Below are 57671 nucleotides of genomic sequence, written 5' to 3'. Positions count from 1 at the left end.
ATAAGGATTATCAATATGTCGAAGAAGGGGATTTCACGATGTACAAAGGAACCAAAGCCTCCATGGGAGCGACCGTGCTGTTATGTCTAGCCTTAATGCTCAGCGCCTGCTCCAGCGGCAGTGGAGCTGCTAATTCCATAGCTTCCAGCACCAGCCCTGCTGCTTCCACTCAGACGCAGAACAATAGTCCGGCTGCAAGCCAAACGAATGCTGAACCTGCTCCAAGCGTATATACAGACAGTCAGGGGCATGAGGTACAGCTTCCCGAAAGTCCAGAGCGCGTTGTACTCCAAGGCAATTCAATCGGCGATCTGCTGGCGCTAGGCATTCAGCCCATCGGCGTTGATCGCCGATTTATTGATGAATCCGTCTATTTGGACAAAGAACAGACAAAGGCGCAGGATATTGGTTTTCCAACCAATTTTGAAGCTCTTGTAGACTTGGCTCCCGATCTGACGATGCTCGGTTATGTTTTAGATAAACAGTACGAAGAAGTATCAAAAATATCGCCGACCGTCGTTTTTGATCAAAGCCTGCCATTAGCCGAGCGCCTCCCCATCATTGGAGAAATCGTCGGTAAACAAGCCGAGGCCAAGCAGCTGCTTGCCGATTATAATGCTAAAGCTGAGAACATGTGGAGTGAGTTGCATAAGGCAGGAAAGCTTACTGAAGGCGAAACAGCGGTCGTGTTAATTTATTATTGGAGCAAAGATATGTATTTGATGAAAACCGGCGGTCTTGCCTCTTTATTGTATCAGCAATCAGGCTACCAAATGTCCGAGCGGGTAAAGGAGCTTGAACCGACCGCGGGCTCTCCCTATATTGAGGTTTCAAAAGAACTCATGCACGACATGCTCATCGGAGACCGCCTATTCATCTTGTATCCACACAATGAAGATGCGGAAGCCTCCTTTGCTGAACTGCTGGAAACATCCCTTTGGAAATCGCTCCCTGCCGTCAAGAGCGGAAAAGTCACTTTTGTCGAAACAAAGTGGAATTACGAAGATATGCTGACTAGTGATATGCTGCTGGACGAGCTTCCCAAGCTGTTGGCTCAATAAATTTGAAGGTATTGCAAGCATAATCGGAACACTATCCATCCCCCATTGCTTGTGACGCCTAATAAAAGAAGGTCTGCGCCCTCCCATTCATGCGGGGGTTGCAGACCTTCTTCTCTGTTTAATACCACGCTATTTAAGCAAAATAGTCTTATTCTCTATCTTTGAACAATCGGACAATTGCCGCAATAGCCACGAAACGCTGCGAGCCGATAAGCCAGGCAGCAGGTCGCCTTCACAAACATCATCTGATCGGGTTCAGTCGGATGTGCCATGAATTTCGGCGTCATGCGAAAAGGATTGCGGCGCAGCCCGAAAATTTCCGGCTCCATGTCCCAGGCCCAGCGCCTGAAACGCTCGCGTACTGCTGCCTGGCTTTCCTCACCGGCTGCCTCCATAGCTTCATCTTCCATATAGTCATAGAGTGCATTATAAATCTGCTTCCACAGCAAGGCAGCAGGGGTTTGTGATGCCTGCGAAAGTGCAGCAATAATGGGCCTCACTTCATCCCGGTAGAAAATAGGAAGCGCGGCTTGAGCATTTTCAGCAGGCGCCTCGGCAGGAATCTCGGCGGGAATAGTCTCACGCCAGCCCTCATGAATGTGAAAGGAAAAGAGCGGCATTCCATCTATTCGGCTGAGCTGCACCGACATATTCGTCATTCGCAAGGCTGAGGCTCTACGATCTGCGGCGGCGAGCATGCTATGCATGGCTCCACAAACGCCTGCATACCAGCTGCAAAAAAAAGCTGCTGCTACGCGCATGTCCTCTGTCCCAATCATCGGGGCGTATGTTCGGAGCAGCAGCTCGGCATTTTGCTTCTCGCTCAGCTCCACCAGCGTAAAGCTCAATATCGTGTTTTCTGCTGCCACCGAAGTAACAAAAAACTTCTCAGATAAAGACATACCTCTATTGGCCTTTATTTTCAAAAATCTGTAGAACGGCATCAATCGCAAAACGGTTCGCCAGAGGGGACATCCCCAGATTAAACCATTCCTCTCCGCCTACCAGGTACACCTGATTTTTCTTCACGGCCGTCATGTTTTTCCACAATGAGCTGCTTTGGATTTCTTTGTAATAATTCTGGATGGTTTCATTGCTATCATCATTCATCTGCAAAATAATATGGTCCGGATTGTATTCCGGCAATTTCTCCAGCGATATGGTAATGGAAAGCTCACTCTGAGGGAAATTCTCAACCGCTTTAAGCCCCAGCGTTTTATGAACAAAGCTGCCACGGTCAATATTTTCGCCATAAAGAACAATGCCATCCGGCATAATCATCATATACATGACCGTTTCGTCCCCAACTAGAGTATCGAGCTTCTCTTTGGCTGCCTGTTCATGATCAACTAAATCTTGAATGACCTTATCCGCAGCCTCGGGCTTGCCTAATACGCCAGCAATATCCTTCAGCTCATCACGCCAGTCATCGCGTTGCGGCAGCAATACAGTTGGTGCAATCTTCGTAAGCTGATCGTAGTCTTTGTCCGACCACCATACCGGCGTGATAATCAGATCAGGCGCAGCGGCTAATATTTTTTCAAAATCAGGCGTCGTGGCGATACCCATTTTTATTGTATTTTTGAATGCATCCTCCAAATAAGACGGAAACTCCGGGTGATAATTTTGCACGGCAATTGGCGTAACGCCCAAAGCTTGTAGAAATTCCGGATACACAACGGAAAGCCCAATCACTCGGCTGGGATTTGCCGGAATCGTAATTTCGCCCTTCTCGCTGGCTACCGTACGGACGCTATCCGCTGCCGTGGCACTTGGCTCGCTGGACGAATTGCTCGCCTCTGGCGATACTGATGGTGAAGCTGTTGCTGTCGTATTTCCTTGTCCATTGTTCCCCGAGCATGCAGCCATCACAAGCGCCACCAGCGCGATCATGATTAGCGATAATGCTGTCTTCGATTGTTTCATTTTTCTGTACCCTCCTGAGCGGTCGATATATCTCATTTCTCATCAAGCGTAAACGGCTGTCGCTGTCCTCTGGCGGCAAAGCTAGCGTTTCGCGTTGAAATATAGGAAAGGATGGAAAAATCATATCCTTTCCTATATTTTTAAAAATGAGAATCAATATCACTGTTAGGAGTATAACGGATACTTTCCTCCTCGCCTATCGACGATCTCGCCAACATTTTATGCACGATTACGCCAAAGCTTTAACACCTCGTCCAATACCAAATCTTGCGTGAACGCTGTATATTCGGTCCATGGATAAGAAGGAAGCTGGTCGATTCGCCTATTTCTGACTGCCTTCAGCTGCCCCCACGCCGCTGATTGCCGCAGCTCCTGCCAGGCTGCTTGCGCCTTTGCATCGTCATCTACAATGAGCAGAAGCCTATCCGCATCCGTATGCATCAGCTCATCCCGTGTCCATTGCTGCTCGGGCTGATCTAGCATAATGCCTGCCGCTGGCGCAATTTGGAGATCGTCATAAAACACCTCGCCCAAGCTTCTGCTGCTCAAAATGTTAATCGCATGCTCCGATATTCGGGCAATGAGCAGACGATCGTTGCCCCATACCTTCTTCACTTGTTCCCGTACAGCACGTGTTTTTCGTTCATACTGATCGAGCCAGGCTTCCGCTTCTGAGGACTTGTCCAGCCACTGGGCAAGCAATCTTAGCTGCATTCGCCAATCATGCTCCAGCCATGGCATCAAATAAGTTGACGCTAGCTCTTCCAGCTTCTTCTCTGCTGCCGCGCTCGTAAATTCTTTAAGCCCGATGATGTAGTCCGGGTTCGTACTGCGTATCTGCTCTATTTTCACATCATCATCCTGCGCTAAGGGCAGAACCGAATGGGTGTCGTATTTTCGACGGTAATATTCGGTCCATGGATGATCGGCTGGAGCCGCATGAGGCGTAATATGCAGCGCAAGCAAATGTCCGATCATGTTGGCATGATAGGCTACGATTCTTTTTTTAGCATTTTTCATATATGCAGCAGGCGGCGTACCCGTTATTTTTTTAAATTTGCGCCGAAAATAAAGCTCATCCTGATAGCCGACATAGCTGGCGATATCTTTAAGCTGGTATTCCGAGTCGGGCTTCATCAGCTCCTGGGCTTGCCTAATGCGATATCTTGCCAAATATTCAATGGCACTCCAACCATAGGTTTGCTTAAACAGCCGGATAAAATGCCGTGAGCTGATGCCAGCCTCCCTCGCCAATAGCTCAATGGTCAGCTCCTCGCGGTAATGCTGCTCGATATATAACTTGGCACGCTTCATTGCAGCCTCGGACTCCGTGTCCAATACGCGCTTGCCATCTCGCAGCAGGCTGTACAGCAGCTCATAAAACTGAATTTGACCACGCAATCGCTGCAAGCGATTGTCGCTTTTTATCGTATGGCCCATAGCCTCGCAAAGTGCACTCCATTCAATCATGGAGGTTACCATGACTTCTCCTTCGACGGGAAACCGCAGATTTTGGGGCTGCCGCTCGTTCTGCGTTTGCCGCTCCGACGATTCGGGCTGCTCAAACACATCAAAGCGCACAGCATAAAGTCCACGCTCGCCCGAAACGTCTAGAAATGCCTCGATTAGTTGACCCGGCATACAAACAAAGGCACTGCCTGCCCTTAGCTCCGAATACCGCCCGTCTACAGTAATCCAGCCTCTGCCGGATGCAGCAAGCAGCAGCATATGCGATTCGATGAATTGCAGCCGAAACGACCAGCTTCCCGAGCTGCTATCGTTTTTTTCGACCGCTCTAAGCTTGAACCACATGTTGTCCAGCCGCTCATATTCGCCCGCTTGCGAAGCGTATTCATGATCGGACATCCTGCTCGCCACCTTTTTCTCTTTACCTTTATGCTTATTATTTTATAGGAACGAGCAGCGATAAGAAATACAACCCTCCCCTGTGCGGGTAAAAAAAAGAAAGCTGCCGCCAAGCCGCAGGTTAAATATCCGCAGTTGGCGACAGCCTTATTCCTGTTGTTTATATATAACGGTTCATGCAGAATGCAAAAACTTAAGCTTAAGACTTATAGCTCGTTTGGAGCCAATTCACTTTAGACCACGAAAGCTTGCCTGCACCCGAACCGTCAGCTGCGACAAGTCTTGCTTTTAAAGTGGCTGGGTCATCTGGAGTGTAGCTATATGGAAGCGACTTAAGTCCGTTCCAAGCAAAAGGCTTAGTAGCTGCCGGCACAGGTGAAAGCGGGCTTTTGGCAGAACTGCTGTCCCCTCTGAAGGTTGCTCCATCGAGAGTATAGATCGTGTCGAGTGCCGCAATTTTTCCCGTATAGGTGGAATCGCCTGCATCTGCCTGATTATTGCGAAGCGGATACGTGACATCAATGATTACAGATTTCTCAACGAGCACAGCCCCACCCTCGGTCGAAATCGCACCGTTGCTTGTAATTCCAAAATGATAGCCTTTGCCGGAAATCGCCTTCTCCATGGACGAGGTCAGCCGTTTTTTGGAGCTTCTTGCTCCTGCGCTGTCCATCACGATGTTATAGACATGGACATTACCGCCACGCAGGCGCGGCATCCGATCCTGCACGTCTTGATAATAGTTGTGATGCAGCGTCACTTCAAGCGCAGCGTTATCGCTGGCGAATTCAGTAGCCCCAATCAGATGGCCCTTCTTTTGGCTGGATGCAATGGCAATAATATCATCCTTGCTTAACCCAACCGAGCTGCTTCTTAAAAAAGCGTACATCGGATAATCCGATTTATTCGCCTCCATTACATTGATTTGCTTGGTGACCCAGCTGTTAGCACTTTGGTCATCAGCTAGGAAGGAGGACCAGGAAATCGTGACGCCCGTGCTGCCTTTTTTCACATCGACAAGACCGTCATAAGCTTTGTGGAACGTACAGTGGTCAATCCATACGTTGCTGCTGTTTTCCACCGTTATATAGTCCCAGTCATTTTTATCGTAATTGCCTTTCGTCGCTTCATCCCATTCCCACAGCTCGTCAAATACAAGATTGCGAATGATGACATTCGTGCTTCTTTTGAAGGTAAAAGCGGCATGCTTAATCGTTGCCCCATTCGCCGAGAAGATCGTCAAATCGTTGAAATCATCGACCGTCACCTTGCTGATTCCCGTTTCCATTAAAACCGGGTGCGTTAATGCGCTATTATGAGCAGCGAAAGGCGATACTTGGGCCTCTTTCGGAATCTCATTCCACCCTAAGTCAAGATCGTTCATAATTTCAATGACCTTATATCCCGACCCTTTCTTTAGCGCAAGAGCAAGATCCTTGGCATCATACACTTTCATATAACGGGAATCTGTTTCTGAAATCATGCCCCCACCCGTGCTGCCCTGCGCAAAGCCTGCCAAATTGTACTGGCCTGCCTTCCCTGCTGGCGGTGAAGGAACGAGCGTTGGCACAGGCGTCGGTTCAACCGATGGGGTTGAAGACGGTGTCGCCGTTGGTTCAATTGACGGTTTAGTCGATGGCTCGGTTGACGGCACTGCTGTCGGAGCAGGCGTCGATACTGGTGTTGGCGCCACAGTCGGCTCGGTTGATGGCAGCGTTGCATCTGGCGAGCTATCTGCAATCTTCACATTATCGAACTTGGCGATGGACTTGAACGTAACGAGTCCCGCGGCACCCGCCGCCAGGCTGGTATCGGCAGCTGACAGCTCCAGCTTGCCGTCTACATACATGTTGATTGTCGTTCCGCTCATTTCGAGCTTTACCTTATACCATACGCCAGTCTCTAAAGCATAACCCGCTTTGCTAGCCAACGTCGTTGTCGAACCATTCACTTTCTTTCTAATTTCCAGCGCACCACCGTTGCTGTTGTACAGCGATGCTGCATAAAAGTTATTGCCATCTATATAACGGCCCGCCACATAGGTTCTCGTCGATCCATTAAAATCGACAGCCTGTACGTCAGCCTCAACCGAATAATCGCTCCATGACTGACTGCCAGCAACCGCACGCCCTTCGCTTGTGCCAGACTGGAAATAAGCTTTATTGCCTTTCTCATTAACGACAGACCAGCTTCCGCTAGAAGGTGTCCAATTGCCAGCACCTGCATCAAAAGTGTCTTCCATTAGTGCAGCTGCCTTTGCCGGATAAACATAGCAAAGCGAAAGCACAAGCGCTGCACACAAAGCCAAAATCACATTCCTCTTAAAAAAATAATCCAATTTCATTCTTACTCCTCTTTCCGATAGTAGATTTATAACCTATATAAATATCGGAAATTTTGGAAATATTTAAATAGTCTATAAGACCCAAAATAAGGGAATTTATTTCATCCCCGGCTTCAACAATGGCTATATCCTTTACGACTACTAATATATCAATAATAGGTTTCGCATAACCGATAGAAGGAACCGATGTGCTGCCAATATGGTAGATGTCCATTACTCCTTCATTAAAAATTCTCCTTAGCTCCTTACCTTCTGCAGAGTATGCCTCATTCCATTTCTCAGACCAAGCCGCTATTGTCGTTTTGCGCATTAATCCTCCCTAAAGTCTATTCTCTTTATTGGCTATAGCAGGAAAAACAAGGAATATCGCGAAGATATAACCTTTAATAAAACATGAAGTATTAAAATGGCTGCATCTATGTGGGGGTAAGTCAGTTGGTATCATTAACAATCCCAGCGACTAACTGGGCAAAATAATGGGCTTCCACTGCCGTCACTCGCCTTTTTCCATATTCCTTTGCCTGAATACAATGAAGTGTGGAGGCGAGTGTAATCACGCATGCCGCTAATGAAACTAGACAATGGTCGGGGATCATCTATTACCTCAGAAGGTTCCGCAGCATGCTCTCCTGTATTAAAGTTAATAGCAGACAAAAGATCTTTAATGTGGGGGTCATGTGGGATGAGTATAGAAAAAGAGATTTATGTGCTTCTGACAGATACGGGAACCCTCTTCACAAGGATTATCCGAACGTTTACGAAGGATCCGCTGAATCACGCTTCGATCGCTTTTGATTCGGACCTGCGCGAAGTGTACAGCTTCGGCAGGAAAAATCCGAACAATCCGTTCTTCGGCGGATTCGTCCGGGAAGACGTGAGCAGCGAGTTTTTTGGCGAGTCGATGTGCGCCCTTTATCGATGCACGGTGAGCCCGGTAGTTTATGCTAATCTGAGAAATCAGGTTCAGCATTTTGAGCAAAATCAAGATTTGTATAGCTACAATTTGGTCGGCATGTTAGGCATTCTGTTCAATATCGAATGGGAGCGCAAAAATTCATACTTCTGCTCACAATTCGTGGCGACGATGTTCCAGCAAAGCGGGATGATTCTGATCGACAAGTCGCCGCTGCTCGTAACGCCTGGCGATCTCCAGCATACGCCCAAGCTGGAATTGGTGTATCATGGACATCTGAATTCATATGTGGGCTGTCAGAACAGCATGGCCGCGGCAGGCTCGTTCCGCACCGCATAGAAGGGATCCCGGAAGAAGTCGGGATCCCTTCCTTTTTTTCGAAGGCTGAACTGAATTTTCTTTTATTCCCCTGTAATGCAGGTTAGCAGTTCCCCAACAGGTGTACGAGGCCGAGGCTTAGGCTTCTTATCGGGATCAAAATAACCAAGATGCAGCGTGCCAATAATTCGTTCGCCTGGCTTTACGCCCGTAAGCCTGCAAAAATCCGGGTCGAAATTATATTCATTCGTCTTCCATACGACACCGATTCCCTGCTCCCACGCCAGCAGCTGGATATTTTGAATAAGCGCGGAGCCTGCACCAACAGCATCCTCCCATTCCCGCTGTCTAGCGTCAGCCTCTATGACGATGAGCAAATGGGCCTGCATGCGTTCGCAATAATCAAGCTGCAGCTTCTGTCCCCATTTTTCCCGCTCGTCCTCCGAGAACGTATGCAGCACCGCATCTGAAAACTGCTGCCTTCCAGCTCCCATGAACAAAATGAATCGCCAAGGCTCCTTGCGTGAATGAACCGGAGCCCATACAGCCGCATCCAACAGAGCAATGACCGTTTCCTTCGCCAACGTCCGATCGTTAAATTGACGTATCGTTCTTCTTTCGCGAATGAGCTGCTCAATTGCCGATATTGCCATCTCGCATCTTCCTCCTCTGCTCACCGCCCTTTATTGGGTAAGAAATTGAACCGTTTCTTCAATAATTTTCGTTTGGCCGATTGGGCCGCCAGGACCTTGAAACCATAGGCCATAGTCCACCAAATGGACATGGTTATTTTGAACAGCCTTCAAGCTTTTCCACACTTCAGTCTTCTGCATCTCCGTCGTTTCCGCAGGATCGGATGACAATAAGAAGATGTGGTCCGGGTCAATAGACGGCAGCTTCTCCAGCGAGATCACCTGCATGGAATCCGCTGGATCCGGTATAGAAGCTGGCGCTTGCAAGCCTAGATCATCATAAAGAACTTCATAGTTCCGTTTACTATAATAGCGCACTTCCTTATCAGACAGGCGCAAAAACATAACCGTGTCATCGCCGATAGCTTGCTTGATTTTCTCTTTGCCCTCTGCAGCCAGCTTCTCGTAATCCGCAATAACCTGCTTCGCCTGCTCCGTTCTTCCGAGCATGTCGCCCAGCTTAAGCAGGCTCGTCTTCATCCGAATGATGCCCTGCTCATCCTTCACTTTCTCCGCAAACAAGGTAGGGGCAATTTTATTTAAGCTGGCAAAGGATTCGCCCATAAAGTCTTGGCCAATAATCAGGTCTGGCTCCAAGGCTAAAATGCTCTCAAAATTCGGCTCCACCTGCCAGCCTAAATTTTTCTGCCCTTGCAGGCGATCGGCAAGATAGGTCGGGAATTGATCGCTGCCTTCTTCATTGCTTGATGCCGCCTGCGGCACGATGCCAAGCGCCAGCAAATAATCGGTAGCGGCCGGAAATAAGGAAATAATATTTTGAGGCTCCCCTTTAATAACCGTTTCTCCCCATGCATGCTGAATGACTTTCTCCTGCGTGGACGGCTGCTGGGTTGCTTGCCCGCTGTTCGTTTGCTGCGCTGCATTGCTGCCGTTTCCATTGCCACTCGCAGCTGTCGTGTTTGATGTGCCGGAGCATGCTGACAGTAATAGGGTAAGGCTAAGCATAAGAAGGAGCGTAATCGACTGTTTCGGTTTCATTGGTATGCGTGAGTCCCCTTTTTGTTTATATTGATAATGATTATCACCATTATGAATATAACGGCGAAAGGTACGCCTGACAATGGAGGATTCTGACCTGCCCGTAGCATTATACTGATCGGATGGCAAATGAACATAGCTCGTTTTAAAGCGTCCCGGAGAAATGCCAACATATTTTTTGAAAATACGATTGAAATACATCGCGTCTGGAATACCCACGCTTTCCGCAACCGCCTGTAGCGACGCATCGGTATGCAAAAGGAGTTCTCTCGCTTTATGGATTCGAATACGGGTCAAATATTCAATGAGACTGCTTCCCGTCTCTTTTTTAAACCTTCTGGATAGATGCCCCGCACTGCAATCCAGCAGTTCTGCCAGTCCATCCACCATGATGGGCTCTGCATATCGCTCGTTCAGATAACGGATTGCCTGCGCCACCATATTCGGCTTCATCGTTGGAATGCCCTGTGCATCCAGCTGCCGCAGCAGCTCGTGGACGAATTGATAAAACAAGGTTTTGACTTGGAATTTTGAAAGGGCGTCCGCCTGTCTCCACATTTGATTAAGGCTTGTAACATAGTTGTATAAAACAATCGGATAATGAGGAACGAAGGCATATTGAATGTGAAAAGGGAGCTGCTGCTCCAGTAAGGCTTGAAGCTCTCTGCTGCTGGGCAGCGGAAGGCTGGCCCGATAATAAATCATATAATATTCAAAGCAGTCCTCGACCTCGGAAATATCCAGACCTATGCCCTTTCCGCCATGCAGCACCTGCAGCTTGTTCACTTCATAGAATTTTCCGTCCAGTGCAACTTGGGCACTGCCTCTTGCTGTATATAAAAAACCGCTGGCTGGCAGCCGGTAGCCCTTCACTTGCTCCCCCGTGCGCATAACGTGATGCCGTATATCTAATATTTTAATAGAAGCCTGATTCCACAGCCTAACATGCTGCTCTATATCCATCGTTTCACCTTCCGATAAAAACCTGATCTGTATGCTTCTTTATTTTATCGATAATAATTCTCATCTACAATATAAATTTATTTAACACCATTTATAAATAGCTTGATATTACACTCAAAAACCTAAATAATGAGGAAATAGGGCTAATTGCTTGGATACATACCGTAACGATTAGAGATTTATTTTGCACAGCAGAAAGGTTGTCATTTACATCATGGAGTTATCTCAACGTTTAAGCCAGAAACGGGCAGCCAAGGAACCGTTCCCGGTCTCGATTCTCTCTCTTACGGTTGGCGCTTTTGCCATCGGCATGACGGAGTTTGTCATCATGGGGCTTCTGCCTAATGTCGCAACGGATTTGCATGTCAGCATCTCGGCTGCCGGACAGCTGATTACGATGTATGCCCTTGGGGTAGCTATCGGTGCCCCGATATTGACTATGCTCACCCAGCAGATTCCGCAAAAGCGGCTGTTATGTCTGCTGATGGTTTTATTTATTGTCGGCAATGTCATTTCGGTCTTTGCCCCAAGCTATGCCGTCCTGATGGGCGCACGGGTCATTACCGCGTTGACGCACGGAACTTTTTTCGGGGTCGGAGCCGTGATCGCTTCTAATCTTGTACCGCCGAACAAACGGGCCGGGGCCGTATCGATTATGATGGCCGGACTGACGATTGCCAATATTATTGGCGTTCCTCTCGGTACCTTTATCGGACAAAATATGGGCTGGCGAGCCTCATTCGGAGCCATTGCCATCATGGGCGTCATCGCCTTGGCAGGCATATTGGTTTTCATTCCAAAAATCAAGCAGGAACAAACAGCTAGCATCGTTCAACAGCTTGCCGCTCTTGCAAGACCGAAGCTCCTTGTATTCCTGCTAATATGCGCACTCGGCAATTCCGGACTATTCGCCGTCTTCACTTATATTACGCCGCTGCTTACGCAGGTTACGGGCTTTGCTGAGCACAGCGTAACGTGGATTTTAGTTCTTTTCGGCTGCGGCGTAACGCTCGGCAACATTGTCGGCGGGAAGCTTGCCGACTGGAAGCTGATGCCCGCCATTTTAGGGCTTTATGCGGCCATATCCGTCATTTTGGCTCTCCTAACCTTTACGATTCATAGTCCAGTGGCGGCCGTCGTGACGATTTTTCTCTGGGGAGCCGGTTCCTTCGCGGTTATGCCGGGGCTGCAGGTTCGAATTATGAGCCTTGCCAAAGCCGCTCCTGCTCTCGCCTCGACCTCGAGCCACTCCGCCGGCAATCTCGGCAATGCTGTGGGCGCCTTTATTGGCGGCTGGGTCATCACTCATCTGTCCTTAAACGCACTGCCATGGGTTGGAGCTGTACTTGTGGGACTGGCGCTGGTGCTGGGGCTTGCAACTTATATGTCGGAACGCAAAACAATCAAATAAAAAAACATTCAACATTTTAAATTGGAGGTATTTCAATGAGCAAACGCTATCGCATTACAAGAGCCCTGCAAAATAACAACTCGTCGGCGCTGACGATTTCTTTGGAAGAATGCAAACAATATTTTGCGTCGAAGCCTGATTTTTCATATACATCGGTGTTTACTGTAAAAGGCGCTACCACGATGTCTATAGAAGGCGATTTCTTTATGTGGAGCTGCGGAGAAGCTTCGATCCCCTTCCGGCATTATGAGGGCGATATTTACGTTTCCGGCACGAACGATGCGGTCATTCCTAAGCTCATTGAGGTTGCAAGCGAGCTGATCGCTGACATCGTAAACGAGTAGTTTTCGAGCCAACTCCAAACTTTTACTTCATACACAAATAGCCCTCACGACCACAACAACGTGGATGTCGGGGCTATTTTTTATGCCTATTCTCGCTATTTTCACTATTTTCATTCGTCCTTTATATAAATTTTGACAAAAAGTTCACAAAGATACAATTGTAAAAAATAGATAAATATGTAATGATTATATTCGTAGTCTACTAGAAGAAAAAGGAGAGTTTACCATGTTCAAGCGGCTTTTATTGGCGGTTTCTCTACTAGTCACGGCGGTATTTGGCGGGTTTTCCTTCACGCCTAGCGCGAATGCCCAGGCCATTCCCGAGGTAAGTCTGACAACCAGCAGCACACAATTGCCATCCTTCGACATTCCGGAAAGCAGCAAGCTTGACCTTACAGAAGCGTTGCCTGCACCTTCAGACATCTCTAGTTCGACACAAAGCCTGCAACAGCGCTCCCTCGACTCCGTCACTCAGGCGGTATACAATACCGATCCTGGCAACGCCTATACGATCAATACGGGCCAAGTCTATTTTGATTATATTGACCAAGCTGGCGGGCAGAAGTGGTTTAACTTTCAAACGACTGCGCCTAGCAAGCTGACCGCTTTTTTACAAACGGTACAATCCGCAGCTGTCGATTATGATTTGCACTTATTCCGCTTAGATTTAGATACCTTGCAATTGGTAGAGGAGCATTATTCGGTTTATGGTCCGCAAATGGACGAGCAAGTAAGCCGGATCGCTCCAGCGGGCATCTATTATTTGGCCGTCAATACGGTGGCAGGCTATGATGCAAGCAATCCGTTCTATTTTACAGTCGTTCAATCCTCTGTTTATGACAGTGCCGAGCCTGATGACAACTATGTGTATGCCAAAGCAAAAACAAGCGCCTTCACCGTCAGCCAGACCATCGACAACGCTTTTGACGAGGACTGGATCAAATTCACGGTCAGCACAGCTAAGCAGTACACAATATCTTTTAACAATCCAGCAGCTGGCACAAACTATCAGGTTAACATCTACAACCAGAATTTAAATCAGCTGGCTACCATTAACCAAAATACAAGTGGAACCTACAACATGAGTGCCGGCACTTATTATTTTAGAGTATTAAGCACTTCTTCGTTTAATGCTTCGCAGCCTTACACCTTCAGCGTGAGCAATGCGGCTGCGGCTGTCACGGTATCAAGCATTACCTCCGACCCTAACGTTTCAGGTTATATGACCTATGGGTATGGGAATAAGTATCGCATTCAAAACTATATAACAGTGACGGGATCAGCCCGGGATTCAAGCGGAGCTGCAGCTGCTAATGTCCCTATTACAGTGAGCATTAGAACCGTTCTAAACAATCTGCTTTATACGGCTACTACCACTACTAATTCCAGCGGAGGATTCACTGCCTCCATCTCCAGCATCCAGCCTGGTGTTGGGCTTTATGGCTATGATAACTGGGTCTCCTACCACTACTTTGATATTATTCCGATCCAGTTCAGCTCCAATAATGCGGTTTTGAGCTCTAATGAAACGACGCTTTACCACTTTGCTTATCAGATTTATCAACCTCATTAAATATTAAATATTAAATATTAAATGTGAGATGATAGAAGTATGATAAAAGCATAATAGAACTAAAGCCAATGCTCGCGGTCAAACGCGGCATTGGCTCTTTTTTTTGAAAATTAGCTTCCTATTCCTATTCAATTTGTGGCAATCCGCCTTCACGGGGTGGGAGGGTGAAAAGTTAAGAAGACAGGTCACGAAGACATTTAAGCAACGATTCGTTCCTTTATATAAGCCTTCGCTTGCTCCGCACAATGCCGAATATATTTAGCATCATCAAATAATTTACTCATCATGACTCCGCCTTCAATTAGCCCGATGACTACACTGCATGCTGCTTCCACATCCAGATCGCTGCGAAATTCTTGTCTACCCATCCCTTCCCTAACGATATTCCCAAGCTCGGTCATCAGCTCTTTCATGGCAAGCTGCGCCTTTTGCTTGAGCAGCGGGTGGCCGTCGTCATTTTCCACCGCAGTATTTAGAATGGGGCATCCGCCTTCACAAGCATCCTGTTCAATCAACGTTACATAGACATCGCATATTTCCAGCAGTTGATCTGTGGAGGAAGCTTTGTTCGAGATGGCATCCATCAGCAAACTCTTTAATTGCATAAAGGAATAATCAAAAGCAGCCAGCGCAATTTCATCCTTATTTTCAAAATGGTTATAGATGCCGCCCTTGCGGACATTGCAGCGCTCCATAATCTCCGACAACGACGTGCCCGCATACCCCTTCGTATTAAACAGGCCTGCTGATTGGCGAATAATATGTTCTTTCGTCATTTGTCCCTTGCGCATATCCAGCCCTCTTTTCAGAAAAATACCGATTGGTCTTAAAATAGCATACTCTTCTGCCGTGTTCAACTTCTTAGATGCAGATTCGCACCGTAACGCAAGAGGAATAGCAGCTTGATGGCACTCCAAAAGTATGTTAATTTAAAAACAGACCGATCGGTATTATTTGGAGGTGCTTCCTATTACAATTTCAATCCAACATATTCGCCACGCCACATTGGTCATTACGATAAACGGTAAAAAAATACTTGTGGATCCGATGTTAAGTGACGCCCGCGAGCTTCCGCCTGTTCCTTTCACTTGGACAATGCGCAGAAATCCGCTAACCCCGCTGCCCGTTCCCCTCCCTTTTTTTGAGGACATGGACGCTGTATTGTTAACCCATCGACATTTTGATCATATGGATAAAAAAGCGATCTCGGTGTTAAACAAGCGAACCCCCGTCTTTTGCCAGCCGGAAGATCAGACCTTCTTGCAGACCGCCGGCTTCCTCAACGTACAAGCCATCGACAACTCGTTGGAATGGTGCGGCATCCAGCTGAAACGGATCAAAGGACAGCATGCCCAAGGTATTTTTACCAGACTGCTTGGCCCTGTATCCGGATTCATCCTAAGTACAGCAGCGGATGGTTCTATTTATTTGGTCAGTGACTGCGTCTATACGCCTGCGATTGAAGAGACATTTAGGGAGAACCAGCCGGATATTGCGATTTTGCATACCGCACGCGCACAGCTGCTATTGGGGACGACTATTACGATGACAGCGGAAGATATCCTGCGTATTCGCAAGGTTTCGCCAGCTACGAAGCTCGTCGCTGTTCATATGGATGCGATTAGCCATTGTACACTCAAGCGCCAGCAGCTTAGAACCTTCCTGAAGGAGCGAGGCTTGGAAAATGAAGCGTTTATTCCTGAGGATGGAGAGGTCATTGCATTCTAGCTTTTCATGCGCTCCACTCAGCCTGCATAAATCTAGTAGAACTCTTCTCTACCTCAGCTTTATGGTATAATACCAATGATTTACATTAACCGAATAAAGTTGGGGGTACCTTTTTGAAGAAAATACATATTTGGGGAGCGGCTGCACTAATCGTGTGCTTGTCACTTGCCGGATGTTCCCAAGCATCTACAAATCATCAACAAGTGAAGCTGCGGACACAAACGAGCAATCACAATCCATCGAGGTCGATAACAGGCTGCTACAGACCGAATTTACGATGCCAGCTTCCATACTCAAAGACCAGGATATGGACAGTATAACGGCTGATGCGAAAAAGATTGGGATTGACGAAATTACTACAAATACGGACGGTTCCGTCACTTTTAGAATGCCGCAAGCTGCTCATAAGGAATGAATGAAAAAAGCAGGAAAAGGCATGCTGCAAGCGATAGAGGATCTAAAAAGCGGGAACTATTTGGCATTTATTAAGGGTGTCAAGCATAACAAAGCTTTCTCAGAGTTTACATTTATCGTGGATCAAAAAGCTTACAAAAACAGCTTAGATGCAATTGCGAATTTTGGCATTGGAGCGGCGGCAATGTCTTATCAAGCAATTGCTGGCGTATCTCCCGAAGAGCTCAAGGTCACCATTAACATTCAGGATGAGGGTACGGGAACTATTTTTGACACCATTATTTATCCTGATGCTTTAAATGAAATGAGTGGCAAATAAGCGGGAAATCTATAAAACTAGGATATGGGGGCCGAAGGAGCCATGAGCAAAAAGCAGGCGGAAACGATCCGCACCATGAAATATCGTTACAACGGGCCTAAAAATGGCATCGGCTATTCCTTTAGCCCCGTTCGTTATGAGGATGCAGAACCAGCCAATAATCGGATTTTTATTTATGAGGAAGATTTCAGCGATATGCTGCCGTATATTCAGCAAAAATACCCGCTTGCCGATATACGCACAGGCGAGATTTATGCAGCTTTCGATCCTTGCTGGGATAATCCGATACCGCAGGCGGTCTGGGAACAGGTTGTGCAGGAGCTTGATGCCCTATCTTTAGAAGACCCGGGCCAGCTTGCCTTTATCCATTCATTCACTGCTTGGGTTCGCGAGGTGCTGGAGCAGGCTGATGAAATTGTGGTTTATGGAAATTTGTAGAAGGAATGATCTCTGCTTTCCATTTCCCGTTCTCCCATAAGACGATCTAATCAATAAGTACAAGAAATACGGTACAACAACGCCAGCAAATTCATATGAACAGGTGATCAAGTTGAAGAACAAGCTGCGCAGTATATCAATCGACGGAGTAGACTATAAATATACGCTGTCTATGCGAGTCGAAAGCCAGACCTGTATGCACGAACTAAAAATTTATTTAAAGGATTCCAAAATCCACCCTTTACACATCCGCATACGCACATGGGATGATCCTATCGCTGGGTGTCCACTAAATTCGGGATTTATATTGGCTAATAATAGTAACAACATGCCTGAAGAGAATTACAATCTCAATCATCCCAAACGGGTTCGCGAGTGGCTCTTATATGGATTAAGCTGCGGATGGACTGGGACGAAAATGCTTGTCATCGAGGACGGACTTGCCGCTATGAAGGAAATGGGATATGAAATAGAGCGAATACAATCTAGTGCGTGTGCAACCGTAAACGGGCCAGATTCAGATCGAATCTAGCATCAAACGTATGGCCTCTACTACCGGGATTGTCCCCCTTATGAGTAGAACATTAGGGTTAACCCGATACTCCCTTGCACAAAGACTGACTTGGCGGACTCAGAAGCCACTATTTAACCGAATCACGGGTTAAGGCACTAGCTGCGGACTCAGAAGCCGCTAATGCGCGGTAAATGTCCATTTTGACGGGATTAGGAGCGCAATAACGACTTTCCTGTCCGCTTACGGCCTGAAATCGTAGAAAAATCCAGAATAGCGGAACCTCAGTCCTCCAAAAAAGGATCGAGCTTCCAGAGCTGCTGAAATTAGATCAAAAAAAGTGGCGGCGGCTCGTTGAGAAACGTTGACAGCATTTTTCAACTGCAATGGGCCATACAGGGTTAAAATACATGCTCGTCTAAGTCGCGAATCTTGACAAACCTTCCATTCCATATGTGCTCGTGATGCTCAATAATTTGAGGAGCGGTCAGCACAGCGTTCGCAAGGGTGCTATGGCTATTTTTCGCCAAAATATTAGACTTATAGCCACGGCTGTACGCGGCTCGAATCGTTGTATCCAAACAAAATTCGGTTTGTGCTCCAGCAAAAATAAGCTGTTCAATCGATTTCCCCTCCAAAACAACAGGCAATTCAGTGTTGTGGAACGAATCCCATGTCGTTTTTCGAATGACTGCATCCCCTGGCCTAATATCCAGTCCGTGATGCAACTGCCAATCTGGTGAATCGACATAAAATTCTCCATTTTTATTGTTATAATCCGTATGCTGGATAAAAATCACCGGAACCTCTGCCCTTCGTGCAGTCGCAATCCATTGGTTAATGCGGAGCACCAAGTCCTCTTTTTGATATAAGTAATTTTCCGGCAAGTTAAAAAAAACCTCCTGCACATCGATAACGATTAATGCTTGTTTCATCTCGGTTCTCTCCCTGTCTATTTCAATTCAATTCAATTCTTCTCCACCCTTATTTCCTCAATAATCAAATATTGCTCGCCATATGAACGCTGAATGTCTTCCATGCCTAACCGGAGTGATCGCAATAAAATTTGCGAATCCCTACTGACTTTTTCATGAATGATGCATTTCATATAGTTCCTGCCCATGTCTACCTCAGGACTGTCATCTGTAAATTGATTGATAGAGTTAACGGCATTAATCGTAAGCGTGGATACGGCTGCGGCAATAATGTCTAAGCCATATTTGGAAAATCCCGTGCTGCCCTTAGCTACAAAACCATAAATATCCTGATTGGCGTAGGTGAAAAAGGTTATTACGAAAGGATCTCTATGCTCCTCTGCTAATATGTCCCTTTGCCTATCCATTCTTATGTTGATATCATCATGCTCCATGAAATCCATCTCCTTGGTCGGTTCAAAAATGCTAAGTCCGCTATTGAAAATGGGATAATTCCCCTGCTGCTGCTTAAATTTTACTATAGCATGCTGCTGGACCGACGTATAGCTGATTCGAAGCGATGCTAGAAATTAGGCCCATTTCCCCAAAAAAAAAAAAAAAAACCAGCCCCAGCAACGGATACTAATCTCCGCCGCTTGACTGGTCGTTGCTGGGCCCCACCTGATCCTATTCCTGTTCCTATTCAACTCACCGCCATAACTCCTATTGCACCATTCAAGCTTCCCCTATTTCCCATCCTTGCAAAACATCTTAATGACATGAAATGACTTCGCATGGATCTCATATTCCATCGTGCTGCTCACCTTGATTTCGTGCTTTTGCGGAGCTACGTTAAGCGGGAGCTCGATAGAGTTGACCGCATCTTCTCCGCCTTGCATAATATAAACTTCCGCATCCTCGGCGAGCTGGAATTCGATCTTCAGCTCTACCCGAACGGTACGCTTGAGCGTATTGACCAGCTTCACGAAGATCACGCCCTCTTCAGCATCATAGGAGACGGAGAACGGAATTTCCTCTTCGTCATGGACGACCTTAAGCAGTTCGCTTCCCATAAGCGTGCTGTACATTTTTTGCACATAGTAGCTAGGGCTGCCATAGGAATGCTCGCCATCAAGCCAAATCATATCCGGTGACCACTGGGAATAGCCCAATCTTGCGAACAGCGGCGCATAAGAAGCGAGGACGACTACATCGGCATTCCGCTCAAGCCCCGTCATAAAGGCTGCCTCTCCCAAAGCGGCACTCCAGTTGTTAAAATGGGGCGCGTTCATGCCATTGCCATGGTGAGCCGCATATTCGCCAGCAAACACTTTAATGTTTCTTGGATACTTATCATAGAAATGGACGTTTTCGCACAGCCATTCCGGCTTTACATAATAATGCTCGTCTACCGCATACACGAAATCCGGATTTTTCGCCGCTCTGTCTTTATAGTAGTTCCACGCATTTTCATAGTTTTTCGAGGAAATATCCGGGCCTGCTGAGCCGATGAGCTTCATCGCTGGATATTGACGATGAATGGCTTGCTGGAACAGGTCGGAGCGCTTATAAAAATCGACATGCTCCGTTTCCCACTGCTCATTACCGAGACCAATCATTTCTAGTCCGAAAGGCTCTGGATGCCCCATTTGCGCCCGAATAAGTCCCCATTGCGAATCTGCTGGTCCATTAGCGAACTCGATCAGATCCAGCGCATCGTCAATGTATTCTTGAAAAGCTGGCGTATCGACGCATACGAGCTCATCAGACTGATACTGACAAGCGAGTCCAACATTCAAAACGGGGATTGCCTTCGCCCCCAAATATTCGCATAGCAGAAAATATTCATAATACCCGATTCCGAGCGTCTGATTATAGTGGCTGTATGGGCTCATAAACTGGTTTTCCTCATTATTTCCATGCAGCGCCCAGCGGTTGGTATTTGGTTTCCGCTCTTCCGCTTTTCCTATGCCATGCTTCCATTGGTAACGGTTATCCAGAGAGTAGCCCTCTACGACGCAGCCTCCGGGAAACCGCAAAAATCCCGGCTTCATATCCTTCAGCAGCTCTACCAAATCTGTGCGGAACAGTCCCAACACCGCATCTGCGGGAATCATGGAAATAAAATCAAAGCAGACGGTGCCCGGCTCGTTCAGTTGAATGACAAAAGCGCCATAAGAAACGACCTCGCTAGCGTGCAGCTCCGCTTTGTATTGAATCCATTCGCCTTTAACGGATGAAGTAACCTCAGCAAAAGCCATGATCTTTCCATTTTTCTCCACAAACACTTCAATGCCACCTGAGTAATTTTCTGCTCGTGCGTAGAAAGAGACGTGATAGGCCACGTCCTTCTTCAAACAAACGCCATCATACGCTTTATTCGTAAAAGCCTTCTGGCTATCCGTCGCGGTGAACGCCAGATAGTGCGGGTTTGTCGTGTTTTGCGGCTTGTCCGTTTCGATATTCAAAATAGCGCCGCTTGCAGCTTGCGGATATGCACTCCAGCCATAAAGTCCGGCATACGTCTCCTGAACACTGCCTTTGTCCCCTGTTGTCTCTAAAAACTCAAAGGAACGGTTTTCGATCATTTCCGCATGAAGACCACCGTCGAGCCCGTAATTGATATCTTCGAAAAACAGTCCGATCATGCCCTTCTCGATAGCAGGGCCACGTTGATTTGTTATATGGATTTGCATATATATCCCCTCTTTGCCACGTCACGCTGAACGTTGAATTTGATATATTCAGCATAATTTAGAAGGGCAGGAGCATTCAATTACACATTATGCGCATCTACTAACCTATTGTGCAAATTATATTTACAACGCAGCAAGCGGATTATACAATGGGCATACCCCGCATCCATGGAGGCGCTTATGAATATTGGAAATATAGGCTTTAATCATAGCCACGATAGCGATTTTATTATCAATAGGCCGCAAGGCTCCGGCGACTATATGCTGCTGCTTTTGAAAACACCTGCATTTTTCACCTTAAATGGCTCCGAAATGCTGACTGAACCGAATTCCTTCATCCTTTACAGCGAGGACGAGCCGCAAATGTACCGCGCATGCGGAGCGCAGTTTACAAATGACTGGTTTCACTTCAAGCTGCAGGAGGGCGATGAAGTTCTGCTCGCTGAGCTAGAAATCCCCCAAAATCAAATCGTCCGCATTGGCGACATGAACGAGCTGTCGTTGATGATTAACCATTTGTGCTATGAAAACTATTCCTCCAACCGTTTCAAATCAGAAACGATTCAATTATATTTGAAGCTGTTTTTTATTAAGCTAAGCAACAAAATCCATGTTTCCAATAAAGAAATCAGCAGCACCCACTACAATAAAATGTCGATTGTCCGCACTAAAATGTACAATCAGCCTTTTCTTCCGTGGACGATAGCCGGACTCTCTCATGAGCTGACGATGAGCAAATCTTGTTTTCAACACTTGTATAAGGACTTTTTTGGCGTTAGCCCGATTACGGACTTGATTCTGAGCCGAATCGAGCATGCGAAATATTTGCTTTCAACGACGGATATTTCCGTGAAGAAGGTTTCGGAGATGTGCGGCTATAATAATGAAATTCATTTTATGCGGCAATTCAAGCAGCAAATGAAACAAACGCCCAGCCAATATAGAGAAGCGATTCAGTTAACTGGAAGCAGAACATAAGACTAAGAAATTAGGACCAGAGCCAAAGCCTCAGTTACATCAGGTATTTGCTATGGTAAACTGGATGGCGGCATTGTTTTTCTTTCCAGAAACTGTTGGTTGCTGTATAAAAGCGAGTTCATCTTAAAATGGGGGTTGTCTCTATGAAAAAAAATAATAGACGATGGTTAAGCGGAGTGGCCCTTATATTGTCGCTGCTTACCCTTTCAGCATGTGGTTCTTCGGGACCTACACAATCAGATTTTGACAGTTTGCAGGAAAAGGTTGCGGGGCTGGAACAGCAGCTTGCCGCTAAGGAACAAGAGCTGGAAGAGCTCAAATCAACGGTTGTAGCCATTAATCAAGCTGGCGGCAGTGTCGATGCGTCTGCGCCAAGCGATAATGGCCCGGCTGACAAAGGGGACGATGTTCGAATTACCTTTGATCAGTATCAGCAGATTGTGATTGGCATGACCTATGATGAGGTGAAAAATATTGTTGGCGGTGACGGTAGCGCCTTGAGCGAAACCGCAGATATGGTCGTCTACTCCTATTATGGCGCAGGAGATACAGGAGCGAATGCTATCCTCTCTTTCAACAAAGGAAAGCTGCTATCCAAAGCACAGGCAGGACTCGAATAAAATAACGATTGGGCAAAAAGAACAGACAGCCTTCACTCATTAATAACATGAGATGCGGGCTGTCTGTTTGTCTAATGCCTACTGTGGACTCGCTTCAATGGGATTGATCGCAAATATCGAATGAATATTGCCTTCCGGATCAGCGAAAAAGCCTGTTGTATGTCCCCAAGCCTTTAATTGAGGCGCTGTAATCGCTGTAGCTCCTTTTGAGACAAACTCATCATAAAGAGCATAAACCTCTTCTGGAGAAGAGCATTGAAAATTAAGCTCAAACGCCTGCCCTTGGTGTTCCTCCGTAAACGAAGGATGGTCGTTCGTATTATCCGCCATTAACGGCTTGGAGCATATCGCCAAACGAACCCCATTATTTTCAAACTCCGCATAATGACCTTCTTCTACTACGATTTTAAATCCGAGTACATCACGATAAAAGCTGGCCAGCCGGGATACATCATTCGATAATACGGTAATGCCTTCTAATTGCACTTTCATCCTGGCAGCTCCCTTACTCGCTTCGTTCTAACTTTCTCCTAAGTCTATATGAACTAAATTAATTCTTCAATCGCCACTTTGTACAAATAGTTGCCTTCACTGAACAGCACACGGTTTTCTCGAAAATCTTGAGTAAGCGGTTTAAGCGGCTCCGCCTGCTCATTCAAAAAATGAATTTTGTGCCCCGCACTCAAGCTGTCTCGTTTTTCATTTTTCTTCAAAATAAAGGTCTCATGCTTGCCGTAGCCGCCGTCGAATAAAAAGTAGTACCCATCCGTACAAAACCCGGCGGAGCCGGAAATATTCGGATTCAAATAGGTAACCTTAGCCTGCTCGGGTCCGCCTGAAATACGGCCTAACAGAAAGTCCGTGTAAAAATAGAACCAGATCTCCTGTTCATTCACGACATTCAGCGCATAACAATCCGCGATATTCGACGTGTGGTCTTCGTATATTTTGTTGCCATGCTCATCCCAAGCCAGGAGACCTTGTGCCCCAATGGGATGATTCCACCCGTTATTTCCAAAAACACCTTCGTCGAAATAACTGGTCCAAATGGTGCCCTTCTCCGTTACCTGCACGCTCTGAATGCCGTCTCCCAGCATAAATTCCCGAACGGTCTCGCCCTTATAGTCACATACTTTGGCGTTCAAATCATATCTCTCTAAGCCATAATAAGAGCAGCGCGCACCGACTAACAGCAGTTTATTCCGAAGGGGCTGCACATAATGATAATTGAAATGCTGTCCCTCAATCACCACTGCTTCCATATAGTTATCTTCTATGATGAGCACCTTATAGGTGTACGTTTCCTTCAGCGCTGATGGGACGTGCACGCCTCGTTTCCGTTTCGGGATGCGGTTAACCAGCAGTACATACACGCATTCATCACCGCCGAGCTGGGCCGAAACCACCTCAAAGCCCTCCATATGCACAGACATATCCGCATAAGGCTGCAGCGCTACCGTTTTATCAAACATATCCATTCCTCCCCTTCGATATCATCAAAAGCACCGTCGGTATTCAATAACTGAATTATGTGTGAGCACGGTGCTGCTGAACAGGGTAGAAGTATGGCAAAGGATAAAGCGGGCATGCTCGTCTCTATTGAACTGTCTTGAATTAGCCCGCAGCTCTCCTAAACTTTCGTTAATTTCAACACCCTCGCAATGTTCTCGGCAGTACGTTCTACGTTGCTTGGACCTTCCTTCAGAAGCTTCTCCAAATCGGAGGCTCCTGGAACAATTCCGAACACAGCATCAATGCCTTCGGCGTATAACGTTTCGATTCCTTCCCCAATGTATCCGGCGATAGCTATGACCGGCTTGCCCGCTTCCTTGGCCGCTTGTGCTACACCGTAGGGGGTTTTGCCAAATTTCGTCTGAAAATCAATGCCGCCTTCACCCGTAAACACGACATCGGCCTCAGCCAACTTGTCTCGAAGTTCTGTATATTCAATTACAATTTCAATACCCTTGCGCAAAACCGCCTGCGTGAAAATCAATAGGCCTGCCCCCAATCCGCCAGCTGCGCCTGCGCCCGGTATGTCTCGAACATCCTTACGCAATTGCTGCTTAACGACATCTGCATAATGTGAAAGATTCGCATCCAGCCGCTGAACCATTTCCGGCGTCGCTCCCTTCTGCGGACCAAATACCTGCGAAGCGCCATGCTCCCCGCATAACGGATTCGTCACATCGCAGGCGACAATAAACTGCACTTCCTGCAAACGCTCATCCAGCATCGACACATCGATGCGGGCCAAGTGTTCCAGAGCCCCTCCGCCACGCGAAAGTGCCTGTCCTTGTGCATCAAGGAATTTTGCACCGAGCGCTTCAGCCATGCCCGCTCCCCCATCGTTGGTGGCGCTGCCGCCGATTCCAATAATGATTTTGCGGATTCCCTGATCCAAGCAAGCGCGAATCACTTCGCCGGTCCCGTAAGTAGTGGTGCAAAGCGGGTTTTTCGTTTGCTTCGTCACCAGATGAATGCCACTGGCCGATGCCATCTCGATAACCGCCGTTGTACCGTCGCCAAGAATGCCATATGCTGCCGTTACGGTCTGGCCAAGCGGTCCGCTTACTTCTTTATAATGTATAGTCCCTCCTGTAGCATCCACAAGGGATTGCACCGTTCCTTCTCCTCCGTCAGCCATCGGGACATGAATATAACCTGCTGCCGGATAGATTTTCCTTAGCCCTTTTTCCATTGCGATGCAGACTTCTTTTGCTGTCATGCTTTCCTTGAATGAATCTGGTGCCAGCACGAATATCGTTTCTTTCATTTTTTCACCCCATCCTCGTGATTGAAAGGAGAAATCCGTAAATCCATGTAGCTGCAATAGCCATCATACCCCAAATTACAGTTTCATAGGGGACAACGCCCATCCGCTGTCGCCCCGCTGGCTTATTGCGGAATGACACCAGTCGTTCCCTCTGACGGAATGATGAAAGACAAGTCGGCATCCTTGTACTGGCGATTGATGACCGTGCGTTTAATCGTCAGCTCTTTCGGCATGCTGTTCATGCCAAACATCACGAATCCAAGATCAGCCCCATCGTCCAAATTCGGATGTTCAGGGCTATATCCCCCGCCAACCGACATCCGGTATTCCTTGCCATTCTCATCAACGGCGATCCAAGTATCCGACGCAAAGTTGGGATTGCTGAACGTTCCCCCAATTGGAATTTTCCCTACCCCATCTGAGTTGACCGTTAATCCCTTGAGCAGCAATGAATCGCCAGCGTCTTCAAATAGGACAGGATTTTCGGCCGAAGCTTGAGACGGATCAAAGACGACCGAGGCCTCGCTTTTTTCCCGAATCATATAGCTGTCCAGCACAAACCGGATCTGCTGCTTGTCATAGGCAAAATCATCGAATTGGTAAAACCATTTCGTCAACCCGCTCCATCGGTCAAACTCGTAGCGACGGCTTGAAAATTCCATTTCCGTCATGCTTGGGCTCTTCTCAAGCACATTGCCTTGTTCATCCTCCAGATGGTAGTTTAACAGATTAAACCCGCTTTGACCGTTTAATGCCCTGCTCGCCGCCTCCGGCGTCAGCGACGTCGTAAATTCAAGCGAGCCTCCGCTCGGCGTACGGGTTGCTCCTTGCATCTGAATCCGAATGCCGCTTGGCGTCTCATAAGAAATGCCGATAGGGGTGAGCAGCGTCTGGGCTTTCGCCTTGCTCAAATCGACATCGAACCGCAGCGCCCATCGACCCTTGACCGTCTTAGACGAAAAGTCATCCGAACCCGGTGTTCCTTGATGCAAGGCGATCTGGTTAATGTAAGCGTCGAGCTGCAGCTTGTCTTTCAATACTGGCCGTCTAAAAACAAATTCGAATCGGCTCGTAGTCGTATTGCCTCCCGTCATGATTCCATAAGGGATATCTCCAATATGCCCTCTATCTACATCAAAAAGATTGAAATTCCCATTAGTAGATTGAATTTCGCCAGCTACCGGATTTCCTTTCGCATCATAAATGTCGATTCCTACAATGAGACGGGTCGAATCGGCTATCACTTCGTTAACCTTCAGCGTATAACCCTGATCCTCGGCGCTGGCATCCGGATGCTGCACAAGTCCTGCTTCCTGCGCCTGCTTCATGCCGTTATCCACATAACTGTTCTGGGCAAAAAGCGACCGCACCATATCCGCAAGTGTCGGTTGTGCGTATAGCAGCGTGCTTCCCGCGAGCACGACGGCAGCGGCTGCAAGCCCCCAGGCTTTGCGTCTTGAAGATTTTCTGACCGCATATTGACGTTTGACTTGATGGGCAATAGATGAGGTGCCCGGCTCAAGATCAAGCGGATCACGATTTCCCGCTGGCTCTATGTCGATGCCCTCCAGCTCCAGCATCACCCGATCGGTAAAATCGTCTTGAAGCTTGTCCTCGAACAAGACGCTTTCTATTTTTTTATCTTCCATCGTCGGTGTTGGTGTCGGTGTTGGTGTCGGTGTTGGTGTCGGTGTCGGTGTCGGTGTCGCTGCTTCAGCCCCCGCTTTAAGACCGGCTGTTTCAGCTTTTGTACGATTCCAAAATGTCATAACGTTGTCCCTCCTTGGCTTCTACCATTTTCCGCAGTCTGATTTTAGCGCGGTGAACGATGTTGGTGACCTGCCGTACAGACATGCCGGTTATGCTGGCGATTTCCTCGTGGCTCAGCTGGTTCGTGTAGCGGAGAACCAGCACCAGCCGATAATGCTCAGGCAGCTTCTCCAGCAGATGGTCCAGCTCAGAGCGCAGCTCTTTTTGCAGCAGCTTGGATTCGGGTGTCTCGCGTTCGCAGCCTTCATCCTGCACGGGGGATTCTGCTGTTTTCCGTCGCCAGCCGTCCTTCTGCAAGTTAACAGCTATTGTATAAAGCCAGCCAGCAAAGCTTTGCACCGGATTATGCGATGCCAGCTTGCGGTACGCCTTGAGCAGCGTCTCCTGCGTCAAATCCTCAGCATCAGCCTCGGAAGAGCCCATTTTTCGAAACAGTCCATAAAGCTTATTTTGATAGCGCCGGACGATATCCGCGTACGCTTGTTTATTTCCGTTCAGCACGGCTTTGATTATCATATGATCGTCTCTCAGCTCCACTTGCTTCCCTCCTCTTACGGTGCGACTTTTGTTTATCTCACTACTAAGACTCCCCATCCTCGCTAATTCTCTCACTTGATTTTAAAAGTTTTTGAGCCTATTGTGGTGAATTGGCATTTATTTCAGCAAAAAAAGACGCCAGTCCTCCAAAACAGCCGTCCGACCGACTAAGGCGTGTATGCAAACGTAAGCGAGCCAGACCCTGATTGAATTTAGCGTCAAACGTATTGCCTCTTCTACCGGAAATATCACGCTTCATGAATATAAACAAGCGTACCTTAAGGCAGCTCTATGCGCTTGGTTTCATAGTTCTACTCCCTGCACAAAGATAGTTTTGGCGGACACAGCAGACGCTATTTTATTAGGATCACGGGTTATGGGACAGGCTGCGGACTCAGGAGACGCTAATGCACTTCCAGTAGCCATTTTGCTCGGATTATTGGGTAGATAACGGATCTCCTGTCCGCTTAAAGCCTAATATCGTTGAAAAAGCCAGAATAGCGGAACCTCAGTCCCCCAAAAAAAGGAGCGAGCTTTCCGAGCCGCATGGTCTTAGCAACAAAGGCCTCAGCAACAATGGTCTTAGCGACAATGGTCTTAGCAACAATCTCACGCTGCGGCTCCTTAAGTCTTGAATCGTCAGATGAGACTTGCTTTTAGATTTGCTTTGAGATCTGCTTTGAAATTTGCTTTGAGATTCGCTTCGAATAAGCGCTAAGCAAGACGCAGTAGACCGACTCCGGTTTGCTTGCACGCCCTAGTATTTGGAAGATACATAGGAATAGATTAAAATAGAGCTATTAATGAAAAGGGGTGGTAATATGCCATTGCATCACATTTCTTTGCCAGCGCTTAGCGCCTCCCCAGGTCCTATCGCTGTTATGCATCCTTTGCCTAATGAGCAAAATATGTCGGTGCTTGCCTTAAATCATGCATGTGAATTGTGGAAGCTGAACCTTGCTACAGGACTTGCTGAACAACTGCTCCAAGTGGATATCCCTGAGTTCAATATTCATCATCCCGTGCAAGTCGTAATCAGTAAAGATGGGCAATATGCAGCGGTTTCGAACTGTTTTGGCCGTCACGCCGCAGTTTATGATTTGCTCGCCCGTCAACAAATGATGAAGCTGTCTCGAGACGACTATCATTCAGAGGTATGTACCTTTCCGTTAGCCTTTGCCGAGATTGACGGACGATCTCTGCTCATTCATGGAACACTGTGGAATCGTGTGGACTTAACCGATGTGTTGACAGGGGAGCTTCTAAGCAGCCGTCCACAGGCCGAATATGAAGACGACGGCTATCTTAATTATTTTCACGCCAAACTTTATGTATCGCCGGATCAGCAGTGGGTTGTAGATACGGGCTGGGTATGGCAGCCTGTTGGTATTATTCGGTCCTGGAATGTCCGAGCTTGGCTTAAAAACGCTCGTGAGTCGGAAGACGGTGCTTCCGTATCCTCACCTTGGGAAATACTTGTGGACTGGGACTTGCCCGCCGCTTGGGTAGATTCGCAGACCATTGCAATCTGGGGACAAGTGGATGGCGATCTATTCGATGAGGAGGATTTGCCGGATGAAGGCGCATTGCCTGTCGTTATGGTGTTCAATGTGATGACGGGTGAACGTTCAATCGTATTAAGAGAGGCCCCTGCCTATGAGACCACTTCACCAATAGAGAATGTTTATCCTCATCCACAGGGAAAATTAGCAGTAGATGGTGATCGCTTGTTCTTATGGGGGAGGGGGCTGAATATGACCGTATGGAATAGGCATGACGGGGCACAGGAAGCTGCAGAGGAAGCCTTCTGTCCTGATTTGTACCATGAAGGGGGGCGGCTATTTCTACAATTGGATTCGCAGGGCGGCATTTCGGCTTGGCGTCATACGCCCTAGATGAGCCTCCTATTCGCCTCTGGGAGGGGCTTCGGCTTCTAGCGCGATTAATTCATATAGGTCATTTACCGAGCATCCAATCGTATCAGCGATTGAAATAGCGGTTTTCAAGGGCATCATTCTCTTATTTTCTATAAAATCATTCATCCGCTCGTGTTTATAATGCAGCGCTTCGGTTAATTGACCGATGGTCATGTCGGCTTCCGCTAATCGCTCAAGCAGCAAGCAGCGCCCAAGTTCAAATTTCATTTAATCTCCTCCTACTATGTTTGGCTATTCATAAGAAAGCGGATCAGTCGCCTTTTTCCGCCCTTAGAATAATTCCCCAATGTCGGGCTATTTATAAATTTCGAGCAGCAGCTAATATTTTATTCCGTAAAGGTGAGGTTGATATGAAAAATAATCCGCTGGCCTACATAAATACCCTTGAGGAAAAAGCATGAATAGGGCAGCAGAGTGGAGCATCCGTGTGCTGTCCGTAGAGCCAGAATGGCTGCATTTCCCCCATGCGCATCAGGATACATTAGGATATCGGTTAAAGCTCAGTCATTCGCCAAAAATAGAGCTGCTTCGCTATGATCACATTCAAGTGACCACGGGGACAACTGGCACTTCATCTTGGGCCGCTTTCACAGCGATCGTGATGGAGATTAACCCGGAATCGCTGCTGCTCTTCACAGCCCCCATGTATCATAAGCAGTTAAAGGAAGCGCATAAGATCAAACGGATTTTCTCCCCACGCCATTCGATTCAAGGTGCGGAGCAGCTCATTGCACATTATGGTTATTTTCCTCCCTTTCACTACGATGAAATAATGGATGCAAGCTGGGATGGGGAAAATGAAGGTTCGAGCGAGGAGAAAAGCTTGACCATTGCTATTAAGCCCTCCTTAGTTGAAGAGGCAGCGAAAAATGTCATCTTCCGTTTTGATGGGGTCCAGGAAGAGAATCTCTCTACTGTCGAGGAGCACAATACTATTTTTCAATTGGAATTTACTTATCAGGAAGAAGCGATACATGTTGTCATCGACTCACAAGAAGGTTTTGGCGGACAATTTCTGTGCCGCAGCGTCCATGTTAGCTGGGAAAGTTAAATAAAGCTGGCACCAGTCAATGACCGGCGTCAGCCTGCTGCTGTGCGCTTTCTCCAAACTTCTGCTGCAGAAGCGCTTTATTTTTATCAAGAAAACGGACATTATGCGAAGAAACACCAGCCATATCAGAAGCTCCCGGCTCATTGTGAGCCCAAATACCGATATCGGTTATTATGCTGCAAAGCCTATTCTATCAGCTATTTTTGCAAGAAATAATCGTAGTAGGCACCTTGAATCAGTAACACAATTTCACCGAAAACCCCTATGACAAAAAATAGGAAGTAGTAACTTGCCGATGATACCTCTTTGTTAAATAGCTCTTTAAAGGCTTGACTAAACACCCGCTCGAATTTAAACCAATTCAGGACCCAGCCGATAATGAGAAAAGTAAGGATCGCCATGTTGAAAACACCGCCCCCAATATCCATATTATTGTTGAGCTTATTATAATGGATAATTCGCCAAATCGAAAATGGTACATCATACATATAAAGATGGCGGCGGTTCAATCGTCACGATTTCTGGATAATGTACGTTCAATGCAGAAGCGCCTCTTGCGCCCCTTTTAAATACTGCTTAAGATGCGTATATTTTCGGTTGGCCATTTATTCATAAACAATTAGCCCCCTGACTCTTTACAGAGCGGGAGCTAACATCATTTTAGTATCTTTTTGGGAGGGATTTTTGATTCAAACATTCCCTACAAAACCGCGCGGATCTGCAGCGAATGTTTGAATCCATTTCAGCCCCTCATTTAAACGGGCAGCAGCTCATCTACAAGATGTGTTTTCATCGAATCAAATTGAAATCTGGTTGAGGCCGTAATTCCACGCCAGTCAAAACAGCCACGAATGGTTTTTTCATATTTTCCATTATAAAGCTCGCGATCTGCATCCAAAATGTGGCCCAGCATTTTGTTGTAGCTAAATTTTTGCACCTCTGTGTTGCTCCAAGCAGTGGCCATTAGCTTACCAAATGTGTCTCTGGCATCCAGCAATGCTTTCGTAAATTGCTCCTCCTTGCCTGGATAAAGGGCTTCAAATTCCCGTTGCACTTTAGAAATCTCATCTCCCTTTGCATGAAACGAGCGATCTCCAAGCGATTGCGAAATTAAGCCTTGTTCAATTAAATTAAGTTGAAACATCTCTACTAATATATCAAAGGCACCTCCCGTAAATGGTTGGGATAAAGCATGTGGTTCTCGCCCAACCATACTCATTTTGAAATCATTAAATGCTATGCGTATGGATCGGCCACCGCTTAATTCCCCGAGTCGGGTTAATTCGTTAGGGGAGAACAAGTTCCCCTTCGTGTTATCCAGCAACCGTTTAATTACAGAATCGAAATGTAAGGTTGCCACTATTGCCACTAGATCGCCAAAAGCCTCATGATGCCCGCCATACTCAGGCGTTAATTGATCAGAATTTTGAATTTCATCTAACCCTTTTAAAACCGAAAAATTAATGGTGTGGCCTGTTTCATGCGCTAATACATCAAAATTTTCACAATAGGCATCATTATGATCTATTCTGCCATTTCTTCCTCTAGGAAAACCGAACTCCAAAAAACCTTCCAAACCTGAGTGAGCATTGTCCCATTCCACTCTGGGAATTAGCAGAAGTTTTGGCGGCGAAAACGGCCATTTAATGGCATGTCCAAAATAATCCTCCCAAATCTCCATTACACGCCTTACCGTGGCAAACATGGTCATTGCTGAAAACTCATGCGTTCCCGGTCGAATATGATCAAAATGGCCGTCTGCATCGGGCTTCACGGGCGGATTCTGTTCACCTTCATATCTGTACTTGAACGCAGGGGAACCCTCAAAGCCAAAAGGAATCTTATTAACAGCATCAACCACGTATATTCTGTTGTCTTCCGGTCCGCTCTGTATCGAGCCTGGCTGAGCATTAAGATAAACCACCTCGGGTTGTTCGAATCCAGGAATGGTTTTGCTTTGCGGATAGATTAAAAACCGCGTTCCATTTTCTCGTGCATTAGCATCTAACATTTGCGACATTATTGTATCCTCCTCGGTTATGAGCTGACAACGAATATTATATTTACCTAAATTCAGTGTTATTATCACTCGTTTGTTTGGTATATAAAGGTCATAATAATTATATTAACTTATTATGGCTGTCGTAATTTGATACATAAAAGCGGTCTTAAACACACAAGATGTTACAGGTTCAAAAACACATTTTTGGAGGGATACACTGATGACATTTCAAAAAATTTGGGAAGCGGATATGAAGGAAAACGGAATCCTCCCTTTGATTAAAGGACTTAGTGACAATCAAAAGGACCCTGCACAAGGTTACGTTATCGTCGATATGAACCCGCAGCCCGATGAAGCTTCAACGCCAGGAAGTGAAAAGAATGAGATTACAGTATTTAAGGAAACCCTAATTCCTGACAGCAAACAGCCCTCGTACGACTTATTTATTAAATTGCATGATAATTATGATTGGAAAGTAGGAAGCAAGGAATCAACTTCTCCTGAGGAGCAAGCTGAGGTCAATGAGTTCTTACAATTTGCTATTGGAACTAAGCCCATGCAAATTGCTCGGGAATATGCTGAATCGAACGGACATCTTGCGGCTGGGAATTCAGATGATGATTGGAAGAACATGCTGAAAGCACTGTGGTTCAAACTAATTAAAGGAAACAGCACCTCTTATTTTGAGCATGTGTTTCTAGGCGAGCAAGGCAGTAAAAGGAGGAAATTGGGCGGCCATCATTTCTGGTACCATTATTTGATTAACGATGGCCCCTTCGTCAAATTGGAAAAAGAAGATTCAATTGTTTTCATTAGACATGTAGAAGTAAATAAAATAGAAGCTAGTAAGCTCGCTGAAGTGATAACGATTGAATACTCTTTGGAAGAAATAGATAATCAAGGTAAAAAAACAAAGCTGATTAAAAATATCGGAGGTTTTTTTGTCGGTACAAGCCCAGAAGGCCTACTTGCTCTAGGTACAGTCGCGTTTCTCGATGGCAGGGAACATATCCCGGTTGAGCTTAATGGAGAGAAGCTTGATATCACTGTGTTTCGAACTCAAGATGAAAAGAAAGACGCACGAACTTTCTACCCGGTGATCAAAGAGGCAGTTCCAGCACATTAAGCAAAAAGTGGGGGCTTCCCCCACTTTTTTTATTATTACATTCATTTCTGCGAATGGAGGAATTAGAATGAGTCAAACCGATATGCCGTATGAAATCAAATTTTTATTGGATGGCAACCAGGTACTTACGGATAAACATGAACTGCGCACCGACCTTGTTCATCTGGACCAAGCTGAGCATCAGCAACTGGATATTCGATTTTTGGATACTTCTGCTTTGGATTTGTACCGTAAAGGCTGGATTTTGCGTGGACGTCTCAAACAAGGGAAGGATCACTGGGAAATCACCTTCAAAAAGAGAATTGCTCTTCAAGGGACAATGACGATTGAAAATGCTATTCAAGAAGCAGAGAAATTGGGTTTTGATCTGAACGATCCTTCCCTTAACAAAGAAGTGGATTGGACCGGGGAGCATCAATCGTTAAACCTTTCCTATGAGGTAAAAGTAAGTGCTTCTGAACTGAACGATACCAGTGATTGGAAAATAACATTGATGAAGCATGCGCCGGAACCATTGCGATTGCAGCAATGGGGCGAGATAACTTTTAAGGAGATGTTATCTAAATCAAATATGTATGGCCCGATCCCTGCTCAAAAATATCAAGGAGAACGGAATGGGGTGAAAGAAAGTATTGAAATCTGGACGGTTGCTGGAAGCTCAATTGTGGAAATAACAACGGAGGCGCTAGGAATGGAGGCGGCGCAAAGTAGTCACCAATTGATGGAAAATCTGCTTCAGCAGCAAAATCTGCTGGTCCTGCAACCTGGTTTATCCAAAACCGGATGGGCGCTAAAAAAATGGCTGCAAACAGTAAGCAATCCCTTTTCGCTGCTTCTCGAAGGTGGATTCAACCTCTATTTTAGACATGCGCAGCCTGAAAGTACTGATAATGATGAGGTTATGTTGAGTCAATTAGGTCAAGAGCAAGCTAGGAAATTGGGCGAGCTGCTTTCTGAAAGAAAGATCCCCATACAACTGCCGGTTAGCGCCAGTCCGATCAACCGTGCGAGACAAACGGCGGAATTGGCTTTCAGCGAGAAAAATATTCTAATTGAGCCGCGGCTTATCCAGAAGAATCATTTGCCTCAATTGTTAGAAATAGTCCCTAAGCAAGGATTCAATCAAGTATTTGTTGCTCATCACTTCACATTTAACAATCAGCTTAAAGAATACGATGACTTCATTCATCTAGGGATGGTATGGCTTAAGCCCTTGGGCGAGGGAAAAGGCTATACCGTAGTGCAGGTACTGGACTTGCTGCAGGAAGCTTTGATTAAGCACAGTAGCGATATTCGTGAATTAACCTTGAGGTAACAAAAATATTTAAAGGAAATAAAAGCATACCGCTGTAGGCTGCAACACGATGGAAAGTAACTGAGGAAATTCCTCCATACACTAAAAAACTGCAAAGAACGCAGTGAGATAACTCTCTGCGGTCTTGCAGTTTTTCACTCTCTCTTTCAGCTTTCATCGGCATAGTTATCTTATTTCTGTGGAGCCATATTATTGTAAATGCGCGTTGCATTCACTTTTCCTGTGCTGACATCCTCTGTCGTAAATCCGGATACGATATTGCCAACTTTAAATTCCTTTTGCAGCAGATCTTCAGACGGCTCGGCAGCCGTTGGCCCACTGATACCCAATTCGGTTTCTGGGGTTACGGTTACCCATAAGTCGCCAACCTTGAAGCTTGCTCCATCTTCGCTTACTTCCGTAATCACGCCCTCAATATTGACGACCGCTTTGCCGCTCGTAGGAGGTTTTGTTGCAACAGCAGCCGACTCCGGTGTTGTATTTGGCACATTTGTTATATTTGGTGTATCCTGATTCATCGCGAAGATGCCTACCGATAATACTGCACATGCTGCAATACCAACTGTCCAACCTGTTAACGTTCTTTTTTTAGCTTTTTCCATTTTAAACGACTCCTTTTGATTGATCAAATTTGGTTGTGCTGTCTTTTCCATTTCCGACATCAGCTTCTGATAGGTTGCCTCTTGAAAATTCTCACTTGTTTTCACACGGGACATCGCGGATTTATAAACAGATTTCTTCATCCTCAAGGCCTCCAATCTTCTCTTTTAAGATAAGGCGTCCTCTTGCGAGCCATGTTCCTACCGTTGCCGACTTGGTCTGCAAAATATCGGCAATTTCCTTAATGGAATATCCCTCATAATAGTGCAGATGAATCGGAATCCGATACTTCTTGTCCAAGGCTAGTACAGCCTGCAAGACCCCATTTTCTTCCGGTGGGAGATAGCTAAGATCTTCGGGAACAGGATTTCTGCTTTTGAACCATCCTGTTTTCAGCATATTTTTACTTTTATTTATGGTTGTTCGAATCAACCATGCTTTTTCGTGTTCATTGTTTTCAAATACAGGGCGCTTTTGCAAATAGGTGAGAAATACCTCTTGGGTCACTTCTTCCGCATCAGCTATATTTTTCAAATACGCAAAGGCAATTTTGATCATGCTTTGTGAATATAGATCCAAGGCCCGCCGTACAGATTCATTGAGCTCATATGAATTGTACACCTCAGCACCCCCTTTCACTTTTAATACAACTGAGAGTTCTAATATTTTTCATTGCGTCTAATTTTTTTAGCATTTAATGATTTCCACTAAAATATCCGTTCCATTAAAAGAGATAGAATAAGGACATTGGCATGACATGGCTGCCCTCCTACCTTAACCTTGCTATTCAATCATGTAGAGTACTGCATCTATAGGACAAAATAAAAAAGCACCCGATTGGATGCTTTTTCGTTCTAATCCTCACCTATACCATTTTCGGCTATTTCCAGAGCTTTTTCCAATAAAGGAGTTGGCGATGATGTCGAACAAAAGTCCAAGTGCAGCAAGCCTGCATCATTAGACAATAAACCGATTTTAGAAAGATACATCGCAGAAATGATTACCGATGATTTATGTGAAATCTGTGTGCCGATTAAACCATTATAGTTCCCAAGAATGCCTTGTTATCATGCCCCACAGCAATAAAAGCAACAACTTGCATGAAAACGGCGGACGGTTGCTGAACTTTCAGAGTACTCTTCCTCCTAAAACTGATGATTTAGCTTCCTGCTTCATCATGCTTATAGCTCATATGTCTATTCGTTAGCAGCAATCCATGCATATTTTACTGGATATTTCACAAAACTATAGTGTGGACAACATGATCTAATCGAGAGGGGAAAAAGCACACTTGGCTAAGCACACAGACACAAGTTGGAAAGAGGATCATCCGAGCACTTTGCTCAGTAACTCTGTCCAAAAGGCAAATCATGCGGTTAAGCAAGCGATGTCTCATCCAGAAGAACAAACCGTTGAGCAAGCATGCGATTCAATATCACATGCAGAAAATGCGCTAGATAATGCAGAGCAACATTACGGTCACATGGACACCGTCCAGCAAAATAAAGAGCAGTTAGAGCTTCTGGAGCACCAATTGGATGAAGTACAAGAAAATATGAAGGATCAGTAATATAAGAATAAAGACAAGCTCCGTTCGTTATGTAAAACGAATGGGGCTTGTTTTTATTTCACAATATATCCGCCTATAAAGGGATAGAATTTGTCTTTGTTCCCGGCGACGAGGTAACCTTGGGCTGGAACAACTGGTTCGAGGAGCCGGATAGCACGGCACGCATGGATTCGGAAGAAAACCTGATGAAAATTGGGAAATCGTTTAAGAAGCCGGAGGATAGACTGCGTCGAATGATGACTCCGGTCAGAAAAGCCGCTATTGGGCCGATGCTGGTAGAGCGGAATACCCAGCCAATCAGCTGGACCGAAGTGGCTGCTGAAGAACTAGACGTAGAAAATGATGCCGAACTGTTAGGGCGGTTAGAAGCGTTCAAGCAGAGTACTAACGGTAACCGCGAATATTATCCTTCCTATCGTCTAGATCGGGATGGTGAACATATTCGCATCTATCTGTTTAATGATAGCGAGAATTTTGAGGATTGGGCCGATTCGACCTTGAATCAGGAATTCGACATTCCAACCGAGGACGAGTGGGAGTATATGTATGGTGCCGGCTGTAGAACCTTGTTTCCATGGGGAGACGGAATGGATTACTCGATGAATCTAAAATATTTTGAGGGTCTTAAGGATGACAGAGAGACGAGTACCCCAACAGGAGCAATCAGCCATTCCTATGACCTTGAGCTACCGAATGTCTTCGGACTGCGTTTTCTGGGAGATCCATACCAGAAGGAGCTGACCAAGACAGAAGACGGAGAGTCGACCGGCAAAGGTGGCGAAGGCGGGGCCAATCACAATGGAGGTTTGGGCGTCTTTTTCAGTTATTTGCCAACAGCCGTATATTACCGTGACAAACATGAAGATGAACAGGAATGGGTGGAATGGCTCGATCAGCTGCATTATCGACGAATTGTGCGACTGTGAACAATCCTTGTGTATTACTAAACAGCGTTATCCGCTCTACACCATTATTTAAGTCCAAACTTTCAGGCTTGCTTTGAGAAACGACCCAAACTTTATCTCCTTGTTCAGCAACTCCTCTAACGAATCCATCTCTTGATCCTTTGCTCGCGCCGGATACAAGCTAGATTCCCCTCTCACTCTCCCTTACTTTTCCCAAAAAAATAATGAATATTATTTTATAGCATGATAGCATTCCAAATGTAGTCAATTCTAATGAAGAAAGGAAATAAAATAATGAATATTAAAATCGAAACTTTGCCGAAATACCGTATTGCCTATGTGCGACAAGTAGGTCCATATGGTCCTGCCAATAGTCAAGCAATGGAGAAGCTGAAACAATGGGCTAAGGGGAAAGAGCTGCTTACCGAATCGACTATCCTGCTCGGAGTGCCACAAGATAACCCTGAAACAACAAAGCCGGAAAACTGTCGATATGATGCATGTATTGTCATTGCAAAGGATTATCCAGATGATGATTCCATTAGCGAAGGCCAGCTTGATGGTGGAACGTATATTATTTGCAAAATCAAACATACAGCGAAAGCTATAGAAAGAGCATGGAATGAGATTTTTCCATACTTGCAGAACAACGGATACCAAATGGACAATAAACCAATTTTAGAAAGATACATTGGTGAAATGCTTATCAATGATTTTTGCGAAATATGCGTGCCGATTAAACCTGTATAACTTTCTAAAATCACGATAATCTACAACCTCCTAAGACACGTACAAGCGAATTTCTCGAACCGTATTTTGTTTATTGTGCGGTGTCGCTCTGGGCGTTTCCGGGGCGATTATGCAGTCGGTCACTCGCAACCCGCTTGCAGATCCAAGCATACTGGGAGTCAACACAGGCGCATCTTTGTTTGTGGTCTGCGGGATTGCGTTCTTGAATATTAGCAGCGCTAATCAATATATATGGCTTGCTTTAGCCGGAGCTGGGATTACGGCAGTGTTCGTATTTGGAATCGGCTCTATGGGGCGTGGCGGCGCCACGCCCATTAAGCTTGTTTTGGCGGGGGCGGCCACCAGCGCCGCCCTTGCTTCTGGTTACCGCCATCATGATTCCGCGCTCCTATGTTATGGATCAGTTCAGATTTTGGCAAGTAGGAAGCGTCGGTTCGGCAACCTGGAGCGCTATTACTACCTTCATCCCTTTTCTAATCGTTGGCTTACTAATCGCTTTTATGGCTGCCCCGGCACTAAATGCGCTGGCACTGGGAGACGATGTTGCGACTGGACTAGGCGTTCGGACAGGGCTGCTAAGGTTTATTGCAGCTTTTGCAGGTGTTATTTTGTGTGGAGCTGCTACTGCGCTCTCGGGAGAGCAGCTTAAAGGCGTATTTTTTGCGGTTAGTACAATACGTTTACCGAGAATGCTGGCTGGTCTCTTCGCTGGATTTGCTTTCGGCATTGCTGGTTATGTCTTCCAAACGATGCTGCGCAATCCTCTTGCGAACCCGAATGTCATCGGTATTACCTCCGGCTCCAGCGCGGCGGCTGTTTTTTGCATCACTATCCTTCATTCAAGCAGAGCAGTGATTTCCATTGCTTCTGTCATCGCCGGTCTAGCTATTGTCATTCTGATTTATGCATTATCCAGGGGCAAAACATTTTCAATCGGGCGATTGATTCTTGTCGGAATAGGCATACAGGCTATGCTTGACGCCGTCATATCCTATCTTCTGCTCGTTAGCGCCCAACAAGATATCCCTTCAGCGCTCAGATGGCTCGGAGGCAGCCTCAATGGCTCTCAAATGCGTGAGCTTCCGCCTCTTATAATAACGGTTATTATCTTTACTCCTATCATTATTGTTCTAGGAAAACATCTAAACATATTGGAGCTTGGCGAACAATCGGCTTCTTCTCTCGGCGTGGACACGGACAGGACAAGAATTGCGCTAATTGTGAGCTCCGTCATCATGATTGCTATTGCTACGGCTACCACGGGTCCAATAGCCTTTGTCTCCTTCCTTGCGGGACCGATCGCAAAAAGAATGGTCGGAGCCGGCTTCTCGAACATCATCCCGGCGGGACTGGTTGGCGTTAATTTGGTCCTGGCGGCAGATCTAATCGGACAATTTGCTTTTGAGTACAGATTCCCCGTAGGCATCATTACCGGATTGCTCGGAGCGCCTTATCTAATCTTCTTGTTAATCCGAATGAATCGAAAGGGAGAATTATAATGAAACCGACACATATTTTTCAAGCCGAACAAATCGTAGCGGGCTATGAGAATAAAACGGTTATTCACGGAGTAGATCTTGTTATACCTAGCAATAAAATAAGCGTTATTATTGGCTCCAATGGCTGCGGTAAGTCTACGCTTCTTAAAACACTGGCCAGGCTTATAAAACCTGCATCGGGCAAAATCACCCTTGATGGCAAGCCACTCGGCAAAATCCCGCCTAAACAATTGGCTCGAGTGGTAGGACTGCTGCCGCAATCCCCTATTGTTCCGGAAGGCATTTCTGTAGCGGACTTGGTGGGACGGGGAAGGTTTCCGCACCAATCATTACTCGGCGGATGGATCTTTCTGTAAAACCCGCATTAAATCTCCTTTCACCTAACCCAGCCCTATGCTGCTTAACTCCCAAATGGTTTTTTATTATATCAGCGCACCATACCCCGACATTTACTATTTCCCTAAAGCTAACTTGAAAAATGCTTCAGATTCAAATGGGATACGATGTTGAATTTAATTATCACTACAGCTACGGCCGTTAATCCGTTTAACTTGACAACCTACTACGAAATGTAGTAGGTTTTATTTACTACATCATGTAGTAACAAAGCTCGTTATGGACGCATAACGAAGTAAAGAGGTGTTCACGGTGAACCAGATTCAAAAGTTATCGGATACTGAAGTAGAGCTAATGGAGGTTATTTGGGCGTGCACGCCCCCTGTCACATCTACTGAGCTTCTGAGTATGTTCGCCCTAAAGGGGAAGGAATGGAAGGCACAGACCATTTCCACTTTCCTCTCACGCCTGGTCGAAAAAGGGGCGCTAACGACTACGAGGCATGGACGGATCAATAAATACGAACCGCTTATTTCGGCCGAGGATTACAAGCTAATAGGGACGCAGCAAGTTCTGGATGGCTTATATCAAGGCTCCGTCAAGAACATGGTTTCGGCTTTGTATGATGGTGACAAGTTATCGGATGAGGATATTGCGGAATTGAAAAAATGGCTGTCGGAAAAGTAGGTGCTGCATATGAATACCATTTTTACATTGATGTTTACCCTAACCGTAGCTGGAAATGTCGTTGTCGCTTGTATTTGGTTGTCACAGCACCTATCCACCGAGATTTGGCCTACGAAGTGGCGGTACGTGATTAACAAAATGGCGGTAGGATTGTATTTATTCCCCGTCGTTCTTATTATTCAGTGGATTTCGCGAATGATCCCATTCCGTACGCCAAACGATTCCAGCATGAATGAATCTGCTTCGATCGTACAGCATGCCCAGCCCGGAGCATTATTGAGCTTCAAGCCTGAGCCGCTCTTTCCGGAATGGACGATTTCAACAAATGCAGCCTTTTTTGTAATAGCCATATGGGCAATCGGAGTTGTAGCTTTTGCAGCTTGGCAAACGTATTGTTACCGCAGATTTTTAAAGCAACTGGCAAATACGAGTACTGCCGTCCCATTAAACAGCGAGGCGGTTAACCAGCTTTACCTGATTAAGCAGGCTCTTGAACTTAAAAGCAAGGTCCGGCTTGCTTATAGCTCCTCCATTCAGAGTCCCATTCTTGTTGGGCTTTGGAAGCCTGTCATTTATCTCCCTATGGGTAGTACCACAAACGTAGACATGAGCATGATTATCCGTCATGAGCTGATTCATCTGAAACGCAAGGATATATGGGTTAAAGCTTTTACGCTAGGAGCCAGCGCTTTACATTGGTTTAATCCTTTGGTTCATATCCTTCGTAAGGACATTCATACATGGAGCGAGCTGTCCTGCGATGAAGAGGTGGTCAAAGGCATGTCCCATGCCGAGCGCATACGTTACGGGCAAACCCTTTTAAACGTAATAGCAGAATCAAAAAATATTCCCGTACAGCTCGGCGCCTCTTTATCCGGTGACGGAAAACAATTAAAAAGGAGATTAATTCTGATGCTAAATGTTAAGAACCTGAGCAAAAAAAACATTTTTCTATCCATTACAGCGGTATTTGCGGTAGCTGTAATCAGCACATCCGCTGCGGTATGGGCATCAGGCAATACGCCCAAGGTAGCTGAGGATAAAATGGCCAACGCCGAAAACCACACGGCCAACTCATCAGCGGAACCGGTGCCTTCTATCGCTCCATCTGAGACAGCTAGTGATAATCAACCAGCCGTTACGGAACCCATTCCTGTTCCTTCTGTCGCTCCAGTTGACGAGGCTAGTGAAAGTCAAGCAGCCGTAACAGAGCCCGCTCTTGTTCCTTTCACTGCTCCATCTGCGGCAGCTAGTGATAATCAACCAGCCGTTGCGGAACCCATTCCTGTTCCTTCTATAGCTCCAGCTGAAGCAGTAGTTAAATAGTCTCCAGTAAAATAGAGGCTCATTGTGAAGGGGTTGTCCCGAAAGGGTTTTAATCTGCGGTGAACATCCCCATTGAGCTCGGCAGAATTCATTTTACGAAAAAAAGCGCAGGTTTTAAGGCGGAATTAGCCCGAAACCTGCGCTTTTTGCAGTTTTTTTGTCCACCTATGGAAATTCATTATGGTCGGTGAACAAGGAAAAGGCTTCGCTGTCGTTGCCTCAGAGGTGCGCAAGCTCGCCGAACAGACTCAGCATGCGGCTGAACAGGTCAGCGGGCTGATTGATGGGGTTAGACATGATACTGCTGAGGCTGCCGCAGCAGGCAGACCCATTCGCTAGCAGTGAAAGCACCTCTATGCTCGCAGAAAACCCACCTTTAGACTAAATAGCCAGGGTGGGTTTTCTGCGAGCATGCACAATCGTTTCTTTTCGTATGAGGATAATACTTGAAAAGAGATGAATCATCTGGATTTATTAATCTATCACCTGAGCCAATTCGAATAAATTCCCCCACGGATCGGTGAAAAATGCGAGGCGGCGATGGATGGCCTCCAAGTTAAAGGGCACCCCGATGATGGTGACCCCTTTTGAATCCAAATACGCAATCGCTTCATCCACGTCGTTCACGGTCATGCAGAGGTGATGGTGACCAGCTTTATACATACTGCTGTTAATATCATGGTAAATGGGCGCGTCATTTACCTCTCCGTCTCCAATGATCTCAAAGTAAAAGGAGTCGTCATGGGGCGGAGCGACATAAGCAAGGTGCAGGTCTCCAAACGGCCATTCTTGAATGACACGGAAGCCCAGCTTCTCCACGTACCAGCTCTTTGCAGCCTCGTAGTCTGGCACACGGATGGCGATATGATGACCTTTCAGTGACGCGATAGGGGTGGCAGCAGAATCCTGCCGAAGGTTAGAGTCATGCATGTTTTTTCCTCCTTGGATTTTATAGGACTAGACTTCGTCTGGTTGACATGTATAAATGTACCAGATGAATACACACTATACTTTGTTCGGAGGTCCAAATCCGTTGTTCATTCAGCTCAAGGTTAAGATCATCAGAACTTTAGCGGTTGTTTGAGTGCGGAAGGTGGGATTCCAAATCTCAGCTTAAACACTTTGGAGAAGTGTGAGACGTTCTCAAAACCCGTTGAGAAGCAAATTTCAGTTACGGATAAGGACGAATGGATTAGCATTTCTTGTGCTTTATCCAATCGGCGATTTCGTATCCACTGGAGCGGAGAAGTATTATAGATCGCTTTAAAATCACGTTTGAAGGAGGATAGGCTTCGGCCAGATAAGTAGGCGAGATCATGCAAGGTTACGGGATTTGTGATATTCGCATCAACGACGTCCTTGATGCTTTTTCGTTCTTGGCGCTTAATCTGAGCAAGCTCAGACAGGAAAATATCATTTCTATCGGCTATGCCAAATAATAATTCTAATAACTTCACCTTAACCAACCCATCTCTAATCCGTTCCGGTTCATTGAAATACGGTTTCAATGATTCCAGATAGCTGAAGAGTCTATCATCAATCGTATGTACAGATACCGGAGCCGGTGTCCTAGATGCTGAAGTAGGAGTATAATCCGCTAGTTTCATAAACTCGTTAATTAATTCGTCTTTTAAGAAGAACATCATATAGTTGAGTACATAATCGAAGTTCGGTTCCCCGCTTTTTTCATATTGGAACGCAATGGATTTATGGATCAGCACCATTTCATGCTTGTTCACCGTATGCACCTCGGTTCCAAACCGTACGGTATACATCCCTTCCATTACGAATAAGAGCATATGGTCTTCTAGAAACAACGTGCCAGTGGCGCCTTCTGTACGTGTGCAAGATTCAATGGCAGACAGTCCATTCATTCTCAATATTCTTTGTTGATGGGTTGGTGTTTTGATTAGAATCCGGGGTATTTTTGTCAATTTACTCAAGGGTACAGCCAATGGACATGACTCCTTAGGAATTATATTTGTAGACTATACTTAACTTAGATATAAGTTTCGTTCGAAGAGGCTCACTTCATGTGATTTCTACGGGATTACTTTTATGAAAACAATGACATGCTGCTGATTAAAGCTGTTCAATCATCTTGTGACAACATGGTTAGAAACGTTTATTCTACCATGCTAATTCTTATTGATAAAGCCTTTACATCAGTTCCAAAAATATAGTTTTGCCAAGAGCAACAAACCTTTATTAAGAAATCCGTCTGTAGCATTCGCTAAGAATTTAACGGCTTCCGTAGGAGCCGTTGACAATACTAAGACTTCCGGGGAGGTTGCGTTATTACTTGTAGTTACAGACAGCAAGGTCAATCGTACAGTTGATAACTATTATGGAATAAACTTCAAACATTTTATGAAGTTATTTTCAAAGTTGGACGAGCTTTCCGCAGGCGAAAAGATCCCAATATACTGCTCAGGTATTACCGATAATGATCCGCCTAAAGAAGTTGTCCCTATTACAGATGAAGATGGTTACCAAGTAATAAATAAAAAAGGAAAAATGGAAACAAAGTCTTATGAGGTTTTCCCCACTTATCGTTATCCAATAGCTGGGGCTAATCCAGGCTGACAATTCGGTGCCGAGGCACTTCGAAAAGTCGGCCTTTTTATTGATTTACTTTGTTGAGTTAATCGGCACGTTATCATAATCGCCAAACCTCATCCCGTCAAGAGATAATTTGCAAATGAGCGACATAACGTGGAATCCCCCTTTATTCTTTTGAAATAGGAATGAATTTCCGAGTATGAAGAGCGATATCGCTTTTTTCATTTCATCCTTTTTCACGTAAAATTTTCTTCAGGTCATTAGGGAGATAAGGGATCTACACACAAAGAACAGGAAAGGAAGAGTTACATGAACAGGGTAGAAAAAATCAGATTTACACTCCTTTACAATGAAGCGCCTGAAGCAGATTGTTACGGGTACATGGAGTTGAATCGGGATGGCACTATGATTGCGCTCTACAATAAGTATGGCGAGGAAATCGACATGAATGGTGGACATGAATTTGTCAGGGTAGGGACACTGGGCAAATTCGATGATGAAGACCGCGATAATTTCTATTCCTTGTTAGAAAGTGATGGTGTAGGATAATCTGCACGCCAGACTGGCGAATCGGTGTCAATGCATTACGAAAGGACATAACACAATGAATATTCGGGAGGTAGAAGATGAACAAACGCGTTCAAGAGGCAAGTGGAATAAAGAGAGGACCGATGTTAACCGCGCTGCTCATCGGTGCATTTGTTGCGTTTCTTAACGAAAATTTGCTTGCCAACGCGCTTCCTGGATTGATGCGGGAATTCAACGTTGCTGCCGCGACCATACAGTGGTTATCGACGGGCTATATGCTCGTTATCGGCGTACTGGTGCCAGTGACCGCATTATTGCAGCAATGGTTCACCACACGCCAGATGTTTATGTCTGCGATGGCATTATTTTTAGCCGGCACCTGCTTGTGTGCAGTATCCCCGGGATTCGGATTGTTGCTGATGGGCAGGGTTGTTCAGGCTTGCGGGACAGGATTATTGGTTCCACTCATGATGAATACGATTCTCGCCCTCTATCCTTCAGAACGCCGGGGTTCCGCCATGGGTCTCATGGGGCTGGTCATTATGGTCGCCCCTGTCATCGGGCCGGCTTTGTCGGGGTTGATCATCGATACCTTTCACTGGCGATGGCTGTTCTACATGGTCATTCCTGTCGCCCTGTTTTCAATTATTTATGCAAGCTTTTACTTGAAAAATGTAACAGAACTGACCAAGCCAAGGGTCGATCTTTTATCCATTGTGATGTCAACCGTCGGTTTCGGTTGCGTCACCTACGGCTTCAGCCAAACCAGTGTCTGGGCCGAGCCTGAGGGTTACGGGTTGCTTGCCATAGGAAGCCTCTTCTTGCTCTTGCTTGTATGGCGGCAGCTCAGGATTAAAGAGCCGTTGCTCGATCTTTCCGTATTCCGGCATCCCACTTTTTCTCTAGTTGCAATATTGGTTGTAATCCTGATGATGGTTCTATTTGCCACAACGACATTGCTGCCAATCTATTTGCAGGATGTGATGCAGTTGACAGCCTTCGCAACAGGTTTACTTCTGATGCCAGGTTGCATCTTGAACGGCATGATGATGCCAGTGTCAGGGAAATTATTCGATAAATTCGGACCGCGATTTGTCATTTTGCCCGGACTGTTCTTGATCGCCATAGCGTTGTGGCTGTTTGCCAGCATCGACAGTGATACAACGCGAGGTTCCGTTCTGTTCAATCATGTCCTCTTATTCTTAGGCATATCGTTTGTCGTCATGCCGGCTCAGACGGCAGGATTGAATCAACTTCCGCGGCACCTGGTCCCCCATGGCACAACCATATACAACACGCTCCAACAGATTGCAGGGGGAATTGGCATCGCATTGTTCGTCGGCATCATGTCGTCTGGAGCCAATCGTTATCTCCACCATTCGCTCGATCCTACTGCAATGCTGGAGAAGACACAGAGCATGGTCGCCGGTGTGCAAACGGTTTTTTGGATCGAATTTATTCTCGTCGTCCTTGTTTTGGTAATAAGCTGGTTTATAAAAAAGCTGCCTGAACATCATGAAAGTGATTCATTACAAGCACAGATCGAATCATAAGTTCACAGCCTAAAAACAACGAATAGGGGTGAACCCGGATACCCGGGTTCACCCTCCCTATACAGCTTACAACCTAGCAATTATTCATTTAATGAATTTCAAATGAAGCAGCAGCGCTTTGATGACAACTTCCGATTTGGCGCGAGTCGCATTTTGCAAATGGTTGAATTTATCCTTCGTATCACCTTTGAATTTGGACAATTGGCAAATTCAATAGCACTGGAAATCATTACTGCCATAGTTACGGCATCGTTTTCTCATGATTCTTTAATTGCATCACCAGACGTTGCGTCAAGCTCAAGCTTTGTTCGGCGAGACTGATGCTTCGGGGAAAAATCACTCTACTCCGGTTTAATCGCCATCACTCTTAATCGTTTATAATCCGCATACCATGAGCCGTCATGAAACAATTCGTTGCGGGCTTTAGCAGCTATTTTCGAACAAACGGCAGTCCGCTCCTCTTCAAAAAGTGCCTTGAAGAAATTGTCGGCGAAGCCCCTCAGCCAATGATTCAAGCCTTGCTCATTGTCCTTGATCTTTGTCGGTCGATCGAAGTGAGCCGCATAGGTGACGCGGAAGCCCTGCTGTTCCAACAATGCGCTGTATTCGGCGATGCTTGGGAAATACCAGGGATTCAGCTTGCCAGCATCCATGCCGAATTCCTCATGCAGCACCTCGCCAATGGCCTGAACGATCGTTTCCACATTTCCTTTCCCGCCAAACTCTGCAACAAACCTGCCACCAGGGCTTAAACTATTCCATACACCTGTCAGTACCGCCCCCGGGTTCTTCATCCAATGCAGCGCTGCGTTGGAAAAGACGGCATCGAACGTAGAATTTACGGTGAAATGTTCGCCATCACCAACAAAAAATTGGATTTTGGGATATTTGTGCTGCGCCTGCTCGATCATTGCCTCTGATAAATCCATCCCTGTAACATGTGCGCCAGCTTGACTAATTTCATGTGCCAAATCTCCGGTTCCGCAGCCCAAATCAAAGATTTTTTCATCCTTCATCGGATTCAAAAGCCGAACAACATCCTTGCCCAATTCAGATACAAATCCAAGATTGCGGTCATAATGATCAGATTGCCAAACTTGATTGGAACTCATGAAATCATCTCCCAACTTTTAGGTTAGGGATAGTATGGCATAGAGCCATTTATAAGTTAAATATATTAAATCTATATACATTATAGTTACAAACTATATACACCTATACATAAAACTCTAACCCCTTATCGTTTTGCTAGGCACAATACCGAACTTCTTCTTAAAGCATTTGCTGAAATAGTAGGGATCGGTATATCCCACCTTCATGGACACATCCACAACCTTCAATGACATCAATCCGTCGGAGGATACACCATTCAGCAGCTCAATGGCTTTATCCAGACGAATATTGGTCAAATATTCGGTAAAGGATTGACCCTTCTCTTTTTTGAAAATATGACTCAGATAGCTCGGATTGACCGCCAGGCTGCGTGCAGCCTCCTGCAAATTGACATTCTCGTTGGAATAGTTGGCAATTACGTAGTCTACCGCCTTGGTCACAATATCTGAATTTTTACTGCGAGGAAGCTGTTTCTCTATTTCCACAAACACCATTTCTCGGAAAAATGTCTCCAGCCATTGCTGCAAGGCAGCTACCGTCTCCAAAATATGCATTTGGCGGAAGAGTGGATGCCTTTCCGTTAGCCAGTCCGGAGGGAGAGAACCTCCCCGTTCAAGAATAGCTGCGCTGCCTAGCGATACACACTCCATCAGCACAAACTGGGCTATCTCCTTGCTCGCCCTGCTTTCCATTAGATGATCGCAAGCACGCCGAATGAGCTCAGTAACGGTATCCTGCTGTTTCTGACGGAGCGCGGTCAACCACTCAGAGCGAGCGATCGGCAGCGAAAAAACAGCGTCCTCTGCCCCCGCATGCTCCTGAGCATAAGCAATGACCTGATTGCCGCCTTGTGTGAACTTATATTTGAGCAGGTACAGCGCTTCCGAATAGGACAAGTAAACTTGGCTAATGCTCTCGTAGCTTTGTCCCAGCCCAAATGTGACGAATAGATGCATTTTCTGATCGATAAAAATACGTGACTGCTCGCATAAGTCGAAAAGCGCAGCATCACTATGTTCAGACAGGCTTGCCAATACGGCAATCTGATTTTTTTCTATATTAATAAATGTGCAATCAACGCCCGCAGATCCCAACGTTTCCTGCACAATATTTTGTACGGCAAACCGCCAAAGCTGCCGCTCCTGTTCCTTGGCAAATCGGGTATTGAGCTCGTCGAGCTCCACGATAATGACCGCATAAGAAGAGAACGCCAGATTAAGTCCATAATAACGAGCTTGCTCGCTTAGCGTTTCTGAACTAACCGTCGGCTCATGCAGCAGGAATTGCCTAATAAAGTGGTCCTTCAATATGGGCTTGGTCTGATCAAGCTGCTGCTTTAATTCGCCCATCGATCGTGAAAACTCATTTTCCTCACACAGCTCATCATGTACAGCGGCCAGCGCCTTGGTGAGCTCGTCCTCGTCAATAGGTTTAAGCAGATAATAGGAAGCGCCAAAACTGATAGCCGCACGGGCGTACTCAAAAACATCATAGCTTGTAATAAAGATGATCTTGGTATTTATATACTCGGATCGCAGCGATTCGACAAAGTCCAGACCAGACATGCCGGGCATATTAATGTCAGCGATAATGAGATCATAGTTCTCCTGCCGCGCCAGCTTGAGTGCTTGGGTCCCGTTCTCGACCTCATGCTTAATGCGGAAGCCCAGTGCTTCCCAATCGATTAATTGTATAAGCAGCTGACGGAAATAATACTCATCATCTACAATTAGAACTTGATATAATTGCTTCTTCATAACTGAGACGCCCCCCTTTCCTCAAGCTCCCCCCTGCTGGCCGCAAGAGGAACTCGCAATTCTGCTTGAACACCCTCTCCGAGGGTCGAGGTAATGGAGAGCCCATAATTCTCTCCATAAAGCAGGAGAATCCGCTCTTGTACGCTGCCGATGCCAAAGCTGTCCAAGTCATGATGTTCCCCATCCTTTTCCTTGCCTAGCCAAATCCGGTTCAGCTGCTCTGCGCTCATGCCGCTCCCGTTATCTCTAACGGTGAAAATAAGCAGCTGCCTGCCGTTTTCCTCCGTTTTCCTCCCCGTAATCGAGCATAAAGCTCCTTCATGCTTATCCCTCAGACCGTGCTGAATCGCATTCTCAACTAGCGGCTGCAGAAGCATATTGGCAATCCAGCAGCTCTCAATCGCTTCATCCATTTCAATGCGATAATCAATGTAGCTGTAACGAACCTTTTGAATATAAAGATAACTCTCCAGATGCTTGCGCTCCTGAGAGACCGGAATTAGCTCTTGCCCATTATTAAGCGAGGTGCGATAGAAATCTCCCATCGCCTTCACTACCCGACTGACATCTCGCGCATTTACCATGAGTGCCATGGATCTGACCATTTCGAGTGTATTGTACATAAAATGGGGCTTGATCTGTGAATATAGCAGCCGCAATCCAAGCAGCCTTTTTTGGCGCCCCTCTTGATTGATCGTCTGCAGCAGATCTTGAATTTGCCCAATCATTTCATTAAATTTGTGAGCCACCCTGCCAATCTCATCATTATTCGAAACGACAGCCCGTGCATCCAGATTGCCTTCGCTTACCGCTTTTATCGTTCGGCTCAGTTGGATAATGGGTCTGGTAATCCAACGGGAAAATACAGCCGAAAGAGCGAACGCAATCAGCAGCCCCGCGACGCCAAAACCAACAATGAACAGGGTGATTTTCCATTGATCCTTCATAAGGGTTTGAGTAGGAACAGCGTATACAATCTTCCAGTCATTCTGCTCCATCTCCATCGATGAGATGATCAATCGCCCTTCGTTCGCGTATACCTCATCGTATACTGATTTGTGAAGCAGCTCTGGATCATTAGCGGAAATAATCGTTCCGGCAGCATTGGTTATCATCATTTTACTGTCGAGATGCTCCTCGTCCCGACCATACAATTGGGACAGCTTTCGCTCGTCGATATTGATGAAAATAAACCCGGTGGTCATGCCGTCGTCTATATCAATGATGCGTCTGCCTACCGCCATTACATTTACTTTTTCAGCGTTAACGAGGAAGGGGCTTTCAAAGGTTTCAATCCAGACAGGCGAACCTGCAGCCGCTATCATCTGCTCCTTCGGATACAGGTCGGCTGCATTAGCCCCTACATTGGTCAAGTTCTCTGAATAGTAGAGCTTATCACTCTTAATGGATTGAATTATAACGGAATTAATATAGGGATTGGACTCCACAAGCGAATTGAGACTGGCGTACAGCAGCTGGATATTTTCAATCTCATGCCACTGGGCCATTCTATTGCTTTTCAGAACCGACTGATAGGTCTTGTTCACAATGGCGAGCTTGGAATAGTTCTCAATATCGTTAAATAAGGTGCTAATCGTATTCGATATAAGCGAAACCTTGTATTGAGAGCTGCTTGCCGCTCTTTCTACCGCCTGCTGCTTGGTCATATGATACAGCGTAATAGTCAACAGCAGGACACTAGGAAAAATAACCAATAGATTGATGATCAGCATCTTGCTGCGAATTCCCATATTGTGTAGTTTTCTGATCCCATTCATGAATATCCCTCCGTCAGTCGACTCCTTAGATGCTAGAGAATGTCCCCATTATACCAGCCAGCATCAGAGAGAGGAGAAAAACTTATTTCAGGATAGACCCGGCGGTGAAGCTCTTTTCTAATTGTTCACTGAAAAATAAATAGATAATGACTAGCGGAATCGTTGAAATAAACATTGCCGCACATAACGGCCCCCACTCTACGCTGTATTCGCCGCTGAAGTTCATGAGTCCTAGAGGCAGAGTACGAAGTGAGGATTTCTGAATAAACGTTACGGCCATCAGCAGTTCATTCCATACGTTGAGAAAAACAAAGATTCCTACGGATGCTAAAGCCGGTCTCAGCAATGGCAGAACGACATGGAAGAAGGCGCGGATAACGCCATATCCATCGATGAACGCCGCCTCCTCAAGCTCCTTGGGAAGTCCACGCAGAAAACTCGACAATATGAAAATCGCAATGGGTATATTAACCGTTATATACGGCAATATAATCGCAAGCTGAGATTTCAACAAACCAAGGTCTCTAAGCAGCGTAAATAACGGTACTAGTGTCGCATGGACGGGAACCATAACCCCTGACAAAATGATGATGGACAATAGTCCGCTCCACCTGAATCTCATTCGAGTCAAGGCATAGGCCATCATGGAACCGAGCATAAGTACAACGATTACAGTGATAGTTGTGACAATTACGCTGTTAAAGAAATAATCGCCAATCTCTCCTTGGACCCAGGCGTCCACATAATTTTGAAATTGCCAGGTCTCGGGCAGACTGAAGGCGGAATTGCTCTGAATTTCTTTATTGTTCTTGAATGAGATAAGCACCAGCCATACCAGAGGAATGAGCTGCAGCAGGCCGATGACAGACATAAAAGCGTATAGCCCTATTTTTTTCAAACTTTTTGGACGAATCATTTTTGACGGCTGCTCAGGAAGGTGTAAGGGATGATTGCTTGCTAATTGTTTTTGCATTGGTGCCACTCCTCTACGAATACACTGTATTTCTCGACATCAACTTGTTAATCACCCAGGAGATCAGCAGACATTGTACGACCAGATAAACAGCCAGCGTACTGCCATAACCAAAGTTCATTTTCAGGAAGGCCTCCTGAAACATCCGTACAGCAACAACAGTCGAACTGTTGTCCGGCCCGCCTCCGGTCATGACATAGACTTGCTCGAATACCTTCAATGAGCCGACAACCGCCAATACGACATCCACCTTCAGCACATCGGACAGAAGGGGGAGCGTAATGTGTCGAACGGACTTCCAGCCTGTTGCTCCATCCAACCGGGCAGCCTCATAAATATGATCAGGTATGCTCTGAATACCCGCGAACATAATAAGCATGTGATAACCGATAAATTGCCAAACAAGAACGAAAACCACTGACAGCAAGGAGGTCTTCGTATCTCCCAGCCATAGCTGGGTCATTGATTCTAGCCCAATGGAGCGCAAGAAAGCATTAAGCAGCCCGATGGCAGGATCGTATATTTTGCTCCAGAGCAAGCTAACCATTGTAGTGGACATAATGACCGGGAAAAAGTACACATTACGAAACCATTTGCTGCCCTTGATTTTACGAGATACGAGCATGGCCAGAATAAAAGCAGCAGGCAACTGAAAGATCAGAGAGAACAGCACGAAGACAAAGCCGTTTTGCACAGCTGGATAGAAATTGGGGTCACTGGTAAACATTTTGACATAGTTGTCGAACCCGATAAATTTCATCGGTTGTATGCCATCCCATTCATGCAAACTAAAGAAGACCGTTCGGCAGATAGGATATAAAAAGAAAACAGAAAATAAGGTCAAGCCGGGCAGCAGAAACAATGCCAATACCCAGCGGTTTGATAAAGCCTTCTCCATGCGGGATTCCTCCTAACGCTAGCTGCGATTTACGATAAAAAGAAGAGGCACCTATTCATTACAGTGCCCCGTCCCTTCATTATTGTTGTTTCATGATTTTGTCCATCATCTGCACAAATTCACTTGATGGCAGGGAGCCAGTAAAGAGCTTCTGATTCAGATCCCGGTTCTCCTCATTGACGGCTGCCGGTACCGTATTGCCCCAGAACGTTTGGATAAAAGAATATTCGCTGTAATCTTTCAAATATTGCGCGTAAGCCTCATTAACCTCGCCCTCCGGCTTCACTGCGGTTTCCGCATAGGTTGCTTGTCCCAGCTTGGCAAGCGATTCATTCACCTTAAGCGAATAACGGACGGCAAATTCCTTGGACAGCTCAAGCTGCTTGGAATTAGCATTAACGTACAGACCATATGGAGCGGTGCTTTTCTCACCCATATTGGACGAGAATGGATCAGCTTCTGCGCCCGTTTTAGGGAATTTCACGTAGCCGAGGTCATCGCCAAGAGCCGGGATCGCCTTCGTAAAGATCCAAGAACCATTAACAATCATCAAAGCTTTGCCGCCATAGAACAACTCACGCGCCTCCAGGTCACTGTTGCCGAGAAACCCGGATTGGAATGCATTGGCATTGACCAACTCGATAATTTTGTCCGCCGCGTCTACAAACGGCTTGTCTGAAAAGCTCATTTCACCATTCTGAGCCTTCGTATAGGCATCCTTATCCTCACGCAGCACGAGCAGATTGTAGATGATTTCACCCGGCCAGCGATCTTTGCCTCCCAGCGTGATCGGGGTAATCCCCTTGTCATTCGCTATTTTGATGACATTCATCAGCTCATCCCACGTAGTCGGGGCCTTTAAGCCTAGTTCATTCATCAGCTTCTTGTTGTAAGCCAGCAGATAGGATTGATCAGGGCGATAAGGCAGGGAATAGATGTTTCCATCCGCTTCCTTAATCAACATGCCATCGTTAAAGCTTCCTTCCAGTCCTGTACTCTGCAATGTATCGTTGAGCGGAGCAGCCATCTTTGAATTAAGGATGCTTTCTCTCTCTGATTTGCCTGCATATTGAGCAAAAACATCCGGCAGCTCGTTAGCTGATATAGCAACCTTTATTTTCGTTTTGTATGTTTCCGGATTTATGAATTCATAATTCAGCTTAATCTTCATTTCTTCAGCGATTTCTTCAGCTACGGGCTTTAGATAATCATCCGTATTAAACATCCACAGCGTTAACGAGCCGCCGTCCTTCGCCGAATTGCCATTCGTACCTGGCGTTACTGTATTGTCATTTGTACTACCGCATCCGGACAATACAAGCGAAGCCCCTATGCCAATGGATAGCAAGGATGTGATAAAGCGCTTTCTACGATTCATTTTAAATCCCCCTCTTTATGTCTTCTTGTTGTCGCTTACAGGTTTTATTATAGAGATAAATGGTCGTTTGCTTAATGGAATTCCTTTAGGCACACCCGTAAATATATTAGCCATTTGGCAATCACGGTAAAATTCCCAAAGTTATTTCTTGTATCTTACTATTCGTTTATTTCTCCACCTGATACTAATAGAAGTACATCGAACGGCCGCATGGTCACAGCGCCCTGCAGCACCTTGCCCGACAGCAGATCGCGCATCGTCTGACGGATTACGACAGTTTGGCTGGTATGCGCATAGTTGAGTAGAAACCAAGTATCTTGCTCACTGTCAATCCGCTGTCTGCGGTGCAGCTCAACCTGCTCCGGCAGCTCCATTAACTCTGCCGCGGGAGAGGACAGCCCTGATAAAGTCAGCAGCTTCGTCGCCGCAATCTCAGTAAATGCCGCGCCAAAATAATAAACGGTTCCCTTGCCCAGCGTATTTCGGGAAACTGCGACACTTCCCTCATAATAGCTTCCACCACTATAATGGCCTACGCTTTGCGCCGAATCTGATGTGATGCGGAGTATATCATTAAATTCCGGTGCTTGTACGGATAGCTGGGTGCCTCCATCTTCCTCGAACGTAATATCTGGTGTTGCTTGATACGGGCCTATACGGGTGAAATCCTCGACTTCAATACCGCACAGATCGACAAGCGGGCCCGGCAATGGCTCCATGCGGCAGTGGCCGTTCTCATCTTTATAGCCGCTGCGGCAGCCGAATATAACCGTACCGCCTTGTTTTGCATAAGCTTCTAGAAGCTTGGCGTGGGCTGTGGTGATGAGCGTCGCATGCGGATACACCAGCAGCTTGTAAGAGCACAGATCCTCCAGCGTCGTTTCCTCATCAAGGTAGAGCGCATTGGTTGGAATATGAGCGCGAACGCAGGCTTTGTACCATTCGAGCAAGCTGTACCTCTCCAGCGGCCCATGCCAGCTGTCCAACTCGCCATCCCATTCATTGTCGTAGTTTTTGATTATGGCGACTTCTGCCAGATAACGCTGTCCTACGATTTGGCTGCCAACCAACTGCAATTCCTTGCCCACGAGAGCGGCTTCCCGCACTTTACGGTTGTCGTGATTAGAATAGTCGTTGATGCCATGCCAGTACATCTCGGTGCCGATGGACGCCGTACGCCAGCGGAAATACAGCACCATATCTGCTCCGTGAGCTATGGACTGATACGTCCAAAGCCGCATCTGCCCTGGCAGAGGGGCTGGCGTTTCCAGCCGGGTAAACCAGCCGCATGCGCCCGACTGTTGCTCCATTACGCAGAAGTGTGGCGAAATGCTGCGCACGACACTGAGGTTCCAGCTCCATTTTTGATCCAGCAGAGGACGATCCCCGGAATCGGGCATAATGGTGCTAATATTGGGATATGAATCATAGGACATAAAATCAAGCGATGTCCGTGTCAGCTTATGGTTGTCCAGATGTCCAAATATTCCGTTATGCGTGACCCACTGGTAGCTTGGCACGATGTCCCTAATGATATCCGCCTGCATACGGCAATAGGAGATGGCGCTATCTGAGAAAAAACGCTTTTCATCTAGTGATTGATGCGGGTTAGGGGCATTAGACACCGTTGGACGAGTTAGGTGCACCTGCTCCCAATCGCTGTAGGTCTGATTCCAGAAGACCGCTCCCCAAGCATGATTCAATTGTTCCAAAGTGCCGTACTTTTCCTGCAGCCAGCTTCGGAATGCAATATGATCGGCTTGCGAATAAAACACGTTCATTTCACAATTCAGCTCATTATCAATCTGCCAGCCGATTACAGCAGGGTGATCCTTGTAATGCTCAGCCATTTGCCGAGCGATACGAGCTGCCAGCTTTCTATAAACAGGAGAGTTATATGTGAAATGCCTTCGTTG

54 protein-coding genes and 3 pseudogenes (2 of these 57 running past the window's edge) are annotated in these 57671 nt (G+C 46.2%); 27 read left to right on the top strand and 30 right to left on the bottom strand.

Annotated features, from left to right (window positions below):
* On the top strand, positions 1–1061 hold the 3' portion of the coding sequence (locus AC6B99_RS24860; protein ID WP_494865369.1) for a helix-turn-helix domain-containing protein. It extends 922 nt beyond the left edge of the window; the window shows 1061 of its 1983 coding nt (coding positions 923–1983); its start codon lies off the left edge, out of view; it ends in the stop codon at positions 1059–1061.
* Positions 1062–1216: 155 nt separating this feature from the next.
* On the opposite strand, the gene AC6B99_RS24855 is transcribed toward AC6B99_RS24860, so the two are convergent.
* From AC6B99_RS24855 to AC6B99_RS24835, 5 genes are all read right to left on the bottom strand, one after another.
* Positions 1217–1963 (bottom strand): (2Fe-2S)-binding protein, encoded by a 747-nt coding sequence (locus AC6B99_RS24855; protein ID WP_494865367.1) that lies wholly within the window; start codon positions 1961–1963, stop codon positions 1217–1219.
* Positions 1964–1967: 4 nt separating this feature from the next.
* Positions 1968–2987 (bottom strand): ABC transporter substrate-binding protein, encoded by a 1020-nt coding sequence (locus AC6B99_RS24850; RefSeq protein WP_056031457.1) that lies wholly within the window; start codon positions 2985–2987, stop codon positions 1968–1970.
* A gap of 219 nt (positions 2988–3206) precedes the next feature.
* The gene (locus tag AC6B99_RS24845; protein WP_496664470.1) at positions 3207–4853 is read right to left on the bottom strand and encodes a helix-turn-helix domain-containing protein; all 1647 of its coding nucleotides are present in this window, start codon (positions 4851–4853) and stop codon (positions 3207–3209) included.
* Positions 4854–5052: 199 nt separating this feature from the next.
* Positions 5053–7197: a pectate lyase family protein gene (locus AC6B99_RS24840; protein WP_496664469.1), complete on the bottom strand. Its 2145-nt coding sequence runs from the start codon at positions 7195–7197 to the stop codon at positions 5053–5055.
* A complete protein-coding gene (locus tag AC6B99_RS24835) occupies positions 7175–7507 on the bottom strand; it encodes a GrpB family protein (protein ID WP_496664468.1) in 333 nt (110 codons plus the stop codon). The genes AC6B99_RS24840 and AC6B99_RS24835 overlap by 23 nt, the downstream gene beginning before the upstream one ends.
* Positions 7508–7879: 372 nt before the next feature.
* Here AC6B99_RS24835 and AC6B99_RS24830 point away from each other — a divergent pair, with 372 nt between their 5' ends.
* Entirely contained in the window at positions 7880–8449 is a 570-nt protein-coding gene (locus AC6B99_RS24830; protein ID WP_056031469.1) for a C40 family peptidase, read from the top strand.
* Between the two features lie 62 nt (positions 8450–8511).
* On the opposite strand, the gene AC6B99_RS24825 is transcribed toward AC6B99_RS24830, so the two are convergent.
* Positions 8512–9081: a nitroreductase family protein gene (locus tag AC6B99_RS24825; RefSeq protein WP_496664467.1), complete on the bottom strand. Its 570-nt coding sequence runs from the start codon at positions 9079–9081 to the stop codon at positions 8512–8514.
* Positions 9082–9111: 30 nt separating this feature from the next.
* Positions 9112–11082, bottom strand: coding sequence for an ABC transporter substrate-binding protein (locus tag AC6B99_RS24820; protein ID WP_494878951.1), 1971 nt, complete (start codon positions 11080–11082; stop codon positions 9112–9114).
* Between the two features lie 214 nt (positions 11083–11296).
* Between AC6B99_RS24820 and AC6B99_RS24815 the strand changes: the two genes are divergently transcribed.
* The 3 genes from AC6B99_RS24815 (at position 11297) to AC6B99_RS24805 (ending at position 14410) form a co-directional block, all read left to right on the top strand.
* Entirely contained in the window at positions 11297–12493 is a 1197-nt protein-coding gene (locus AC6B99_RS24815; protein ID WP_496664466.1) for an MFS transporter, read from the top strand.
* A 35-nt stretch (positions 12494–12528) separates the two neighbouring features.
* Positions 12529–12837: a hypothetical protein gene (locus tag AC6B99_RS24810; protein ID WP_056031478.1), complete on the top strand. Its 309-nt coding sequence runs from the start codon at positions 12529–12531 to the stop codon at positions 12835–12837.
* A 226-nt stretch (positions 12838–13063) separates the two neighbouring features.
* Entirely contained in the window at positions 13064–14410 is a 1347-nt protein-coding gene (locus tag AC6B99_RS24805; RefSeq protein ID WP_496664465.1) for a carboxypeptidase-like regulatory domain-containing protein, read from the top strand.
* A 197-nt stretch (positions 14411–14607) separates the two neighbouring features.
* Here AC6B99_RS24805 and AC6B99_RS24800 read toward each other — a convergent pair whose 3' ends face one another.
* The gene (locus AC6B99_RS24800) at positions 14608–15201 is read right to left on the bottom strand and encodes a TetR/AcrR family transcriptional regulator (protein ID WP_496664464.1); all 594 of its coding nucleotides are present in this window, start codon (positions 15199–15201) and stop codon (positions 14608–14610) included.
* 169 nt (positions 15202–15370) lie between these two features.
* Between AC6B99_RS24800 and AC6B99_RS24795 the strand changes: the two genes are divergently transcribed.
* The 4 genes from AC6B99_RS24795 (at position 15371) to AC6B99_RS24780 (ending at position 17309) form a co-directional block, all read left to right on the top strand.
* Positions 15371–16138 (top strand): MBL fold metallo-hydrolase, encoded by a 768-nt coding sequence (locus AC6B99_RS24795; protein ID WP_496664463.1) that lies wholly within the window; start codon positions 15371–15373, stop codon positions 16136–16138.
* 130 nt (positions 16139–16268) lie between these two features.
* The gene (locus AC6B99_RS24790) at positions 16269–16553 is read left to right on the top strand and encodes a hypothetical protein (RefSeq protein ID WP_496664462.1); all 285 of its coding nucleotides are present in this window, start codon (positions 16269–16271) and stop codon (positions 16551–16553) included.
* A gap of 21 nt (positions 16554–16574) precedes the next feature.
* Complete coding sequence (locus tag AC6B99_RS24785) at positions 16575–16871, top strand: hypothetical protein (RefSeq protein ID WP_496664461.1); 297 nt, start codon at positions 16575–16577, stop codon at positions 16869–16871.
* Positions 16872–16913: 42 nt separating this feature from the next.
* Complete coding sequence (locus tag AC6B99_RS24780; protein WP_494878963.1) at positions 16914–17309, top strand: hypothetical protein; 396 nt, start codon at positions 16914–16916, stop codon at positions 17307–17309.
* 912 nt (positions 17310–18221) lie between these two features.
* On the opposite strand, the gene AC6B99_RS24775 is transcribed toward AC6B99_RS24780, so the two are convergent.
* The 3 genes from AC6B99_RS24775 to AC6B99_RS24765 all read right to left on the bottom strand — a co-directional run bounded on the left by AC6B99_RS24775 (position 18222) and on the right by AC6B99_RS24765 (position 21430).
* The gene (locus tag AC6B99_RS24775) at positions 18222–18755 is read right to left on the bottom strand and encodes an isochorismatase family protein (protein WP_056031496.1); all 534 of its coding nucleotides are present in this window, start codon (positions 18753–18755) and stop codon (positions 18222–18224) included.
* A gap of 32 nt (positions 18756–18787) precedes the next feature.
* Positions 18788–19189: a ribosomal-processing cysteine protease Prp gene (locus tag AC6B99_RS24770; RefSeq protein ID WP_056031499.1), complete on the bottom strand. Its 402-nt coding sequence runs from the start codon at positions 19187–19189 to the stop codon at positions 18788–18790.
* A 291-nt stretch (positions 19190–19480) separates the two neighbouring features.
* Positions 19481–21430, bottom strand: coding sequence for an alpha-L-arabinofuranosidase family protein (locus tag AC6B99_RS24765; protein ID WP_496664460.1), 1950 nt, complete (start codon positions 21428–21430; stop codon positions 19481–19483).
* Between the two features lie 180 nt (positions 21431–21610).
* On the opposite strand from AC6B99_RS24765, the gene AC6B99_RS24760 reads away from it, so the two are divergent.
* Entirely contained in the window at positions 21611–22408 is a 798-nt protein-coding gene (locus AC6B99_RS24760; protein WP_496664459.1) for an AraC family transcriptional regulator, read from the top strand.
* 143 nt (positions 22409–22551) lie between these two features.
* Positions 22552–23028, top strand: coding sequence for a hypothetical protein (locus AC6B99_RS24755; RefSeq protein ID WP_494865335.1), 477 nt, complete (start codon positions 22552–22554; stop codon positions 23026–23028).
* Between the two features lie 78 nt (positions 23029–23106).
* Here AC6B99_RS24755 and AC6B99_RS24750 read toward each other — a convergent pair whose 3' ends face one another.
* The 5 genes from AC6B99_RS24750 to AC6B99_RS24730 form a co-directional block, all read right to left on the bottom strand.
* On the bottom strand, positions 23107–23520 hold the full coding sequence (locus AC6B99_RS24750) for a VOC family protein (RefSeq protein ID WP_496664458.1): 414 nt from the start codon (positions 23518–23520) through the stop codon (positions 23107–23109).
* A 53-nt stretch (positions 23521–23573) separates the two neighbouring features.
* Entirely contained in the window at positions 23574–24500 is a 927-nt protein-coding gene (locus AC6B99_RS24745; RefSeq protein WP_494878968.1) for a YxiH-YxzG fusion protein, read from the bottom strand.
* A 158-nt stretch (positions 24501–24658) separates the two neighbouring features.
* Complete coding sequence (locus AC6B99_RS24740) at positions 24659–25804, bottom strand: glycerate kinase family protein (RefSeq protein WP_056031523.1); 1146 nt, start codon at positions 25802–25804, stop codon at positions 24659–24661.
* A 122-nt stretch (positions 25805–25926) separates the two neighbouring features.
* Positions 25927–27573: a DUF4179 domain-containing protein gene (locus AC6B99_RS24735; protein ID WP_496664457.1), complete on the bottom strand. Its 1647-nt coding sequence runs from the start codon at positions 27571–27573 to the stop codon at positions 25927–25929.
* Positions 27545–28111: an RNA polymerase sigma factor gene (locus tag AC6B99_RS24730; protein ID WP_235533071.1), complete on the bottom strand. Its 567-nt coding sequence runs from the start codon at positions 28109–28111 to the stop codon at positions 27545–27547. Before AC6B99_RS24730 ends, AC6B99_RS24735 begins: the two co-directional genes overlap by 29 nt.
* A gap of 821 nt (positions 28112–28932) precedes the next feature.
* Between AC6B99_RS24730 and AC6B99_RS24725 the strand changes: the two genes are divergently transcribed.
* Positions 28933–30006: a hypothetical protein gene (locus tag AC6B99_RS24725; protein ID WP_496664456.1), complete on the top strand. Its 1074-nt coding sequence runs from the start codon at positions 28933–28935 to the stop codon at positions 30004–30006.
* 9 nt (positions 30007–30015) lie between these two features.
* On the opposite strand, the gene AC6B99_RS24720 is transcribed toward AC6B99_RS24725, so the two are convergent.
* Complete coding sequence (locus AC6B99_RS24720; RefSeq protein ID WP_056031541.1) at positions 30016–30255, bottom strand: helix-turn-helix domain-containing protein; 240 nt, start codon at positions 30253–30255, stop codon at positions 30016–30018.
* A gap of 190 nt (positions 30256–30445) precedes the next feature.
* Between AC6B99_RS24720 and AC6B99_RS24715 the strand changes: the two genes are divergently transcribed.
* Positions 30446–31099 (top strand): hypothetical protein, encoded by a 654-nt coding sequence (locus AC6B99_RS24715; RefSeq protein WP_494878980.1) that lies wholly within the window; start codon positions 30446–30448, stop codon positions 31097–31099.
* 197 nt (positions 31100–31296) lie between these two features.
* Here AC6B99_RS24715 and AC6B99_RS24710 read toward each other — a convergent pair whose 3' ends face one another.
* Both AC6B99_RS24710 and AC6B99_RS24705 read right to left on the bottom strand, forming a co-directional pair.
* Entirely contained in the window at positions 31297–31608 is a 312-nt protein-coding gene (locus AC6B99_RS24710) for a hypothetical protein (protein WP_155972863.1), read from the bottom strand.
* A gap of 245 nt (positions 31609–31853) precedes the next feature.
* Positions 31854–33119: a gluzincin family metallopeptidase gene (locus tag AC6B99_RS24705; protein WP_056031551.1), complete on the bottom strand. Its 1266-nt coding sequence runs from the start codon at positions 33117–33119 to the stop codon at positions 31854–31856.
* A gap of 202 nt (positions 33120–33321) precedes the next feature.
* Between AC6B99_RS24705 and AC6B99_RS24700 the strand changes: the two genes are divergently transcribed.
* Both AC6B99_RS24700 and AC6B99_RS24695 read left to right on the top strand, forming a co-directional pair.
* On the top strand, positions 33322–34227 hold the full coding sequence (locus tag AC6B99_RS24700; RefSeq protein WP_494865322.1) for a hypothetical protein: 906 nt from the start codon (positions 33322–33324) through the stop codon (positions 34225–34227).
* A gap of 67 nt (positions 34228–34294) precedes the next feature.
* Positions 34295–35542, top strand: coding sequence for a histidine phosphatase family protein (locus AC6B99_RS24695; RefSeq protein WP_496664455.1), 1248 nt, complete (start codon positions 34295–34297; stop codon positions 35540–35542).
* A 170-nt stretch (positions 35543–35712) separates the two neighbouring features.
* On the opposite strand, the gene AC6B99_RS24690 is transcribed toward AC6B99_RS24695, so the two are convergent.
* Both AC6B99_RS24690 and AC6B99_RS24685 read right to left on the bottom strand, forming a co-directional pair.
* Complete coding sequence (locus AC6B99_RS24690; RefSeq protein ID WP_496664454.1) at positions 35713–36285, bottom strand: hypothetical protein; 573 nt, start codon at positions 36283–36285, stop codon at positions 35713–35715.
* The gene (locus tag AC6B99_RS24685; RefSeq protein WP_056031562.1) at positions 36266–36763 is read right to left on the bottom strand and encodes an RNA polymerase sigma factor; all 498 of its coding nucleotides are present in this window, start codon (positions 36761–36763) and stop codon (positions 36266–36268) included. The genes AC6B99_RS24690 and AC6B99_RS24685 overlap by 20 nt, the downstream gene beginning before the upstream one ends.
* A 670-nt stretch (positions 36764–37433) precedes the next feature.
* On the opposite strand from AC6B99_RS24685, the gene AC6B99_RS24680 reads away from it, so the two are divergent.
* The 9 genes and pseudogenes from AC6B99_RS24680 to AC6B99_RS24640 form a co-directional block, all read left to right on the top strand.
* Positions 37434–37712: a DUF2564 family protein gene (locus tag AC6B99_RS24680; RefSeq protein ID WP_056031566.1), complete on the top strand. Its 279-nt coding sequence runs from the start codon at positions 37434–37436 to the stop codon at positions 37710–37712.
* A 47-nt stretch (positions 37713–37759) separates the two neighbouring features.
* Entirely contained in the window at positions 37760–38638 is an 879-nt protein-coding gene (locus AC6B99_RS24675) for a hypothetical protein (RefSeq protein ID WP_496664453.1), read from the top strand.
* Positions 38639–38911: 273 nt separating this feature from the next.
* On the top strand, positions 38912–39367 hold the full coding sequence (locus AC6B99_RS24670) for a GyrI-like domain-containing protein (protein WP_494865315.1): 456 nt from the start codon (positions 38912–38914) through the stop codon (positions 39365–39367).
* Between the two features lie 73 nt (positions 39368–39440).
* A pseudogene (locus tag AC6B99_RS24665) lies at positions 39441–39668 on the top strand (iron chelate uptake ABC transporter family permease subunit); the annotation flags it as partial.
* Positions 39669–39762: 94 nt separating this feature from the next.
* Positions 39763–40866 (top strand): FecCD family ABC transporter permease, encoded by a 1104-nt coding sequence (locus tag AC6B99_RS24660; RefSeq protein WP_496664452.1) that lies wholly within the window; start codon positions 39763–39765, stop codon positions 40864–40866.
* A pseudogene (locus AC6B99_RS24655) lies at positions 40866–41210 on the top strand (ABC transporter ATP-binding protein); the annotation flags it as partial. The gene AC6B99_RS24660 and the pseudogene AC6B99_RS24655, both read left to right, overlap by 1 nt.
* A 304-nt stretch (positions 41211–41514) precedes the next feature.
* Positions 41515–41889: a BlaI/MecI/CopY family transcriptional regulator gene (locus tag AC6B99_RS24650; RefSeq protein ID WP_496664451.1), complete on the top strand. Its 375-nt coding sequence runs from the start codon at positions 41515–41517 to the stop codon at positions 41887–41889.
* A 9-nt stretch (positions 41890–41898) separates the two neighbouring features.
* Entirely contained in the window at positions 41899–43215 is a 1317-nt protein-coding gene (locus AC6B99_RS24645; protein ID WP_496664450.1) for a M56 family metallopeptidase, read from the top strand.
* A 186-nt stretch (positions 43216–43401) separates the two neighbouring features.
* Positions 43402–43527 (top strand): annotated as a pseudogene (locus AC6B99_RS24640) (methyl-accepting chemotaxis protein); the annotation flags it as partial.
* A gap of 162 nt (positions 43528–43689) precedes the next feature.
* Here the strand turns inward: AC6B99_RS24640 and AC6B99_RS24635 are convergent.
* Together AC6B99_RS24635 and AC6B99_RS24630 are read right to left on the bottom strand one after the other, a co-directional pair.
* On the bottom strand, positions 43690–44145 hold the full coding sequence (locus AC6B99_RS24635; RefSeq protein ID WP_056031581.1) for a VOC family protein: 456 nt from the start codon (positions 44143–44145) through the stop codon (positions 43690–43692).
* Between the two features lie 131 nt (positions 44146–44276).
* A complete protein-coding gene (locus tag AC6B99_RS24630; protein WP_056031584.1) occupies positions 44277–45170 on the bottom strand; it encodes a helix-turn-helix domain-containing protein in 894 nt (297 codons plus the stop codon).
* Between the two features lie 193 nt (positions 45171–45363).
* Between AC6B99_RS24630 and AC6B99_RS24625 the strand changes: the two genes are divergently transcribed.
* The 3 genes from AC6B99_RS24625 (at position 45364) to AC6B99_RS24615 (ending at position 47858) form a co-directional block, all read left to right on the top strand.
* Positions 45364–45801 carry a toprim domain-containing protein gene (locus AC6B99_RS24625; protein WP_056031587.1) on the top strand — a complete coding sequence of 146 codons (438 nt, stop codon included), beginning with the start codon at positions 45364–45366 and terminating at the stop codon, positions 45799–45801.
* 285 nt (positions 45802–46086) lie between these two features.
* Positions 46087–46326, top strand: a complete 240-nt coding sequence (locus AC6B99_RS24620) for a hypothetical protein (RefSeq protein WP_056031589.1) — start codon at positions 46087–46089, stop codon at positions 46324–46326.
* A 77-nt stretch (positions 46327–46403) separates the two neighbouring features.
* The gene (locus tag AC6B99_RS24615) at positions 46404–47858 is read left to right on the top strand and encodes an MDR family MFS transporter (RefSeq protein WP_056031591.1); all 1455 of its coding nucleotides are present in this window, start codon (positions 46404–46406) and stop codon (positions 47856–47858) included.
* Between the two features lie 341 nt (positions 47859–48199).
* On the opposite strand, the gene AC6B99_RS24610 is transcribed toward AC6B99_RS24615, so the two are convergent.
* From AC6B99_RS24610 to AC6B99_RS24580, 7 genes are all read right to left on the bottom strand, one after another.
* On the bottom strand, positions 48200–48970 hold the full coding sequence (locus AC6B99_RS24610) for a class I SAM-dependent methyltransferase (RefSeq protein WP_056031593.1): 771 nt from the start codon (positions 48968–48970) through the stop codon (positions 48200–48202).
* Between the two features lie 117 nt (positions 48971–49087).
* Complete coding sequence (locus AC6B99_RS24605; RefSeq protein ID WP_496664449.1) at positions 49088–50728, bottom strand: response regulator; 1641 nt, start codon at positions 50726–50728, stop codon at positions 49088–49090.
* Positions 50725–52506, bottom strand: coding sequence for a cache domain-containing sensor histidine kinase (locus AC6B99_RS24600; protein ID WP_081418657.1), 1782 nt, complete (start codon positions 52504–52506; stop codon positions 50725–50727). Before AC6B99_RS24600 ends, AC6B99_RS24605 begins: the two co-directional genes overlap by 4 nt.
* Before the next feature lie 82 nt (positions 52507–52588).
* Positions 52589–53479: a carbohydrate ABC transporter permease gene (locus AC6B99_RS24595; protein ID WP_235533073.1), complete on the bottom strand. Its 891-nt coding sequence runs from the start codon at positions 53477–53479 to the stop codon at positions 52589–52591.
* A 13-nt stretch (positions 53480–53492) separates the two neighbouring features.
* Entirely contained in the window at positions 53493–54377 is an 885-nt protein-coding gene (locus AC6B99_RS24590; RefSeq protein ID WP_056031606.1) for a carbohydrate ABC transporter permease, read from the bottom strand.
* A gap of 79 nt (positions 54378–54456) precedes the next feature.
* Complete coding sequence (locus tag AC6B99_RS24585) at positions 54457–55755, bottom strand: extracellular solute-binding protein (protein WP_056031609.1); 1299 nt, start codon at positions 55753–55755, stop codon at positions 54457–54459.
* Between the two features lie 158 nt (positions 55756–55913).
* Positions 55914–57671 carry the 3' portion of a beta-galactosidase gene (locus AC6B99_RS24580; protein WP_056031613.1) on the bottom strand. The gene runs 324 nt beyond the window's last position, so only the last 1758 of its 2082 coding nucleotides appear in the window; the start codon falls outside the window, past its right edge; the stop codon is at positions 55914–55916.

This window comes from Paenibacillus liaoningensis, assembly GCF_059609455.1.
The sequence above is the reverse complement of the archived record's forward strand: the minus strand, read 5'-3'. Positions and strand labels throughout refer to the sequence as shown.

Excerpts from the sequence above, each read along its gene's own strand:
- AC6B99_RS24855 (WP_494865367.1), bottom strand. The coding sequence starts at position 1,963 with ATGTCTTTATCTGAGAAGTTTTTTGTTACTTCGGTGGCAGCAGAAAAC.
- AC6B99_RS24850 (WP_056031457.1), bottom strand. The coding sequence starts at position 2,987 with ATGAAACAATCGAAGACAGCATTATCGCTAATCATGATCGCGCTGGTG.
- AC6B99_RS24845 (WP_496664470.1), bottom strand. The coding sequence starts at position 4,853 with ATGTCCGATCATGAATACGCTTCGCAAGCGGGCGAATATGAGCGGCTG.
- AC6B99_RS24840 (WP_496664469.1), bottom strand. The coding sequence starts at position 7,197 with ATGAAATTGGATTATTTTTTTAAGAGGAATGTGATTTTGGCTTTGTGT.
- AC6B99_RS24835 (WP_496664468.1), bottom strand. The coding sequence starts at position 7,507 with ATGCGCAAAACGACAATAGCGGCTTGGTCTGAGAAATGGAATGAGGCA.
- AC6B99_RS24830 (WP_056031469.1), top strand. The coding sequence starts at position 7,880 with ATGAGTATAGAAAAAGAGATTTATGTGCTTCTGACAGATACGGGAACC.
- AC6B99_RS24825 (WP_496664467.1), bottom strand. The coding sequence starts at position 9,081 with ATGGCAATATCGGCAATTGAGCAGCTCATTCGCGAAAGAAGAACGATA.
- AC6B99_RS24820 (WP_494878951.1), bottom strand. The coding sequence starts at position 11,082 with ATGGATATAGAGCAGCATGTTAGGCTGTGGAATCAGGCTTCTATTAAA.
- AC6B99_RS24815 (WP_496664466.1), top strand. The coding sequence starts at position 11,297 with ATGGAGTTATCTCAACGTTTAAGCCAGAAACGGGCAGCCAAGGAACCG.
- AC6B99_RS24810 (WP_056031478.1), top strand. The coding sequence starts at position 12,529 with ATGAGCAAACGCTATCGCATTACAAGAGCCCTGCAAAATAACAACTCG.
- AC6B99_RS24805 (WP_496664465.1), top strand. The coding sequence starts at position 13,064 with ATGTTCAAGCGGCTTTTATTGGCGGTTTCTCTACTAGTCACGGCGGTA.
- AC6B99_RS24800 (WP_496664464.1), bottom strand. The coding sequence starts at position 15,201 with ATGCGCAAGGGACAAATGACGAAAGAACATATTATTCGCCAATCAGCA.
- AC6B99_RS24785 (WP_496664461.1), top strand. The coding sequence starts at position 16,575 with ATGCTGCAAGCGATAGAGGATCTAAAAAGCGGGAACTATTTGGCATTT.
- AC6B99_RS24780 (WP_494878963.1), top strand. The coding sequence starts at position 16,914 with ATGAGCAAAAAGCAGGCGGAAACGATCCGCACCATGAAATATCGTTAC.
- AC6B99_RS24775 (WP_056031496.1), bottom strand. The coding sequence starts at position 18,755 with ATGAAACAAGCATTAATCGTTATCGATGTGCAGGAGGTTTTTTTTAAC.
- AC6B99_RS24770 (WP_056031499.1), bottom strand. The coding sequence starts at position 19,189 with ATGGAGCATGATGATATCAACATAAGAATGGATAGGCAAAGGGACATA.
- AC6B99_RS24765 (WP_496664460.1), bottom strand. The coding sequence starts at position 21,430 with ATGCAAATCCATATAACAAATCAACGTGGCCCTGCTATCGAGAAGGGC.
- AC6B99_RS24760 (WP_496664459.1), top strand. The coding sequence starts at position 21,611 with ATGAATATTGGAAATATAGGCTTTAATCATAGCCACGATAGCGATTTT.
- AC6B99_RS24755 (WP_494865335.1), top strand. The coding sequence starts at position 22,552 with ATGAAAAAAAATAATAGACGATGGTTAAGCGGAGTGGCCCTTATATTG.
- AC6B99_RS24750 (WP_496664458.1), bottom strand. The coding sequence starts at position 23,520 with ATGAAAGTGCAATTAGAAGGCATTACCGTATTATCGAATGATGTATCC.
- AC6B99_RS24745 (WP_494878968.1), bottom strand. The coding sequence starts at position 24,500 with ATGTTTGATAAAACGGTAGCGCTGCAGCCTTATGCGGATATGTCTGTG.
- AC6B99_RS24740 (WP_056031523.1), bottom strand. The coding sequence starts at position 25,804 with ATGAAAGAAACGATATTCGTGCTGGCACCAGATTCATTCAAGGAAAGC.
- AC6B99_RS24735 (WP_496664457.1), bottom strand. The coding sequence starts at position 27,573 with ATGACATTTTGGAATCGTACAAAAGCTGAAACAGCCGGTCTTAAAGCG.
- AC6B99_RS24725 (WP_496664456.1), top strand. The coding sequence starts at position 28,933 with ATGCCATTGCATCACATTTCTTTGCCAGCGCTTAGCGCCTCCCCAGGT.
- AC6B99_RS24720 (WP_056031541.1), bottom strand. The coding sequence starts at position 30,255 with ATGAAATTTGAACTTGGGCGCTGCTTGCTGCTTGAGCGATTAGCGGAA.
- AC6B99_RS24715 (WP_494878980.1), top strand. The coding sequence starts at position 30,446 with ATGAATAGGGCAGCAGAGTGGAGCATCCGTGTGCTGTCCGTAGAGCCA.
- AC6B99_RS24705 (WP_056031551.1), bottom strand. The coding sequence starts at position 33,119 with ATGTCGCAAATGTTAGATGCTAATGCACGAGAAAATGGAACGCGGTTT.
- AC6B99_RS24700 (WP_494865322.1), top strand. The coding sequence starts at position 33,322 with ATGACATTTCAAAAAATTTGGGAAGCGGATATGAAGGAAAACGGAATC.
- AC6B99_RS24695 (WP_496664455.1), top strand. The coding sequence starts at position 34,295 with ATGAGTCAAACCGATATGCCGTATGAAATCAAATTTTTATTGGATGGC.
- AC6B99_RS24690 (WP_496664454.1), bottom strand. The coding sequence starts at position 36,285 with ATGAAGAAATCTGTTTATAAATCCGCGATGTCCCGTGTGAAAACAAGT.
- AC6B99_RS24670 (WP_494865315.1), top strand. The coding sequence starts at position 38,912 with ATGAATATTAAAATCGAAACTTTGCCGAAATACCGTATTGCCTATGTG.
- AC6B99_RS24660 (WP_496664452.1), top strand. The coding sequence starts at position 39,763 with ATGGATCAGTTCAGATTTTGGCAAGTAGGAAGCGTCGGTTCGGCAACC.
- AC6B99_RS24645 (WP_496664450.1), top strand. The coding sequence starts at position 41,899 with ATGAATACCATTTTTACATTGATGTTTACCCTAACCGTAGCTGGAAAT.
- AC6B99_RS24635 (WP_056031581.1), bottom strand. The coding sequence starts at position 44,145 with ATGCATGACTCTAACCTTCGGCAGGATTCTGCTGCCACCCCTATCGCG.
- AC6B99_RS24620 (WP_056031589.1), top strand. The coding sequence starts at position 46,087 with ATGAACAGGGTAGAAAAAATCAGATTTACACTCCTTTACAATGAAGCG.
- AC6B99_RS24615 (WP_056031591.1), top strand. The coding sequence starts at position 46,404 with ATGAACAAACGCGTTCAAGAGGCAAGTGGAATAAAGAGAGGACCGATG.
- AC6B99_RS24610 (WP_056031593.1), bottom strand. The coding sequence starts at position 48,970 with ATGAGTTCCAATCAAGTTTGGCAATCTGATCATTATGACCGCAATCTT.
- AC6B99_RS24605 (WP_496664449.1), bottom strand. The coding sequence starts at position 50,728 with ATGAAGAAGCAATTATATCAAGTTCTAATTGTAGATGATGAGTATTAT.
- AC6B99_RS24600 (WP_081418657.1), bottom strand. The coding sequence starts at position 52,506 with ATGAATGGGATCAGAAAACTACACAATATGGGAATTCGCAGCAAGATG.
- AC6B99_RS24595 (WP_235533073.1), bottom strand. The coding sequence starts at position 53,479 with ATGCAAAAACAATTAGCAAGCAATCATCCCTTACACCTTCCTGAGCAG.
- AC6B99_RS24590 (WP_056031606.1), bottom strand. The coding sequence starts at position 54,377 with ATGGAGAAGGCTTTATCAAACCGCTGGGTATTGGCATTGTTTCTGCTG.
- AC6B99_RS24585 (WP_056031609.1), bottom strand. The coding sequence starts at position 55,755 with ATGAATCGTAGAAAGCGCTTTATCACATCCTTGCTATCCATTGGCATA.